At 65.4% G+C, this 57,144-nt stretch carries 51 protein-coding genes (2 of these 51 running past the window's edge); 38 read left to right on the forward strand and 13 right to left on the reverse strand.

Translation table 11 applies throughout. The features are described from left to right. The 10 genes from ggt to RRX38_RS01505 all read left to right on the forward strand — a co-directional run. On the forward strand, positions 1-1,579 hold the 3' portion of the coding sequence (gene ggt, locus RRX38_RS01460) for a gamma-glutamyltransferase (protein WP_315961196.1). 149 nt of this gene lie to the left of the window's left edge; 1,579 of the gene's 1,728 nt are visible here — the last part of the coding sequence; its start codon lies off the left edge, out of view; the stop codon is at positions 1,577-1,579. 370 nt (positions 1,580-1,949) lie between these two features. Then, complete coding sequence (gene feaR / locus RRX38_RS01465) at positions 1,950-2,870, forward strand: transcriptional regulator FeaR (RefSeq protein WP_315961197.1); 921 nt, start codon at positions 1,950-1,952, stop codon at positions 2,868-2,870. A 91-nt stretch (positions 2,871-2,961) separates the two neighbouring features. Further along, positions 2,962-4,449 (forward strand): aldehyde dehydrogenase family protein, encoded by a 1,488-nt coding sequence (locus tag RRX38_RS01470; protein WP_315961198.1) that lies wholly within the window; start codon positions 2,962-2,964, stop codon positions 4,447-4,449. A gap of 503 nt (positions 4,450-4,952) precedes the next feature. After that, positions 4,953-6,125, forward strand: coding sequence for an indole-3-acetate monooxygenase (iacA, locus tag RRX38_RS01475; protein ID WP_315961199.1), 1,173 nt, complete (start codon positions 4,953-4,955; stop codon positions 6,123-6,125). Positions 6,126-6,141: 16 nt separating this feature from the next. Further along, on the forward strand, positions 6,142-6,504 hold the full coding sequence (locus RRX38_RS01480) for an IacB protein (protein ID WP_315961200.1): 363 nt from the start codon (positions 6,142-6,144) through the stop codon (positions 6,502-6,504). A gap of 16 nt (positions 6,505-6,520) precedes the next feature. Next, positions 6,521-7,804, forward strand: coding sequence for an aromatic ring-hydroxylating dioxygenase subunit alpha (locus RRX38_RS01485; RefSeq protein WP_315961201.1), 1,284 nt, complete (start codon positions 6,521-6,523; stop codon positions 7,802-7,804). Next, on the forward strand, positions 7,804-8,280 hold the full coding sequence (locus RRX38_RS01490) for an aromatic-ring-hydroxylating dioxygenase subunit beta (RefSeq protein ID WP_295471555.1): 477 nt from the start codon (positions 7,804-7,806) through the stop codon (positions 8,278-8,280). Before RRX38_RS01485 ends, RRX38_RS01490 begins: the two co-directional genes overlap by 1 nt. A 10-nt stretch (positions 8,281-8,290) precedes the next feature. Then, on the forward strand, positions 8,291-9,031 hold the full coding sequence (locus RRX38_RS01495) for an SDR family NAD(P)-dependent oxidoreductase (RefSeq protein ID WP_295470854.1): 741 nt from the start codon (positions 8,291-8,293) through the stop codon (positions 9,029-9,031). 170 nt (positions 9,032-9,201) lie between these two features. Then, positions 9,202-10,161 carry a PDR/VanB family oxidoreductase gene (locus RRX38_RS01500; protein WP_315961202.1) on the forward strand — a complete coding sequence of 320 codons (960 nt, stop codon included), beginning with the start codon at positions 9,202-9,204 and terminating at the stop codon, positions 10,159-10,161. Between the two features lie 11 nt (positions 10,162-10,172). Beyond that, positions 10,173-10,670, forward strand: a complete 498-nt coding sequence (locus RRX38_RS01505) for a flavin reductase (protein WP_315961203.1) — start codon at positions 10,173-10,175, stop codon at positions 10,668-10,670. Between the two features lie 9 nt (positions 10,671-10,679). On the opposite strand, the gene RRX38_RS01510 is transcribed toward RRX38_RS01505, so the two are convergent. Then, complete coding sequence (locus RRX38_RS01510) at positions 10,680-11,156, reverse strand: MarR family winged helix-turn-helix transcriptional regulator (RefSeq protein ID WP_295471554.1); 477 nt, start codon at positions 11,154-11,156, stop codon at positions 10,680-10,682. A gap of 119 nt (positions 11,157-11,275) precedes the next feature. On the opposite strand from RRX38_RS01510, the gene RRX38_RS01515 reads away from it, so the two are divergent. From RRX38_RS01515 to RRX38_RS01535, 5 genes are all read left to right on the forward strand, one after another. Further along, positions 11,276-12,397: an amidase gene (locus tag RRX38_RS01515; RefSeq protein WP_315961204.1), complete on the forward strand. Its 1,122-nt coding sequence runs from the start codon at positions 11,276-11,278 to the stop codon at positions 12,395-12,397. 21 nt (positions 12,398-12,418) lie between these two features. Then, complete coding sequence (locus RRX38_RS01520; protein WP_295470848.1) at positions 12,419-12,931, forward strand: nuclear transport factor 2 family protein; 513 nt, start codon at positions 12,419-12,421, stop codon at positions 12,929-12,931. Positions 12,932-13,096: 165 nt separating this feature from the next. Beyond that, positions 13,097-14,545: an APC family permease gene (locus RRX38_RS01525; protein WP_315961205.1), complete on the forward strand. Its 1,449-nt coding sequence runs from the start codon at positions 13,097-13,099 to the stop codon at positions 14,543-14,545. Between the two features lie 100 nt (positions 14,546-14,645). After that, positions 14,646-15,950 carry a hypothetical protein gene (locus RRX38_RS01530; protein ID WP_315961206.1) on the forward strand — a complete coding sequence of 435 codons (1,305 nt, stop codon included), beginning with the start codon at positions 14,646-14,648 and terminating at the stop codon, positions 15,948-15,950. Between the two features lie 76 nt (positions 15,951-16,026). Beyond that, positions 16,027-16,962, forward strand: a complete 936-nt coding sequence (locus RRX38_RS01535) for a helix-turn-helix domain-containing protein (protein WP_315961207.1) — start codon at positions 16,027-16,029, stop codon at positions 16,960-16,962. 50 nt (positions 16,963-17,012) lie between these two features. Here RRX38_RS01535 and RRX38_RS01540 read toward each other — a convergent pair whose 3' ends face one another. Beyond that, positions 17,013-17,852: a helix-turn-helix domain-containing protein gene (locus RRX38_RS01540; protein ID WP_315961208.1), complete on the reverse strand. Its 840-nt coding sequence runs from the start codon at positions 17,850-17,852 to the stop codon at positions 17,013-17,015. Between the two features lie 374 nt (positions 17,853-18,226). Between RRX38_RS01540 and RRX38_RS01545 the strand changes: the two genes are divergently transcribed. From RRX38_RS01545 to RRX38_RS01560, 4 genes are all read left to right on the forward strand, one after another. Continuing rightward, positions 18,227-19,678 carry an APC family permease gene (locus RRX38_RS01545; protein ID WP_295470841.1) on the forward strand — a complete coding sequence of 484 codons (1,452 nt, stop codon included), beginning with the start codon at positions 18,227-18,229 and terminating at the stop codon, positions 19,676-19,678. A gap of 70 nt (positions 19,679-19,748) precedes the next feature. After that, positions 19,749-21,167 carry an aldehyde dehydrogenase family protein gene (locus RRX38_RS01550; RefSeq protein ID WP_295470840.1) on the forward strand — a complete coding sequence of 473 codons (1,419 nt, stop codon included), beginning with the start codon at positions 19,749-19,751 and terminating at the stop codon, positions 21,165-21,167. A 10-nt stretch (positions 21,168-21,177) separates the two neighbouring features. Continuing rightward, complete coding sequence (locus RRX38_RS01555) at positions 21,178-22,527, forward strand: aminotransferase class III-fold pyridoxal phosphate-dependent enzyme (protein WP_315961209.1); 1,350 nt, start codon at positions 21,178-21,180, stop codon at positions 22,525-22,527. 119 nt (positions 22,528-22,646) lie between these two features. Continuing rightward, positions 22,647-23,921: a hypothetical protein gene (locus tag RRX38_RS01560; RefSeq protein ID WP_315962617.1), complete on the forward strand. Its 1,275-nt coding sequence runs from the start codon at positions 22,647-22,649 to the stop codon at positions 23,919-23,921. A 638-nt stretch (positions 23,922-24,559) separates the two neighbouring features. Here RRX38_RS01560 and RRX38_RS01565 read toward each other — a convergent pair. After that, positions 24,560-25,324: an IclR family transcriptional regulator gene (locus RRX38_RS01565; protein ID WP_315961210.1), complete on the reverse strand. Its 765-nt coding sequence runs from the start codon at positions 25,322-25,324 to the stop codon at positions 24,560-24,562. Positions 25,325-25,486: 162 nt separating this feature from the next. On the opposite strand from RRX38_RS01565, the gene RRX38_RS01570 reads away from it, so the two are divergent. Genes RRX38_RS01570 through RRX38_RS01620 form a run of 11 tightly spaced genes read left to right on the forward strand, consistent with a single transcriptional unit; the run spans position 25,487 to position 36,986 of the window. Then, a complete protein-coding gene (locus RRX38_RS01570; protein WP_315961211.1) occupies positions 25,487-27,031 on the forward strand; it encodes an acetolactate synthase large subunit in 1,545 nt (514 codons plus the stop codon). 3 nt (positions 27,032-27,034) lie between these two features. After that, positions 27,035-28,525, forward strand: coding sequence for an aldehyde dehydrogenase family protein (locus RRX38_RS01575; RefSeq protein ID WP_295473342.1), 1,491 nt, complete (start codon positions 27,035-27,037; stop codon positions 28,523-28,525). 25 nt (positions 28,526-28,550) lie between these two features. Continuing rightward, positions 28,551-29,345, forward strand: coding sequence for an SDR family NAD(P)-dependent oxidoreductase (locus RRX38_RS01580; RefSeq protein ID WP_295473344.1), 795 nt, complete (start codon positions 28,551-28,553; stop codon positions 29,343-29,345). Positions 29,346-29,355: 10 nt separating this feature from the next. Then, the gene (locus tag RRX38_RS01585; protein ID WP_315961212.1) at positions 29,356-30,396 is read left to right on the forward strand and encodes a glycosyl hydrolase; all 1,041 of its coding nucleotides are present in this window, start codon (positions 29,356-29,358) and stop codon (positions 30,394-30,396) included. Between the two features lie 10 nt (positions 30,397-30,406). Next, positions 30,407-30,856, forward strand: a complete 450-nt coding sequence (locus tag RRX38_RS01590) for a VOC family protein (protein WP_295473348.1) — start codon at positions 30,407-30,409, stop codon at positions 30,854-30,856. A 14-nt stretch (positions 30,857-30,870) separates the two neighbouring features. After that, positions 30,871-31,473: an amino acid synthesis family protein gene (locus tag RRX38_RS01595; RefSeq protein WP_295473350.1), complete on the forward strand. Its 603-nt coding sequence runs from the start codon at positions 30,871-30,873 to the stop codon at positions 31,471-31,473. 24 nt (positions 31,474-31,497) lie between these two features. Then, positions 31,498-32,340 (forward strand): alpha/beta hydrolase, encoded by an 843-nt coding sequence (locus RRX38_RS01600; protein WP_315961213.1) that lies wholly within the window; start codon positions 31,498-31,500, stop codon positions 32,338-32,340. Positions 32,341-32,378: 38 nt separating this feature from the next. After that, positions 32,379-33,983 carry a bifunctional 3-(3-hydroxy-phenyl)propionate/3-hydroxycinnamic acid hydroxylase gene (locus tag RRX38_RS01605; protein ID WP_315961214.1) on the forward strand — a complete coding sequence of 535 codons (1,605 nt, stop codon included), beginning with the start codon at positions 32,379-32,381 and terminating at the stop codon, positions 33,981-33,983. Next, entirely contained in the window at positions 33,980-34,774 is a 795-nt protein-coding gene (locus RRX38_RS01610; protein ID WP_315961215.1) for a 2-keto-4-pentenoate hydratase, read from the forward strand. The genes RRX38_RS01605 and RRX38_RS01610 overlap by 4 nt, the downstream gene beginning before the upstream one ends. After that, a complete protein-coding gene (locus RRX38_RS01615) occupies positions 34,774-35,748 on the forward strand; it encodes a helix-turn-helix domain-containing protein (RefSeq protein ID WP_295473358.1) in 975 nt (324 codons plus the stop codon). The genes RRX38_RS01610 and RRX38_RS01615 overlap by 1 nt, the downstream gene beginning before the upstream one ends. Then, entirely contained in the window at positions 35,748-36,986 is a 1,239-nt protein-coding gene (locus tag RRX38_RS01620; protein ID WP_315961216.1) for a multidrug effflux MFS transporter, read from the forward strand. The genes RRX38_RS01615 and RRX38_RS01620 overlap by 1 nt, the downstream gene beginning before the upstream one ends. Here RRX38_RS01620 and RRX38_RS01625 read toward each other — a convergent pair. Beyond that, the gene (locus RRX38_RS01625) at positions 36,971-37,507 is read right to left on the reverse strand and encodes a peroxiredoxin (RefSeq protein WP_315961217.1); all 537 of its coding nucleotides are present in this window, start codon (positions 37,505-37,507) and stop codon (positions 36,971-36,973) included. The two genes, RRX38_RS01620 and RRX38_RS01625, sit on opposite strands and share 16 nt — an antisense overlap. A gap of 112 nt (positions 37,508-37,619) precedes the next feature. Here RRX38_RS01625 and RRX38_RS01630 point away from each other — a divergent pair, with 112 nt between their 5' ends. Then, positions 37,620-38,000, forward strand: coding sequence for a RidA family protein (locus tag RRX38_RS01630; protein ID WP_315961218.1), 381 nt, complete (start codon positions 37,620-37,622; stop codon positions 37,998-38,000). A gap of 344 nt (positions 38,001-38,344) precedes the next feature. Here the strand turns inward: RRX38_RS01630 and RRX38_RS01635 are convergent, their stop codons facing one another. From RRX38_RS01635 to RRX38_RS01650, 4 genes are all read right to left on the reverse strand, one after another. Continuing rightward, entirely contained in the window at positions 38,345-40,735 is a 2,391-nt protein-coding gene (locus RRX38_RS01635) for a response regulator (RefSeq protein ID WP_315961219.1), read from the reverse strand. A 10-nt stretch (positions 40,736-40,745) separates the two neighbouring features. Further along, entirely contained in the window at positions 40,746-41,207 is a 462-nt protein-coding gene (locus RRX38_RS01640) for a response regulator (RefSeq protein ID WP_295473368.1), read from the reverse strand. Between the two features lie 13 nt (positions 41,208-41,220). Continuing rightward, complete coding sequence (locus RRX38_RS01645; protein ID WP_315961220.1) at positions 41,221-43,470, reverse strand: ATP-binding protein; 2,250 nt, start codon at positions 43,468-43,470, stop codon at positions 41,221-41,223. Between the two features lie 185 nt (positions 43,471-43,655). Then, positions 43,656-44,486 carry an AraC family transcriptional regulator gene (locus RRX38_RS01650; RefSeq protein ID WP_315961221.1) on the reverse strand — a complete coding sequence of 277 codons (831 nt, stop codon included), beginning with the start codon at positions 44,484-44,486 and terminating at the stop codon, positions 43,656-43,658. 132 nt (positions 44,487-44,618) lie between these two features. Here RRX38_RS01650 and RRX38_RS01655 point away from each other — a divergent pair, with 132 nt between their 5' ends. The 7 genes from RRX38_RS01655 to RRX38_RS01685 all read left to right on the forward strand — a co-directional run bounded on the left by RRX38_RS01655 (position 44,619) and on the right by RRX38_RS01685 (position 53,487). Continuing rightward, positions 44,619-45,344 (forward strand): serine O-acetyltransferase, encoded by a 726-nt coding sequence (locus tag RRX38_RS01655; protein WP_315961222.1) that lies wholly within the window; start codon positions 44,619-44,621, stop codon positions 45,342-45,344. Beyond that, positions 45,338-46,255, forward strand: coding sequence for a PLP-dependent cysteine synthase family protein (locus tag RRX38_RS01660; RefSeq protein WP_295473377.1), 918 nt, complete (start codon positions 45,338-45,340; stop codon positions 46,253-46,255). The genes RRX38_RS01655 and RRX38_RS01660 overlap by 7 nt, the downstream gene beginning before the upstream one ends. Further along, positions 46,245-47,087 (forward strand): class I SAM-dependent methyltransferase, encoded by an 843-nt coding sequence (locus tag RRX38_RS01665; RefSeq protein ID WP_315961223.1) that lies wholly within the window; start codon positions 46,245-46,247, stop codon positions 47,085-47,087. Before RRX38_RS01660 ends, RRX38_RS01665 begins: the two co-directional genes overlap by 11 nt. A 61-nt stretch (positions 47,088-47,148) precedes the next feature. Next, a complete protein-coding gene (locus RRX38_RS01670; protein WP_315961224.1) occupies positions 47,149-47,883 on the forward strand; it encodes an AzlC family ABC transporter permease in 735 nt (244 codons plus the stop codon). After that, on the forward strand, positions 47,880-48,197 hold the full coding sequence (locus tag RRX38_RS01675) for an AzlD domain-containing protein (RefSeq protein ID WP_315961225.1): 318 nt from the start codon (positions 47,880-47,882) through the stop codon (positions 48,195-48,197). The genes RRX38_RS01670 and RRX38_RS01675 overlap by 4 nt, the downstream gene beginning before the upstream one ends. A gap of 231 nt (positions 48,198-48,428) precedes the next feature. After that, on the forward strand, positions 48,429-52,487 hold the full coding sequence (locus RRX38_RS01680) for a CHASE domain-containing protein (protein WP_315961226.1): 4,059 nt from the start codon (positions 48,429-48,431) through the stop codon (positions 52,485-52,487). A gap of 31 nt (positions 52,488-52,518) precedes the next feature. After that, positions 52,519-53,487 carry a diguanylate cyclase domain-containing protein gene (locus tag RRX38_RS01685; RefSeq protein WP_315961227.1) on the forward strand — a complete coding sequence of 323 codons (969 nt, stop codon included), beginning with the start codon at positions 52,519-52,521 and terminating at the stop codon, positions 53,485-53,487. Between the two features lie 21 nt (positions 53,488-53,508). Here RRX38_RS01685 and RRX38_RS01690 read toward each other — a convergent pair whose 3' ends face one another. The 5 genes from RRX38_RS01690 to RRX38_RS01710 all read right to left on the reverse strand — a co-directional run. Further along, positions 53,509-54,060 carry an ATP-dependent Clp protease proteolytic subunit gene (locus RRX38_RS01690; RefSeq protein ID WP_315961228.1) on the reverse strand — a complete coding sequence of 184 codons (552 nt, stop codon included), beginning with the start codon at positions 54,058-54,060 and terminating at the stop codon, positions 53,509-53,511. A gap of 226 nt (positions 54,061-54,286) precedes the next feature. After that, entirely contained in the window at positions 54,287-54,463 is a 177-nt protein-coding gene (locus RRX38_RS01695; protein WP_315961229.1) for a general stress protein, read from the reverse strand. 471 nt (positions 54,464-54,934) lie between these two features. Then, positions 54,935-55,774 carry a glutathione-dependent disulfide-bond oxidoreductase gene (gene yghU, locus RRX38_RS01700; RefSeq protein ID WP_315961230.1) on the reverse strand — a complete coding sequence of 280 codons (840 nt, stop codon included), beginning with the start codon at positions 55,772-55,774 and terminating at the stop codon, positions 54,935-54,937. A 134-nt stretch (positions 55,775-55,908) separates the two neighbouring features. After that, the gene (locus RRX38_RS01705) at positions 55,909-56,946 is read right to left on the reverse strand and encodes a FecCD family ABC transporter permease (protein ID WP_410524858.1); all 1,038 of its coding nucleotides are present in this window, start codon (positions 56,944-56,946) and stop codon (positions 55,909-55,911) included. Further along, positions 56,943-57,144, reverse strand: partial view of an ABC transporter substrate-binding protein gene (locus RRX38_RS01710; protein ID WP_315961231.1) — the end only. 761 nt of this gene lie beyond the right edge of the window; 202 of the gene's 963 nt are visible here — the last part of the coding sequence; its start codon lies beyond the right edge, outside the window — the gene reads right to left on this strand; it ends in the stop codon at positions 56,943-56,945. Before RRX38_RS01710 ends, RRX38_RS01705 begins: the two co-directional genes overlap by 4 nt.

Genomic DNA, 57,144 nt, shown 5'->3' on the forward strand with positions numbered 1-57,144 from the left:
TGTGCTCAAGGCCGGCGGTAACGCCGTGGATGCCGCCGTGGCGGTGGGCTACGCGCTGGCGGTGGTGTATCCGGCGGCGGGCAACCTGGGGGGTGGCGGCTTCATGACCATCCAGATGGCCGATGGCAAGAAGACCTTCCTCGACTTCCGCGAGAAGGCGCCGCTGGCGGCCACCGCAGACATGTACCTGGACAAGGACGGCAAGGTGGTCCCCGACCTGAGTTCCAGGGGCCACCTGGCGGTGGCGGTGCCCGGCACCGTGTCCGGCATGGAATATGCCCTGAGCAAGTACGGCAGCAAGCCGCGCGCCGAGATGATCGCCCCGGCTGTGAAACTCGCCGAGGAGGGCTTCGTGCTGGAGCAGGGTGATGTCGACCTGCTGTGGACCGCCACTGAGGAATTCAAGAAGGACATCAAGGACTCCGGGGCGATTTTCCTGTCCGACGGCAAGCCGATGCAGGTCGGCGACCGGCTGGTGCAGAAGGACCTGGCGCGCACCCTGCGGGAGATTTCCAGCAAGGGCGAAGACGGCTTCTACAAGGGTTGGGTCGCCGAGGCGATTGTCAGCTCCAGCCAGGCAGGCAAGGGCATCATCACCCAGGCCGATCTCGACCGCTACAAGACCCGGGAATTGGCGCCGGTGGAGTGCGACTACCGGGGCTACCACGTGGTTTCCGCGCCGCCACCCAGCTCTGGCGGGGTGGTGATCTGCCAGATCCTCAATATCCTCGAAGGCTACCCGATGAAGGACCTGGGCTTCCGTTCGGCGCAGGGCATGCACTACCAGATCGAAGCCATGCGCCACGCCTACGTGGACCGCAACAGCTACCTGGGTGACCCGGATTTCGTCAAGAACCCGGTCGAGCGCCTGCTCGACAAACAGTACGCGGCCAAGCTGCGCGAGGCCATCGACCCGCACAAGGCGGCGGTGTCCAAGGACCTGGCACCCGGCGTTGCACCGCACGAAGGCAACAACACCACGCACTATTCGATCATCGATAAGTGGGGCAATGCGGTGTCGGTGACCTATACCCTCAACGAATGGTTCGGTGCCGGGGTCATGGCCAGCAGCACCGGCGTGCTGCTCAACGACGAAATGGACGATTTCACGTCCAAGGTCGGCGTACCGAACATGTACGGCCTGGTGCAGGGTGAGGCCAACGCCATCGCGCCCGGCAAGACGCCGCTGTCGTCGATGAGCCCGACCATCGTCACCAAGGACGGCAAGACCGTCATGGTGGTCGGCACGCCCGGCGGCAGCCGGATCATCACCGCGACCCTGCTGACCATGCTCAACGTCATCGACTACGGCATGAACATTCAGGAAGCGGTGGACGCGCCGCGTTTCCATCAGCAGTGGCTGCCGGAAGAAACCAACGTCGATAACTTCGGTATCAGCCCCGACACGCGCAAGATCCTCGAAAGCTGGGGGCACAAGTTCGCCGGCCCGCAACCGCTGAACCACCTGGCGGCGATCCTGGTCGGAGCGCCGTCGCTGGATGGCAAGCCGGTGGGCAACAACCGCTACTACGGTGCCAATGATCCACGGCGCAACACCGGCTTGTCGCTGGGCTACTGAGCGAGTCGTCCAGGCTGCCGGGAACGGTTTCAGTCGCGAAGCGGTTTGCCAGTAACAGGTCTCTTCGCGGCGAAAGCCACTACTGTTCGCTTAAGCGGCATGTGGCCCGGTGGGAGCGGCTTTAGCCGCGAAAGCGCCAGGAAACTCACTGCACCTTTTGTGAACAAGCGGTCGCTTCGCGGCTGAAGCCGCTCCTACCCGGCCTGACCGACCAATATTGCGGCTAAACCCAATACAGGTCAGTTAGGCCCTGGGAGCAAGCCGAGAGCCGCCAAGCCAGCTGTGCAGGGCAGGGGAATGTCGTTATAGTCGCCGATAAAAATCACGTGAAAAGTGTGCTTTATAGCCACGCGTGCATGGGAGGTGATCGATGACGGCGCAGGCGCTGGTGAAGTGGAACCATGACGTGCAGGCCATCTGTGGCCGTTTCGAAACCCGCTACGAACACCATCCCGCCCTGTTCATCGGCGAGATGCAGCGCGTGCTGCTCGGCACCACGGCGGTGGCCTTCATCCGCAGCAACGCTCACAGCATCGCCAAGCCGGCTCGGGTGCGCGGGCAGGCAACTGACCCGCATTGCTTCCTGGTCTTGCAACAGCAGGGCCAGATGACCATCGAGGCCGGCGAGCAGGTGCTGGACATGCGCGAAGGCGACCTGGCGCTGCTGGACTCCGCAACCGCCTTGCGCATGACCCCGCGCGGGCTGTTTTCCCATGTATCCATCCATCTGCCGCGCGCCGCCTTGCGCCATGTCGGCCCGTCGGCCTACGGCAAGCTGATGACCACGGGACTGTGCGGGCAGTTGCTGAGCAATCTGGTACGTCAGGTGGCCGGTGACCAGTTGCGCCACTGGAGCTGCGCAGCCGATGGCCAGGGGCTGCAGAACGCAGTGCTGGCTCTGCTCGAACCGGTGCTGAACTATCCCAGGGCAGAGCAGCCCGGCAACCTGCAGCGGCGCGAGATCGAAGCATTGATCCAGCAGAAACTGTCCAGCACACGCCTGAGCCCGGCGCACCTGGCCGATGAACTGCGGGTTTCGGTACGCCACCTGTACCGCCTGTTCGATGCCGAGGGCGATAGCCTGTGCCGCTACATCCATCGCCAGCGCCTGCTCAAGGCCGCCACCGACCTGCGTGACCCGGCCTGCGCCCATCGCTCGATCACCGACATCGGCATCGCCTGGGGTTTCGCCGACTCGGCGCATTTCTCCAAGGCCTTCAAGAAATACGCCGGTCATTCGCCGCGTGACTATCGCACCTTGCATCGGCGGCAGGGGCAGGGCGGTCACTGAAGTACAAGCGCCTGGCGTGCCCTGACAAGTTCGCCAGGCCGCCGCGCACCTACCCTAGGCGGGTCATCCTGTTCCTGCCTTGAGGTGCCCCATGAGTGAAGTACAACTGCTGCCCCGCGTCCGCGAATTCCTCGCCGGGCCGCTGGGCAGTTTCGTCGACGGCCAATATCAGGTCGAACCCGAGGCGCAGGCCTTCGAGGTGGTCAACCCCTCCGACGCCGAGGTCATCGCCCGCGTCGCCGAGGCCAGTGAGGCCCTGATCCAGCGTGCGGTGGCCGCCGCGCACGCCAGCTTCCACGGCAGCTGGGGCGCTACCAGCCCTTATGCACGTGGCGTGGCGCTCAATCGCCTGGCCGACCTGATCGAGGCCAACAGTGAAGAGCTGGCGCAGCTGGAGTCGGTATCGTCGGGCAAGTCGATTCACCTGAGCCGCCACCTGGAGCTGGCGCAGAGCGTGGTGTTCCTGCGCTACTTCGCTGGTTGGGCGACCAAGATCAATGGCGAGACCATGACCCCGTCGCTGCCGTCCATGCACGGCGAGCAGTACACCGCGTTCACCCGTCGTGAGGCGGTCGGCGTGGTGGCCGGCATCACGCCGTGGAATTTCTCGCTGATGATCGGTGTCTGGAAGATCGCCTCGGCACTCACCTGTGGCTGCACCATCGTGATCAAACCCAGCGAATTCACGCCGCTGTCGCTGCTGCGTGTCGCCGAGCTGGCGGTGCAGGCGGGCATTCCCGCCGGCACGCTGAACGTCGTCAATGGCCGTGGCCGGGTAGGTCAGCAACTGATCGACCACCCTCAGGTGCGCAAAGTGTCGTTCACCGGCTCGGTGCCCACCGGTGTGGCGGTCGGCAAGGCCGCTATGAACGCCAACCTGACCCGCGTGACCCTGGAGCTGGGCGGCAAGAACCCGGCGGCGCTTCTCGCCGACATCGACGTCGAAGCAGCGGTGGAGGGCATCCTGCCCGCGACCTTCACCCACCAGGGGCAGATCTGCGCGGCGCCGGAACGTCTTTACGTGCATCGCAGCAAGCTGCAGGCCGTGTGCGATGCCCTCAAAGCGCGCCTGACCGGCCTGCGCGCCGGGAACGCTCTGGATGAAAGCGCGCAATTCGGGCCGCTGGCCAACAAGACGCACTACGAAAAAATCCTCGGCTGTTTCTCCACTGCCCAGGCTCGCCAGCAGGTGCTGTGCGGCGCCCGGGCATTGCCGGGGCCGGGCTACTTCGTCGAACCCACGCTGCTGCTGGCCCAGGGCGCCGACGACCCGTTCCTCAAGGATGAACACTTCGGCCCGATCCTGTGCATCCTGCCGTTCGACGATGACGAAGAACTGGTGCGACTGATGAACGACTCGCCGTTCGGCCTGGGCGCGAGCCTGTGGACCAATGACCTGTCCAAGGCGTTGCGCCTGATTCCGCGCATCGAGGCCGGTACCCTGTGGGTCAACATGCACACCTTTCTCGACCCGGCGGTGCCCTTTGGCGGCATGAAAGGCTCGGGGGTCGGTCGTGAATTCGGCAGTGCCTTCATCGAGGATTACACCGAACTGAAGTCGGTGATGATCCGCTTCTGAATTGCACCCTGTTGTTTGAACGGCGCCCTGCGGGGCGCCGTTTGCATTTGTGTGCGGTGCTGCCGATGAGGCGGGTTGCGCTTCGCAGGTGGGTGCGAAACTCGAAATCCTGCACGGGTTTTGTGCGTTTATCGGATGTTTTTAAGTTCTTTTTGATCTTTGTGTGATGAATCATCACCGTTCTGGCTATTGCTTAAATCTCCAGGATTTTCTCTGGATTGAGATAAAAGCCTTTTTAATCAATGGCATGAAGATTCCTTGTGGCCTGCCGGGCACGCTTGTGTAAGGAGAAACTGTCGGAAAATTACAATGAATATTCAATTGACTATTCACGTAATTTGGACAGAATTCGACTCAACGGCACCCACAAGAACAAAGGTCATCACCATGCCGAATCATCCTGCTGTTCCCCGCTGCGGGGCGCGTCTTCCAGGCGACGTCCGGCCAGCGCGATTCCTTTCCTGCCTGCCCATTTCCTTCGTGACTGATGACGGAGAGTCGTTATGAATCCGCTTCGCGTGTCGGACGCAGATGCTGCGTCTTCGCTTTCCTCGGGCCCTGGCTTCGAAGCGTTGCTCGAAGGGGTGCGTGCCCGCGCCCGCCTTGGTGAGTTTGACCGGCAACGGCATATTTCCCGCGATGTGATCGACGCGTTCAAGGCCCATGGCGTCTACCGTGCCCTGGTGCCACGCCGCTTTGGCGGGTTGGAATGCTCGCCGGGCCAGTTCTGCGAAATGATCGAGCGCATCGCCCATGCCGATGGCTCCGCCGGTTGGGTCGCCAGTTTCGGCATGAGCCCGGTCTACCTGGCCGCGCTGCCGCTGCAAACCTTGGCCAAGGTCTACGCCAACGGCCCGGACACGGTGTTCGCTGGTGGCATCTTCCCACCACAGCCCGCCGAGGCGGTGCCCGGTGGCTTCCGGGTCAAGGGCCGCTGGAAATACTCCAGCGGCTCGCTGGGTGCCGACATCGTCGGCGTGGGCATCGCCCCGCGCAGCGGTGACAAGCTCGACCTGCCGCGCCTGGCCGTGCTGCCGCGCAGCCAGGTACGCATCGATGAAACCTGGGACACCGTCGGCCTGCTCGGCACCGGCAGCCATGACCTGGTGATCGAGGATGTCGTAGTGGCCGAGGAGTGGACCTTCATTCGCGGCGGCAAGCCCAACCTCGACGAGCCGTTCTTCCGCTACCCGTCACTGTCGTTCGCCACCCAGGTGCTGTCGGTGGTCGGCCTGGGCGTGGCGCGGGCGGCGCTGGACGAGCTGTCGGGCATGGCCAGCGGCCGCATTTCAGTCACCGGCGCACCGGCGCTGGCCGACCGTCCGCTGGCCCAGGTTGACATCGCCAAGTCCGAGGCCAGCCTGCGTGCGGCGCGGGCGTTCTTCTACGAGTCCATCGACCAGGCCTGGCAGCACGTGCTGGCTGGCGACCCGGTGCCCGCCGAGGCAGTGAACCTGCTGCGCCTGTCGTCGACCCATGCCAGCCGCGTGGCTGCCGAGGTCGCACGCAGCGCGCAGATGCTCTCGGGCATGAGCGGCATCTACAACGACAGCCCGCTGGCGCGTTGCGTCAATGACGCGCAAGTGGTCACCCAGCACGCCTTCATGGGCGACGTCACCTACCAGAACGCCGGAGCCATGTTCTTCGGCAAACAGCCCCTGCCGGGCTACCTCTGATCACGGAGCCACCGAGATGAGCCAAAACAAACCCCTGCGCGTGCTGTTCTGCATGGGCATCAACCAGAACTTCTTCGACGCCGTGCGCGAAGAGCAACTGCAGGTCTGGGCGGCCTTCAGCCAGATGTGGAACGGCATTCACGACCTGCCCGGTGTGACGGTGCTGGGCAACATGGACGACGACCAGGCGATGGTCGGCCCGTCCGACGGCTTTCCCTGGACTACCTACCTGCTCGCCGACGTACCGGACATCCAGACCGTGCACGCGGCCTGCAACCTGTTCCGCACCACCGCCGTGGGTGAGGGGCCTTACAAGCTGTGGCGTTACGCCAAGGTCGAGGCCCGCGTCGGCCGCGAACTGATCATCCAGCGCGCCTGAGTGAGAGGACTGTCCCGTGAGCAATCTGATTCCCGCCGTGAACCTGGCGGTCGACCTTGCCGAGCTGGTGCAGGCCGACCGTGTGCATACCTCGCTGTACAACGACCCGGCGCTGTTCGACGCCGAGCTGCAGAAGATCTTCTACAGCACCTGGGTGTGGGTGGCCCACGAAAGCGAGATACCTGAATCCGGCAGCTACAAGACCACCTACATCGGCAAGCAGCCGGTGATCGTGGTGCGTGACCGCAAGAAGGACGTGCATGTGCTGCTCAACCGCTGCCGTCATCGCGGCGCAACGGTGTGCGAGCACAAGAAGGGCAAGACCCAAAGCTTCGTCTGCCCCTACCACGGCTGGGGCTATGCGCTGGACGGCTCGCTGCGCGGCATTCCGCACCCGGAAAGCTACGCCGACTGCCTGGACAAGAGCGAGCTGCCACTGGTCAGCCTGCGCGTGGAAAGCTACGCCGGGATGATCTTCGCCACCTTCAAGGACGACATCCAGCCGCTGGTGGACTTCCTCGGTCCGGCGAAGAAGTGGATGGACCTGTTCATGAAGCAGGGCGCCGGCTACGGCATCAAGGTGCCCGGCGAGCATCGCTTCCGCTTCCCTGGCAACTGGAAGATCCAGCTGGAGAACACCACCGACGCCTACCACTTCCCGCTGGTGCACAAGAGCTTCCTGTCGTCGGTGGATGAACAGACCCTGGAGCTGTTCGATTTCGTCAAAGGTCCGGGCTACGTGGAGGACCTGGGCAACGGCCACAGCGTGATGGTGATGATCCCCGACCTGATCGACCTGGAAGCCGATCTGGACAAGCCGATTCCCGAGCGCTTCGAGGGCCTGGCCGCCGAATTGCGCGACGAAGGCATCGACGACCAGCAGGTACGGCGCATCGTGCGGGCCGTGGGCGGCACCGGCTTCAACCTCAACCTGTTCCCCAACATCGCCTGTTCCATGGCTTTTTTCCGCGTGTTGCAACCGATCTCGGTGCACGAGACCGAGATCCACCACTCGGTGATCACCATGGACGGCGGCCCGGCCGTGGCCAACCGCTACCGCCTGCGCCTGCACGAGCACTTCCAGGGGCCGATGGGCTTCGGTACGCCGGACGATTCCGAGGCCTGGGAGCGCGTGCAGAAGGGCGCCCAGGCTGGCGAAGACCTGTGGATCATGCTCAACCGCGGCCTGCCCGGCGAGCGCCCCAGCGAAGATGGCCTGGTGTCTGACGTAAGTGCCGAAACCGGTATGCGCGCGGCTTACCAGCAGTGGAAGAAGATGATGACCGCGGAGGCCAAATGATGAAGCTCGATCTGTTCAACGAAGTCACCGCGTTCATTTGGGAAGAAGGCGACATGCTCGACCACGGCGAGTACGACAGCTGGCTGAACCTGTGGACCGAGCAAGGGACCTACATCATCCCGATCGACCCGAAGCAAACCGACTACGAAAACACGCTGAACTACGCCTATGACGACCACCACATGCGCGGCCTGCGCGTGCAGCGGCTGATCGGCGGCGAGTCGATTTCCACCAGTCCGCAGCCGCGCACGGTGCGCACCCTCTCGCGAATTCGCGTGCTCGGTGACGACGGCGTCAACGTCACCGTGCGCGCCGCGCAGAACATCCGCGAGTTCCGCAAGGAAAGCCTCAAGCACTACAGCGCCGACCTGACCTACTCACTGGTACGCGCCGAGGGCGGTTTCAAGATTCACCGCAAGGTGATCAGCCTGATCAACAGCGACGATACCCTCGCCGGTATCGGCTACATCCTCTGAGGGCCGAACCATGAGCCATGTCGCATTGGTAACCGGTGCGGGCCAGGGGCTGGGGCAGCGTTTCGCTGCCCGGTTGCTGGCCGCCGGCTACAAGGTGGTGATCAGCGACCGCAGCCTGGAGGCCGCGCAGGCTGCCGCCCGGTCGCTGGACGCGGGCGCAGAGCGGGTGTTGGCGGTGGCGTTGGATGTGGGCGAGAAAACCCACTTCGAAGCCGCCCTGGCCGCCACCCTGGAACGCTTCGGTGCCCTGCATGTGCTGGTCAACAACGCCGCCGTGACCAAGACCACGCCGCTGCTGCAGATTTCCCCGCAAGAGTTCGACGCCGTAGTGGGCCTGAACCTGCGCAGCGTGTTCCTTGGCTGCCAGGTGCTGGGCGCACACATGGCCCAAGCCGGCTACGGGCGGATCATCAACATGGCCTCGCTGGCCGGGCAGAACGGCGGCACCGCCACCGGCGCGCACTACGCCGCGAGCAAGGGCGCCATCGTGACCCTGACCAAGATCTTCGCCAAGGAATTCGCTGCCCGTGGCGTCACGGTCAACGCCATCGCGCCCGGTCCGATCGACTCGCCGGCGGTGCATGCCGCGGTGCCGGCCGAGCGTATGGACGGGCTGCTGGCGAATATTCCGGTGCGCCGCCTGGGGGATGCGGATTTCCTCGGTGACCTGATCGTCCAGCTGGCGCGCCCCGAAGCCTACTTCACCACCGGGGCGACCTGGGACGTGAATGGCGGGCTGTTCATGCGCTGAACCTATCCACCGGGCGACGGCCGCCGTCGCCTTTGAACTCAATGCTGTTCGCCTTGGTCGCGGTGACCGGCAGGAGCGGCCTGAGCCGCGAAAAGCTTCGCGGTTCAAGCCGGTCCCACAGGATGAACCGAACAGTATTGCCCCTAGCCGAACGTGCAGAGTGACCTGCCATGAATGAACAATTACTAGAAGTGGTCGTGCGCAAGCGTGACCTGCAGGGTGACGCCGTGGTCGTGCTTGACCTGGCCCAGGCCGACGGCTCGCTCTTGCCGGCCTTCGAGGCCGGCGCCCATGTCGATATCCATATCGCTCCAGACCTGATCCGCCAGTACTCGCTGTGCAGTGACCCGGCCGATCTGCGCACCTACCGCCTGGGGGTGCTCAAGGACCCGGCGTCGCGCGGCGGGTCCGTCGGTGTACACCAGACGTTGCTCGAAGGCCGCCCGGTACGCATCAGCGCGCCGCGCAACCTGTTTCCCCTGGCACCCGCGGCGCGGCGCTCGATCCTCCTCGGCGGTGGTATCGGTATCACGCCGATGATCGCCATGGCGCATGCCCTGCATCGCCAGGGCGCCGATTTCGAGCTGCACTACTGCGGGCGTTCACGCCGCCACAGCGCCTTTCTCGAGGCCTTGCGCGAAGCGCCTTTCGCGGCACGGGTGGTCACCCATTTCGATGACGAGGACGCCGCGCAGCGCCTGGACCTGCCCGCGGTGCTGGGGCCGGGTGAGGCCGGCGTGCATGTGTACACCTGCGGTCCGTCCGGCTTCATGGACTGGGTGATTGCCGGTGCCCGTCAGCAGGGCTACGCCGAGGACCACATCCACAAGGAGTACTTCCAGGTCGAGGTCGACGCCAGCGGCGCCAGCTTCGAGGTGGTCGCTGCGCGCAGCGGCAAGCAGGTGCAGGTCGCCGAAGGGCAGAGCATCGCCGAGGCCCTGAAGAGCATCGGCATCAAGGTGGCCATGTCCTGCGAGCAGGGCGCCTGCGGCACCTGCCTGTGCGAGGTGCTCGAAGGCGAGCCTGACCACCGTGACCACTACCTGACCGACGACGAGAAGGCGGCCAACGAACAGATCCTGCTGTGCTGTTCCCGGGCCCGATCCACCAGGCTGGTCCTGGATATCTGAGGAGAACGACCATGGTCGACGTAAACAGTTTTCGCAATGCAATGGCCATGCTCGGTGGCGCGGTTTCGGTGATCACCACCGACGGCCCGGCGGGTCGCTGCGGGTTCACCGCTTCCGCCGTGTGCAGTGTCACCGATTCACCGCCCACCCTGCTGGTGTGCATGAACCGCGCCTCGCAATCCAACGCGCAGTTCAAGGCCAACGGCATCTTGTGCGTCAACGTGCTGGCTGCCAGTCACCAGGCGTTGTCCGGCGCGTTCGCCAACAAGCAGCTCAGCCCCGAGGCGCGCTTCGCCGAAGCGTCCTGGACCACCCTGGAAAGCGGTGCGCCGGTGATGCTCGATGCCCTGGTGAATTTCGACTGCCGCATCGCCCAGGTCCACGAGGTGGGTTCGCATAGCATCTTCTACTGCGAGATCCAGGACATCCGCCACGGCGGCGCGGAAGACGGGCTGGTGTATTTCAACCGTGCCTATCACCGCCTGGGCGAGGCTTCCAAAGCCTGCTGAGCGACGGATTCAGAATGTCTCGAGGTTGTGGAACACCGTCTCCAGCAGCCCGTTGAGGCGTTCGATCTGCGCCTTGGTCAGGCCGGCGAAGCTGCGTTCGAACAGGGCGTGGGTCACGTCCTGCATGCGCTCGATGGTGGCCAGGCCGGCCGGAGTGATGCTCACCTGGGTCACCCGGCCATCCTCGGCGCTGGGCGCGGTGTCCACCAGGCCGTCGTCCTTCATGCGGTAGACGATCTTGGTGGTGGTGGAGAGTTTGGCGATGGCGTGGGTAGAGATTTCGGAAATGCTCGACTGGCCGTTCTCGCTGAGGATCCACAGCACCCGCCAGCGCGGTACGTCGAGGTCGACGCGCTTGAGCAGGCGCTCCATGTTCTGGTTGTAACGACCGTGGACGCGGGCCAGCCAGTAGAAAGGGAAGTCTTCCTTGCGGAACTCCGCACTGGAGGGGTCGTAGCGGTGCTTGAGCTTCTTGGGTGGGTTCATGAGGTTCGGCAGGCAGGAAATCCAGCCGCCAATGATAGACATTTCCAGCAATTTGAACAGCGTCGCGCGTGGCGCAGCCGTTCCGGGTGCACGCTGGCGACCGATGAGGAGCAAGGTACATGACAATCGTTGTCCAGCCCCTGGATCTCGGGGGCGATGGCTTGAGGGTAATGGTCAAGGACACCCTGGACGTGGCCGGTGTGCCGACCCGCGCCTCCAGCCGTGCGCTGGCCGATGCCGCACCGGCCGCCGAACACGCCGAGGTGGTGCGGCGCCTGCTCGACGCTGGCTGCCGGCTGACCGGCAAGACCGTACTGCATGAACTGGCCTTCGGCACCACCGGCATCAACCACTATGCCGGTACGGCGCCCAACCCGCGCTATCCGGGGCGCATTCCCGGTGGCTCATCGAGCGGCTCGGCGGCGGCCGTGGCTGCGGGCCTGGCGGACTTCAGCCTGGGCACCGACACCGGTGGTTCGGTGCGTGTGCCCGCCTGCTGTTGCGGGGTGTTCGGCCTCAAGCCCAGTTTTGGGCGGGTCAGCCGCCAGGGTGTGATGCCGACCCACAGCAGCCTCGACTGTGTCGGGCCGTTCGCCGCCACGCTGCCGATGCTGGTGCGCGCGATGAGTATCATCGACCCCTCGTTCCAGCCTGCGGCGGTGCCTGCGCGGATCACTGTCGGTGTGCTCGCTGTGCCCGCCAGCCCGGCGGTGCAGGCGGTGCTCGACCAGGCCTTGCAGGCCAGCGGCCAGAGCTTGCGTGCCGTGCAGTTGGAGGATTTCCAGGCGGCCTACGAAGCGGGCATGGCGGTGATCAATCGCGAAACCTTCGACGCCTGTGCGCCGCTGCTGGAAGGCGGCCAGGTGGCGCCCGACGTAGCCGGGCGCCTGCAGGCTGCCGGGCAGACCGATGACGCGGCCCTGGCCGCTGCCGAGCAGGTGCGCCAACGCTTCACCGCCCAGGTGGACGCCGCGCTGCAGGACTGTGACGTGCTGGCATTGCCGACCCTGCCGGATTTCCCGTTGCGCCTTGAAGAGGCAGCCGACACCCGTGCGGTACTGGGCATGACCGCACTGGTGCGGCCGTTCAACCTGTCCGGGCATCCAGCCGTCAGCCTGCCGTTGGGCAGCGACCACGGCTTGCCGGTGGGGCTACAGCTGGTGGCCGCCAAGGGCGCCGACGAGCAGTTGCTCGCCGCCGCCGAATGCCTGTTGCAGGCGCTGCATGCGGGCGCCCACTGAGCGGCCTTAAGGAGAGACGCGATGACCGATATCCAGCCACTGCTCGAACGCCTGAAGCGGCTCGAGAGCGAACAGGCGATCCGTGCCTGCATGAACCGCTACATGCTGCTGTGTGACCAGCTCGACGCCCACACGCCCCTCGACGAACTGGCCGGGCTGTTCACCCGCCAGGCGGTCTGGGAGGGCAAGGGCGCCAAATACGCGAAGAGTTTCGGAGGCTATCGAGGCCGCGAGGCGATTCGTGACATGTTCGCGCGCTACACCGAGCCACCGGCGCACTTCGCGCTCAATGTGCACTTCCTTACCAGTGAGCTGATCCGTGTCGATGGCGCGCAGGCCGAGGGCAGCTGGGTGATGCTGCAGACCAGCACCTTCGCCAGCGGCGCCTCGCACCTCAATGCCGCGCGTCTGGCGGTGCGTTTCGCCGAGGAAGACGGGCAGTGGCGCATGGCGCATTTCCAGACCGAAAACCTGTTCAGCCGGCCAGTCACGGCCTGGCACAGCGAAGCCGAGCTGCCAGTGCCCGGCCGTTGACCCCGGTGGCCGCAAAGACGGCCAATTTGGGATAGCCGCCGGCAGGGTGCAGGTCCAGTATCGAAGCCTGCCGACAGGCCCATAACAATAATCAGCCACGGGCGTGCCCAGCCTGTTCCCGTGGACCTCCCGCAACGACTGCCTCATAGAAAAAGGTATAACAGAATGAGCGTATCCTCCGGCGGTGGTTCGACCACGCAGCTTCGCCGCGGCACCCTGGGTGTCGCCATGATCGTGTTTTTCGTCATCTCCGCCGCCAGCCCGCTCAGCGTGCTGGCCGGGGGCTTTCCCATCGGCCTGATGCTGGGCAACGGCGCGGGCCTGCCGGCGCTGGTGATCGTGGCCCTGGCGGTGTTGCTGTGCTTCGCCGCCGGCTATACCGGCATGGCGCGCCATGTGACCCACGCCGGTGGTTTCTATGCCTTCATTTCCCGTGGCCTGGGCGGCATGGCCGGCGGTGCGGCCGGGGTGCTGGCGATGGTCGCCTACAACATCCTGCAGGCGGGCATGTACGGCCTGTTCGGCGCGGTGTTCGCCGGCACCCTGGAGGCCGGTAGCGGCATCCTGGTGCCTTGGTGGCTGGGCTCGCTGCTCGCCCTGCTGGGCATCGCCTGGCTCGGTTACCGCAATATCGACCTCTCGGCGCGGGTGCTGTCGATCATGGTGATCGCCGAATACGCGGTGGTGGTCGTGCTGGACGTGGCGATCTTCAGCCAGGGCGGGCTGCACGGGCTGAACCTGGAGTCCTTCACGCCGACCCAGATCGGCAGCGGCAACCCCTCCATCGGCCTGCTGTTCTGCTTCGCGGCCTTCATCGGCTTCGAAGCCTCCACGCTCTATGGCGAGGAGGCGCGCGACCCGCAGCGCACCATTCCACGGGCGACCTACATCTCGGTGTTGCTGATCGGCGGCTTCTACACCATCTCGGTGTGGGCCATGGTGCTCGGTGCCGGCACGGACGAAGTGGTGGCGCGCCTGCAGGCGACCCAGGACCCGACCACCTTTCTCTATGCGCTGTCCGACCAGTATGTCGGCGCCTGGCTGACCACGGCCATTCGCCTGCTGTTCGTGGTCAGCCTGTTCGCCGGCCTGCTGGCTTTCCACAACGCGGCGGCGCGTTATTTCTTCGCCATCGGGCGTGATGGTCTGCTGCCCGAGCGCCTGGGCAACACCCACCGCGTGCACCAGAGCCCGCATATCGGCTCGCTGGTGCAGAGCCTGGTGGCGGCGACCATCCTCTGCATCTTCGCGCTGATCGGCGCCGACCCGGTGCTGCAGCTGTTCTCCTGGTTCTCCAACCTGGCCACCCTGTGTCTGATTCTGCTGATGGCGCTGACCTCCCTGGCGGTGATCGGCTTCTTCAAGGCGCGCCCGCAACTGGTCAGCAGTGCGCTGCGCTGCTTCATCCTGCCTGCCGTGTCGGGCGTGGCGCTGTTGGCGATCGGCCTGACCGCCGTGGTGCACTTCGACGTGCTTACCGGTGCCAGCACCTCGATCTCGGTGGTGCTCTGGTCGGTGATCCCGCTGTCGGTGGTCATTGGCCTGCTGCTCGCCGCGCGGCTGCGCAGCCAGGCACCGCTGCGCTTCAGTGCACTGGGCAATCAGTCGGCCTGAGCAGCCACCCTTCTTCCTCCCGACGCGGCACAGACCGCGCGGGAGCCTCGCTTGACCGCTGCCTACTAAAAAAATACCTCGTGGTTAAGGATCTGAATCCATGCGTTATCACAGCATTCTCGGCGTCATTACCCTGGCCGGCCTGACGGCTCACGCCCAGGCATTGCCATTGATCGACACGCCCGACACCCACGTCAGCGTCGAAGGCCTGGCGGCCTACGGACTGTTCGACAGCCGCAAGCGCTATGACGGCGGGGAGGGCGGCAAGCACTGGCGTGAAGGTTTCATCAAGTACGGACTCAAGGGCGATACCCGCATGGCCGATGCCGGCACCCTGTATGGCGCCTTCGCCCTGGTGTCATCGGCCACTTGGGGCGATGGCGATGCTGGCGGTTTCACCGACGGCTCCGAGCGCACCACCAAGATCGAGGACGCCTACCTGGGCTGGCGTTCCGCTGACCTGTTCCCGGCCTTCGGCCAGGACGGCGTGGATTTCTCGTTCGGCCGCCAGGTGTACAAGGTCGGGCGGGGCTTCCTGATCAACGACGACGGCCCGAACCTGGGCAAGGGCGTCGCCGACGGCAGCCTCAACCGGGGCGGTGCCTATTACCTGGGTGCCCGACATGCCTTCGACCGTACGGCGGTATTGCGCCTGGGCGGCGAGCAGGGCTGGCACGGCAGTGCGGCCTGGCTGAAGTCCGACAACCGCGCCCAGGCCGAGCCGGAACTGAGTGTCGTCGACCTGCAATACACCCAGACGATCGGCACCCTGGCGGCGACCTGGATCCACGGCCTGGATGTCTCGCGGCGCTTCGCCAGCGAGTTCCAGCAACGCCGCGACGGCATGAACGTCTATGGCCTGCGCGCCGAGGGCAACGCCGGTATCGACAACGCCAGTTTCGCCGCCGAGTACGCCCTGCAGGACGCCCAGGGCGACCAGGCACGGGCCTGGTACCTGGAGGCCGGCTACCGCTTTGCCGACCTGTTGTGGGCACCGACGCTCACCGCGCGCTACACCCGCTACGGGCAGAACTGGGACTCTCTGCTGACCGGCTACAGCACCGGCTACGGCACCTGGTTCCAGGGCGAGGTGGCAGCCAATTACGCCGGGCCATTCAACAGCAACACGGCGGTCAGCCATCTGGGCCTGAAGGCCAACCCGCTGGAAGCCCTGACCCTGGGTGTGCTGTTCTTCGATTTCCGCACCCTGGGTGACCGCCAGGTGCGCAACCTCGATGGCCGCGAGCTGGACCTGTTTGCCGAATGGGCGGTGTCGCCGCACCTGATCGTTACGCCGCTGATCGGCCTCTATCGCCCCGAGCGCAGCGCGGCGGACGGCGGCAGCCAGTCCGGGGGCAACGGCACCAACCTCTACAGCCAGCTGACTGTGGCCGTGCCGTTCTGATGGCGTGGGAGCAGGGGCCCTGGCCTGGAGATTGCTTCCCCTCAGCCAGGCTCCTGTTGCAGCGAGAACACCAGCGATGTTGTGCGAGATACGCCGTTTCGACGATGTGGATGTGCATGCCGGGGCGATCCTCGGCTGGCAGCAGACCTACGACCAGCTCAGCACCGGGCACGCCAGCACACTGCTCAAGCACGTCACCGGCGAGCGCTTCCAGATCTTCCAGGAGGCGCTCGACAAACGCGTGGTGCAACGCGGCACTGCGCCCCACGGGCGCCTGTGCCTGGCCATGCCGGTATCCCATGCCGGGCCGGCGGTGTTTCAGGGCCGCAGTATCGATACCCAGAGTGTCACCCTTCTGCACAGTGGCCAGGAATTCTTCGTCCAGGCCACCGAGGGCATGGACCTGTTGGCCATCACCGTGGATGCCGTTCGTCTGGAGCGCCTGGCCGACCTGGAGCTCCCGGCGCCGTCAGCCCGTCGTCTGGGCGCTCTGGCACGCCTGGAAATGCACCAGGATGTGCTCGCGGCGGTGCGTGGTCAGTTGCTGGACTTGGTAGACGCCGCATTGGCTGCAAAACAGTTACCGGAGAAGTTGCTGGAAGATCGCGTCATGGCGTGCATGCTCGACCTGCTCGGGCAGGCCGTGGAACGTGACGGGCGGGCGGTAAACCATGCGGTCAGCGCCTACCTGGTGCGGCAGAGCCAGGAGCTGGCCCTGGACCTGGCGCAGCGCGACGAGCCGGTTTCGGTACTGGAAATCTGCGAGTGCCTCAACGTCAGCCGCCGCACCCTGCAGCGCAGTTTCCAGACCCTGACCGGCTTGCGCCCGGTGGAGTACCTGCGTGCCGTGCGGCTCAACGCCGCGCGTCGGCGCCTGCGCGGTACCGACCCACGGCAGCTGACCGTGGCGCGGGTGGCCAGTGACCTGGGCTTCACCCACCTGGGGCACTTCGCCGGTTATTACAAGACGCTGTTCGGCGAACATCCTTCCGAGACGCCACGCCACGGCTGAGCCCGGCTGCCTATCGGCGTATGTTCCGTAGCGGGGCAGGGCGCCTGCTTTCAGTGCAGGTCCATTACCCGGATACGCTCGTTCCAACCGTCCTGGCTGACGCGCCGGTGGTAGTCGTTGGGGGTGGTGCTGACCAGCTTCTTGAAGTCGCGCAGGAAGTGCGACTGGTCGGTGAAGCCCAGTTCCATCGCCAGCTCCGAGAACGACACCTGCGCCTGGGTGGTGATGCTGTTCAGCGCGGCCTGGCAGCGGATGATCCGGCAGAAGGTCTTGGGGGTCATGCCGGTGTCCTGGCGGAACTGGCGCTGCAGGGTGCGGCCGCTGTAGCCGCTGAGGTCTTCCAGCTGGCTGACGCGGATGTCGCCGCGGTGGGCGATGATGGTGCGCACCACCTGGCTGGTCAGCCCCGCGCTGGTCTCGCCCAGGCGCTGGGCGGCGAAGGCGTTGAAGCAGCTCATCTGCTCGTCGAAGCCGGGGCTGGCAGCGATGGTGTCGATCAGCGACTGGGCGCCGGGGACGATGTCCAGCAGGTTGATCTCCTGCTCGGTGAGTTCTTCGGCCAGATTGTGCAGCAGGCCCGGCACCACGCCAGGGCGAAAGCGCAGGCCGAAGTAGCGGTGACGGTGTAACAACTCGACACGCCGGGCCTCCAGCGGGGTGCCACAGACCCGCGCGGCGGGATGATCGGTATCACAATCGAAGATGATGTCGACGCAGCCGTCCGGCACCGCGAAGGTGCGCTCTGCCGAGGGCGCGACATCGAACGCATAGTAATGGGCGATGGCCGGATGCCGCGTGTTCATCACGCAGTAGCGCGACGAGTTCAGCACGAACCAGGGCTGTTCACAGGCGTTGCGTGGCGTGGGCGCGGGGCTGGACGGGATCATCATGAGGTCTGCGTGGTTACACGTCGTTGTTGTCGGTCATCAGGCAGCAATTAACGTACCAGTCGCACGGCCGCCGCCTCTCGGGGCCAGGGCACCGATCCTACGTGCCTCCACCCTCGCGCTGTTATCCATGTTCGGCAGCTTTGCAGGCTCGAGCCCACTCCTGGCGCACCAGCACAGTGCGCCGGGTGACCGCCATCAGCGTGCTGCCGGGGTGGTGCGTATCGGCTGCCAATTCGGGATAACGCCTGCCCGGCGATCGGCATAGCATCGATTCAGGCCTGCGAGCCCCATAACAAGACGCATGCGAGCCGCGCCTGACGCCAGGTGCCGGCTTTTCCAAGACAACGACTGCCTCATACAACAAGGTCAAGAAAATGAGCGTATCCGTGACTTCCGCCGCCAGTTCCACCGGCCTGCGGCGTGGCGCCCTGAGCGTCGGCTTCATCATCTTCTTCGTGGTCTCGGCCGCGAGTCCCCTGAGTGTGCTGGCCGGTGGTTTTCCCATCGGCATCATGCTCGGCAATGGCGCGGGTACGCCGGCGTTGCTGATTCTGGCATTGCTGGTGCTGCTGGCCTTCTCGGTCGGCTACACCACCATGGCCCGTCACCTGACCAACGCCGGTGGCTTCTACGCCTTTTCCTCGCGGGGCCTGGGCGGGCTGGCAGGCGGTGCAGCCGGGGTGCTGGCGATGTTCGCCTACAACATTCTGCAGGTCGGCCTGTACGGCATGTTCGGCGGCGTGGTGGCCGGCACCATGGCCACCGTCTTCGGCATCGACTGGCCCTGGTGGACCTACTCGCTGCTGGCCATGGCCAGCATCGCGGTACTGGGTTACCGCAACATCGACCTGTCGGCCCGGGTGCTGTCGTTCATCGTGGTCGCCGAGTACCTGGCCATTCTCGTTCTCGATGTGGCGATCCTGCGCAGCGGCGGTGACAGCGGCATCAACTTCGACTCGTTCAAGAGCGAACAGGTGTTCAGCGGCACGCCCTCGATCGGCCTGCTGTTCTGCTTCGCTGCGTTCATCGGCTTCGAGGCCACGACCATCTACGGCGAAGAGGCCAAGAACCCGCAGCGCGCGATTCCGATCGCCACGTATGTCTCGGTGCTACTGATCGGCTGCTTCTACGCCCTGTCGATCTGGTCGATGGTCATCGGCGTCGGTGCCGACAAGATCGTCGGCGTGCTGCAGAACCTCGGCGACCCGACACACTTCATCTATGGCCTGTCGGATCACTTCGTCGGCCCCCGCCTGACCGAGGTGATCCGCGTGCTGTTCATGGTCAGCATCTATGCCGGCCTGCTGGCCTTTCACAATTCGGCGGCGCGCTACTTCTACGCCATCGGCCGTGACGGCCTGCTGCCGCGCAGCCTGGGGGTCACCCACCGCATCCACCAGAGCCCGCACATGGGGTCGGCGCTGCAGAGCCTGATCGCCGCGGTGGTGGTGCTGGTTTTCGCGGCCATGGATGCCGACCCGATCCTGCAGCTGTTCGCCTGGTTCTCCAGCCTGGCCACCCTGTGCCTGCTGCTGCTCATGGCCATGACCTCGGCAGCGGTTCTGATGTACTTCCGGCGCAACCCGCAGCTGGGCCTGGGGGTGACACGGCGCCTGCTGCTGCCGGCATTCTCCTGCGTGGCGCTGGGCATCGTGCTGGTCATCGCGGTGCTGCACTTCGACGTGCTCACCGGTTCCAGCCAGGCGTTGTCATGGCTGCTCTGCGCGGTGATTCCGGCAGCGCTGGCCGGCGGGGTGCTGCTGGCCGCGCGGCTGCGGCGCGTCTCGCCGCAATGCTTCGCCGCCCTGGGCAGCCACAAGCTCTGAACGCTCAAGCGCTTACGCCCATCATTTGGCGCTGGCCGGCGGAGGCTGGCGCCCGAAACTGGAGGTTCTCATGTACGACTATCGAATGTTGATTGACGGTGCCCGGGTCGAGGGCGAGGCCGGCCACTTCGACATCATCAACCCGGCCAGTGGCGTCGCCTTCGCCCAATGCGGTGCCGGTTCCATCGCCCAGCTGGACCAGGCCGTCGAGGCGGCGCAGCGCGCCTTTGGCGAATGGCGGTTGAGCAGCCATGCGCAGCGCAGCGCCTGCCTGCAGCGTATTGCCGACGACCTGGAACACGAGGCCGATGCGCTGGCGCGGCTGATCGTGGCCGAGCAGGGCAAGCCCCTGGCCCTGGCGATGTCCGAGGTCATGGGCGGGGTGGCCTGGACGCGCTACGCCGCCGGCCAGGAGATTCCGGTGGAACTGGTCGAGGAAAACCCCAGCCAGCGCGTGGAGTTGCATCGCAAGCCGCTGGGCGTAGTGGCCTCGATCACGCCGTGGAACTGGCCGTTCATGATCGCCATCTGGCACATCATGCCGGCGCTGCGTGCCGGCAACTGTGTGGTCAGCAAGCCGTCGAGCCTGACCCCGCTGAGCACCCTGGCGCTGGTGGAGATCATCGCTCGCCACGTGCCACGCGGGGTGATCAACGTGATCACCGGCGAGCGCGGTTTCGGCAGCGCCATCTCCAGTCATCCGGGTATCCACAAGATCGTCTTCACCGGCTCTACCGCCACCGGCCAGCGGGTGATGCAAGCGGCAGCCGGCAACCTCAAGCGCCTGACCCTGGAGCTGGGCGGCAACGACGCGGCCATCGTGCTGCCGGGCACGGCGGTGCAGGAGGTGGTCGAGGACATCTTCCAGGCGGCGTTTCTCAACATGGGGCAGACCTGCGCGGCGCTCAAGCGCCTGTACGTGCACGAGTCGCAGGTCGAGGCATTCGGCGAGGCGCTGGCGAGCATTGCGCGGCGCCAGGTGATCGGCGATGGCCTGCAGCCCGAGGTCACCTTCGGCCCGGTGCAGAACCTGGAACAACTGCAGTTGGTCGCCGAACTGGTCGATGACGCCCGGCGCCAGGGCGGGCGGGTGTTGTGCGGTGGGGAGCGGCTGGCGCAGCCGGGCTATTTCTATCCGCCGACCATCGTCACCGGCGTGCACGATGGCCAGCGCCTGGTGGACGAGGAACAGTTCGGTCCGGTGCTGCCGGTGATCGCCTACCGCGATGTCGAAGAAGTACTGCAGCGCGCCAACCACAGCGATATGGGGTTGGGCGGCTCGGTGTGGGGCAGTGACCCGGACCAGGCCCAGGCCCTGGCCAGTCGCCTGGAAAGCGGCGTGGCCTGGGTCAACTGCCACGCGCAGATCCAGCCCAATACGCCGTTCGGTGGCTGCAAGCTGTCGGGCTTCGGGGTCGAGTTCGGCCTGGAAGGGCTGCTGGAGTTCACCACCCAACAGCTGCTTTATGTGCGCAAGCCCAAGGGCTGAGGAGACGCTCATGTACGACCGCTATCGCAACGCTGAAAAGAAATTCTGGCACCCCATGGGCAGCGCTGCCCCCGGCCAGCGTGACAAGACCCTGGTGATCGCCAGGGGCGACGGCAACTACGTCACCGACATCGACGGCAACCGCCTGCTCGATGGTGTGGGTGGTCTGTGGAATGTCAACGTCGGTCACAATCGTGCCGAGGTGAAAGCCGCCATCGCCGCCCAGCTCGACGAGCTGGCCTATTACCAGACCTTCGATGGCATCGCACATCCGCGCGTATTCGACCTGGCCGAGCGGCTCACCGGGATGTTCGCGCAGGAGCGCATGAGCCGGGTGCTGTTCAACTCGGGCGGTTCCGATGCCGTGGAAACCGCACTGAAGATGGCCCGTCAGTACTGGGTGGCCGCTGGTGAGCCCGGGCGCACGCGCTTTCTGTCGCTGCGCAACGGTTACCACGGCGTGCACCTGGGCGGCACGTCGGTCGGTGGCAACGGTGTGTATCACTACAACCACGGCCCGCTGCTCGCGGGCTGCCACTTGCTCGACACACCCTGGTTGTACCGCAACCCGTGGGATTGCCGCGAGCCGCAGGCGCTGGTCGAACATTGCATTCGCCAGCTGGAAGCGCAGATCCAGTTCCTCGGAGCCGGCAGCATCGCCGCATTCATCGCCGAGCCGGTGCAGGGCGCCGGCGGAGTCATCGTACCGCCGGCCAGCTATTGGCCGCGCCTGCGCGAAGTCTGCGACCGCCACGGCATCCTGCTGATCGCCGATGAGGTGGTCACCGGCTTCGGTCGCTCCGGCTGCCTGCTGGGCAGCCGTGGCTGGGGGGTGGCGCCGGACATCCTGTGCCTGGCCAAGGGCATCTCTGCCGGTTACATCCCGCTGGGCGCCACGCTGTTCAATGCGCGTATCGCCCAGGCCATCGAGAATGGCCCGGGGTTCTCCAGCATGGTCATGCACGGCTACACCTACAGCGGCCACCCGGTGGCCTGTGCGGCGGCGCTGGCGGTGCTGGACATCGTCGAAGCCGAGGACCTGCCTGGCAACGCCGCCCGCGTCGGCGCCGGGCTGCTCGAACAGTTGCAGCCGCTGGTGGATCGGCATGCGGTGGTCGGCGAGGCGCGGGGCAAAGGCTTGATGATTGCCCTCGACCTGGTCGCCGACAAGCGCACCCGTGAACCGCTCGACCCGGCCGCCGGGCATGCCGCGCGCATCGCCGATGCGGCGCGCCGTGCGGGTGTGCTGGTGCGGCCTGTGGGCAACAAGATCATCCTCTCGCCGCCGCTGACACTCAGCGCTGACGAGGCCGCCAGCCTGGTCGAGGCGCTGGACAAGGCACTGACACGCCACCCTTGATCACGACCGGTCCCTGCGCGATGCAGGTCCGGGCAGCAGACACATAACGACCCTCGGCAAAGGGGGCAGGAGCAGACAACATGCGCAATCGACGACTGGCCACGGGCCTGGCCCTGACCATGGGCCTGAGTACGGCAACTGGCACCCAGGCCTATGAGTTGTACGCCGATGACGACACTCATCTGAATGCCGACATGCAGGCGGTATTTGGCTGGATGAACAGCCGCAAGAACTACGACGGTACGCCAGGAGGGTCGAGCTGGCGCGAAGGCTTCATCAAGTACGGCGTCAGTGGTGATCAGGGATTGGGCGGGGCGGGGACCCTGCGCGGTGCGTTCAACCTGGTCAGTTCGGCCACCTGGGGCGATGGTGATGCGGCGGGCAATACCGACGGCAGCGAGCGCACCACCAAGATCGAAGACGCCTGGCTGGGCTGGCGCTCTGCCGATCTGGTGCCGGCGCTGGGCCAGGACGGCGTGGACTTTTCGTTCGGGCGGCAGGTGGTCAAGCTCGGCCGCGGCTTCCTGATCAACGACGACGGCCCCAATCTGGGCAAGGGGCCGGCTGGCGGCGACCTGAATCGTGGCGGTGCCTATTACATAGCTGCCCGCCACGCCTTCGACCGTACCGCAGTGCTGCGCCTGGGTGGCCAGGATGGCTTGCACGGCAGCGTGCTGTGGCTCAAGTCCGACAACCGCGCCCAGGCGGAAACCGAACTGGCCGCCGGCACCCTGGACTACAGCGGCGCGGCGGGAACCCTGGGGCTGACCTGGATCCATGGCCTGGACGTCAACCCGCGCTGGGCCAGCCCGCTGCAAAGCCAGCGCAAGGACCTGGACGTGTACAGTCTGCGCGGGGAGGGCAGTGCCGGTATCGACAATGCCAGCTTCGCCTTTGAATACGCCTGGCAGGACAAGCCGCAAGGCAGCGAGCAGGCCTGGTATGGTGAGGCCGGTTACACCTTCGCCGATGCCCCTTGGGCGCCGACCCTGACCTACCGCTACACCCGCTACTCCACGGGCTGGGATTCACTGTTCACCGGCCTGAGCACTGGCTATGGCACCTGGTTCCAGGGCGAAGTGGCGGCCAACTACGCCGGGCCGTTCAACAGCAATACCGGCATTCACCACCTGGGGCTGAAGGTCAAGCCACGCGAAGACCTGACCCTCTGCGCGCTGTACTTCGACTTCAGCACCCTGGGCCGGCGCAGCCAGCTGAACCTGGACGCCCGCGAGCTGGACCTGTATGCCGAGTGGGCAGTCAGCGAACACTTGATCGTCAGCCCGTTGGTGGGGCTCTACCAGCCGCGCAAGAGTGCTGAAAACGGCGGCAACCAGGTGGGTGGCAACGGGACCAACGTCTACAGCCAACTGCTGCTGATCATGCCGTTCTAGGTCCAATGCAGGTCAGTTAGACCATTGGAGCTTGCTCGCGAATGGCAGGCTATCTGGATCGGGTACACCCGCCGCAGCATCAGTGCCCTTTAGTCACCTTTCCGCCTTTACGGCGGGTTACTTTTGGTTTCCAGGTGCCCTGCGCGCCAAAAGTAACCAAAAGCCATTGCTCCTGGCTTGGGTCTGCCCTGCGGGCAGACTTCCCTCCTTCCGGCGCCCTTCCAGGGGGCCGGCGCAATGGGCCGTCCCTGGCCCAGTGCGCCTAAGCCGGCTTCCCTGCCGGCTTACCCCCTTCCATGACACCTCCACTCGGCCTGCACCGAAGTCGCGTTCGGCGGCGTCTGCAAGTTCTGTGCTTTAAAAGCGAAAGCGACGCCAAATCAGATTGCTCTGGTCTAAAAGATCAGTATGGGTTCTAGGCCCAATACGGTTTGATTAAGCGCTTTGTGGCCCGGTGGGAGCGGCTTTAGCCGCGAAAGCGCCAGGAAATTCAGTGCATCTGTTGTGAAGAGGCGGTCGCTTCGCGGCTGAAGCCGCTCCTGCCCGGTCTAACCGACCAGTATTGGTTCTAGGCCCAGTACAGGCCCAACTGACTTATCCGTAATGGATGCCTGGCCTGCTCGAAACGGCTGGCTCCATCACGGACCGTCGGCACGCTGGGCGTGCATGTTGGCGGCGATGCGCCGTGCGGTTTCGATCACCATGTCGGTGACCGTTTCCTGGCGCAGCAGTTTGAAGCTCGCCGTGTCGCCCACCGCCGACAGGCTGCCGACCACTTCCTTGCCCTCCAGGCTGACGATCGGTGCGGCGATCCCGGTCAGGCCCTTGTTCAGTTCGTCGTGGGTGATGCAGTAGCCGTCCTTGCGGATTTTCTTCGCCACCCGGGCGAACTCCGACCAGGCGTAGTGGTTGCAGGGGTGGCCCGGGTCGCCGGCGATATGGTCTTCGAACAGCTTCAGCAGGTGCCGGCCCTTCTGGTAGGCGACCAGCACCTTCGACTGTGCGCCGCGGAAGATCGGCAGTGGCTGGCCACGGCCGAAGGTGAACTGGTGCTGGCTGCTCGGGTCGGTGATCCACGTGTTGATGATGTGCCCGTCGTAGAACACGCTGACGAACACCGCCAGGCCGGTCTCGGCCGACAGTGCCTCGATTTCCTGGCGTCCGGCGCTGAGGATCGGGTCGTACTGACGCATCATCCAGTCCAGTTCGATGATCCGCGGACCCAGGCCGTAGCTGCCGGCACCGACGCGAGTCAGCAGGCCGGCGTCGCACAGGTCTTTCACATAGCGGTACACCGTGGCCCTGGACAAGCCCATGCGCTCGGCGATGGTCTCCGGGTCGATCTGCAACTGGTCAGGACCGAACAGGTCCAGAACGGCCAGGGTCTTGCGCAGGCTGCTCATATCGTTGCCTCGATGGCGAAGTGTCTTTTGGATGTGGCAGAAAATACCCTTAAAAATCTCATTTGTCTCGTATTTTGAGTAAAACAACAAAATTAGGTTGTTTGTCGTTTTTCAAAATGGAATAAATCTCACACAACAAAGCCAGCCTGTGAGGCCAGACAAATGAACGGAGCCCAGTTGCTCATCCAGGCCGCCGCCGCGAGCGGGGTCGAGTACTGTTTTGCCAACCCCGGGACCACCGAAATCCCGCTGGTCGCCGCCCTGGCCGGAGACACTCGGCTCAAGCCCGTGCTGTCGCTGTTCGAAGGGGTGTGCACCGGTGCCGCCGATGGTTACGGGCGTATCGCCGGCAAACCGGCCATGACCCTGACCCACCTGGGGCCAGGCTTCGCCAATGGCATCGCCAACCTGCATAACGCCCGCCGCGCCAATACGCCAATCGTCAACGTGATCGGTGACCACGCCTCCTGGCACGTCAACTACGACCCGCCACTGGCCAGCGATATTCAGGCGCTGGCCGGCTCGGTGTCCGCCTGGGTGCGCTTGTCGCGCAGCGCCCGGCACCTGGGGGAAGACCTGCAGGACGCGGTGCAGGCGGCCTGGCAGCCGCGCGGACAGATTGCCAGCCTGATCCTGCCGATGGACCTGCAGGCCCAGCAACTCGACACCCCCATTGCCCCATTGGCGCCACTGCAGGCGCCGGTACGTCGCTTTGCCGCCGACCGCGTCGAGCAGGTCGCCGCGCAGTTGCGCGCCGGCAAGCGCCTGGTGTTCATCGTCGGTGACGACGGCCTGAGCATCGCCGGCTTGCAAGCTGCCGGACGCCTGGCTGGCCTGCCGGGGGTCAAGCTGTTCGCCGAGACCTTCCCGCGGGTCAGCCAGCGTGGCGGTGGCCTGCCGGACCTGGACCGCCTGCCGTACTTCCCGGAAGTGGCCATCGGCATCCTTGACCAGTACGACCTGGTGGTGTGTGCCGGGGTTGGCGAACCGATCAGCTATTTCGGTTACGAAGGTATCGCGTCGCGTCTGGCCGGTCGTGAGCGCCTGCTGAATCTGGCCGAAGTCGGCGACGACGTCAGCGGCGCCCTGGCCGCCCTGGCCGACGCCGTGCAGGCGCCGGCCTGGACAGCAGCCCCGCAGGGCATCGAGCTGCCGGCTGGCGATGCCGCCCTGAGCCCGCAATCGGTGGGCCTGGTGCTGGCCGCCGCGCTGCCCCAGGACGCCATCGTCTCGGTAGAGGGCGGCACCTGTGGCTACCCGTTCTTCACCGCCTCGGCACGTGCCGCCCGCCATCGGGTGCTGACCAATACCGGCGGCGCCATCGGCCAGGGCATACCCGCCGGCTTCGGCGCGGCGCTGGCCGAGCCGGGTACGCCGGTGTTCTGCCTGCAGTCCGACGGCAGTGCGCAGTACACCATCCAGACACTGTGGAGCATCGCCCGCGAGCAGTTGCCGGTGGTCATCCTCATCGCGGCCAACCATCGCTACGCGATCCTGCAGAACGAGCTGCGCCGCTACGGCGTCAGCGACTTCGGCCCCCAGGCCCTGGCCCTTACCGAACTGGACCGGCCACGTATCGACTGGCCGGCGCTGGCGCGTGGCTATGGCGTGCCCGCCAGCACCGTGCGCACCAACGCCGAGCTGCACCAGGCCCTGGCGCGCGCCAAGGCTTCGGCAGCCCCTTGCCTGATCGAGATGGAGTTGTAAGCCATGAGCGAAATTGCCTTGCTGCCTGCGGTGCGTGCGTTCCTGGCCGCGCCCCACGGCCTGTTCATCGACGGTACCTGGCAGGCGGCGGCCAGCGGTCGTCGCCTGGAGGTGGAAAACCCGGCCAGCGCCAGTGTCATCGCCGCAGTGGCCGAAGGCGCCGAAGCCGATGCCGACGCGGCCGTGGCGGCTGCCCGCGCCGCTTTCGAAGGCCCCTGGCGCCAAGTGTCGCCGGCACGCCGTGGCCAGCTGTTGTGGCAACTGGCCGAACTGATCGACCGCCATGCCGAAGAACTCGCGCAACTGATCACCCTGGAGAACGGCAAGCCGATCGCCAATGCGCGGGGCGAAGCAGCCAGCGCGGCCAGCATCGTGCGCTACTTCGCCGGCTGGCCGACCAAGATCGAGGGCAGCACCCTGCCGGTGTCGCCGGCCAGCGGTGCGCCGATGCTCAATTACACCCTGCGTGAGCCGGTGGGGGTCTGCGCGCTGATCGTGCCGTGGAATTTCCCGCTGACCATGTGCGTGTGGAAGCTCGGTCCGGTGCTGGCCACCGGTTGTACGGCGGTGCTCAAGCCCGCCGAGCAGACCCCCTTGGTGGCGGTGCGCCTGGTGCAACTGATCGAGCAGGCCGGCTTTCCTGCCGGGGTGGTCAACCTGCTCACCGGCCTGGGCCTGCACACCGGCGCGCCGCTGGCGGCCCATGCAGGCGTCGATAAGGTGGCCTTCACCGGCTCTACCCAGGTGGGGCGGCTGATCGCCCAGGCGGCCACCGGCAACATGAAAAAGGTGTCGCTGGAGCTGGGCGGCAAGTCGCCGAACATCATCCTTCCCGATGCCGATATCGCCCGCGCCGCCAAGGGCGCGGCCGACGGCATCTTCTACAACCAGGGCCAGGTATGCACCGCTGCGTCGCGTCTTTACGTGCATGAAAGCGTGCTGGATGCGGTGCTCGACGAGCTGCAGCGGCATGCTCGCGCGCATGTGCTCGGCCCCGGCCTGGACAGCCGCAGCACCCTCGGGCCGCTGGTGTCCGGGCGTCAGCTGGAGACGGTCACTGGCTACCTGCGCCGTGGCACCGAGGAGGGCGCCGAGCTGGTCTGCGGTGGCGGGCGACCGGAGCACCTGGAGCAAGGCCATTTCATTCAGCCGACGGTGTTCCTCGACCGCGCCGAGCGCGCCTGCGTGGCCCGCGAGGAAATCTTCGGCCCGGTGCTGACGGTGATGAGCTGGCGTGAACCGGAGGACCTGGTGCAGCGCGCCAACGACTCGCCCTACGGTCTGGCGGCCGGGCTGTGGACCCGCGACCTGCGTTCGGCGCACCGCCTGGCAGCGCAGCTGAAGGCCGGTTCGATCTGGATCAACTGCTGGAACGTGGTCGACCCGGCCTCGCCCTTCGGCGGTTACAAGCAGTCCGGCTGGGGCCGGGAAATGAGCAAGCACGTGATCGACGCCTACACCGAGACCAAGAGTGTCTTCGTCGATCTCGCCTGACCAACCAATAACAAGAGGAACGATCATGGATCTGCAACTGCAAGGCCGTGTGGCCATCGTCACCGGCGGCGGCATGGGTATCGGCAAGGAAGTCGCGCGCTTCCTGTCGCAGGAAGGCTGCAAGGTGGTGATCTGCGCCCGGCGCATGGAATACCTGCGCCCGGCCGCCGAAGAGATCAGCGCCGAAACCGGCAACGAAGTGCTGCCGCTGTTTTGCGACACCAACGACATGGCGGCGGTGGCCGACATGGTGCAGCAGGCCGTCGAACGCTTTGGCCGTATCGACATCCTGGTCAATGGCGCCGCCGCGCCGTCGGGCGTGGTGCGCAACGACATCGAGCACGCCGGCGACGACGAGCTGCTCTCGGACATGAACACCAAGGTGATTGGCTATTTCCGCTGTGCCAAGGCGGTGACCCCGCACATGAAGCAGGGCGGCTTCGGGCGCATCATCAACATCGGCGGCTTGACCGGCCGTGGCAGCAAGGTGCTGTCGGGCATGCGCAACCTGGCCATTGCCCACATGACCAAGACGCTGTCCGACCAGCTCGGCCCCTCGGGCATCACCGTCAACCTGATTCACCCCGGCGTGGTAGACACCCCGCATATCCAGGAACTCTACGAGCGCGAAGGCGTGAAGCAGGGCAAGACCCCGCAGCAGGTCGAGCAGGGCTACATCGACGCCACTCCCATCCGCCGGACCCTGCAGCCCATCGAGATGGGGTGGCTGATCGGCTTCCTGGCTTCGCCCAAGGCTGGCGCAATCACCGGTGAGTCCATCGGCATCGATGGCGGCCTGACCCGCGGCATCTTCATCTGAGGAAGCAATCATGAGCAATGGAACCCTGTTGGTGGCCACTGTCGGCCAGGCGGTGATCCGCAGCGCCGACGACGGCCAGACCTGGCATCGCCTGGGGCTGGGCCAGGCCATCGAGTTCGACGCCATCACCCGTTCGCTGAGCCTGAGCCCGGCCAACCCCGAAGTGATCTATGCCGGCACCGACGTGGGCCTGTGCGTCAGCCACGATGTCGGCGGCCACTGGGCGCGGGTCGAGTCGCCGTTCAACGGCCAGACCGTGTGGAAAGTCGCGGTCGACCCCCAGGACCCGCAGCGCATCTTCGTTGGCACCGGCGCACCCTCGCGGGCGGTGCTGTGGCGCAGCCTGGATGGCGGCGCCAGCTGGTACCGGGTGCCGGTGGAGATTCCGGAGTTCTGCGAAGGGGTGAGCAAGCCGCGGCTGCTGGCCTTCGCCTACGACCCGACCGACCGTGACCAGGTGTGGTTCGGCCTGGAAGAGGGCGGCCTGTTTCACAGCCGCGATGGCGGCGAAAGTTTCACCCGTGTCGACGATCGCCTGCTGTGGGACTACAACTCCGACGTACACAACATCGTGGTGCTGCCCAACCATGGCCGCAAGGTGATCGTCGTGGTGTGCGTCAACGCCGTGTACCGCAGCCTCGACGAAGGCCGTACCTGGAGCGGCATCATCGGCAAGGAGGCCTTCGGGCTGTATTACCTGCGCGTGCTCAATGCCCCGGCAGGCAGCGAGGACACGCTGTACCTGAGCATCTCCGACGGCACGCCGGGCACCACCAGCAAGGTGCTGGTCTCGCAGGATGCGGCCGAGAGCTGGGAGGTGCTGCCGCTGCCGCAACAGCCCAATTCCTGCGTGTGGGCCATGGCCTTCAACCCCGCCGACCCGCGCCAGATGCTGGCCGGGACCAAGTACGGGCATCTGTTCACCTCGGTTAACGGCGGCCAGGGCTGGCAGAAGCAGTGGCGTGAGTTCAGCGAGATCGCTGACGTGCTGTGGACACCGGCGGTGGCGCAGATCAAGTCTGGACACCAGTCCGTCATCAAGCACAAGTGAGGAGAGGGCGATGAAAGTCGAGATCGTTCGTACGCACCTGTCGTTGTTCGTCCGCGACCCGGAGGTTTCGGCGCGCTGGTATGCCGATGTGCTGGGCATGCACGAAAGCGCCAGGGGCGAGAGCTGGATCATGATGGCCTTCGGCGCCAAGCACCATGACATTGCCCTGATCAAGGCCGAACCGGGCGCCCACCAGGGCGGCCTCGGCCTGCAGCACTACGGCCTGGAAATCGCCGGTGACATGACCACCCTGCGCCAGCTGTACGGCATGTTGCTGGGCAAGGGCGTGGAGATCGTCAAGATCACCGATCACGAGATCGGCAACGGCCTCTACTTCAACGACCCCGATGGCAATCGCATGGAATTCTTCCTCGAAACCGAGCACGACGACGCGCGGGCCAAGGAGCGCTTTCGCGTCGCTGGCGCACCCAGCCGGCATTTCGACCTCGATCCTCTTTAATCCAGGACACCGCTATGAAACCGAGCAATTTCGCTACCTACCACATTCGCAAATGGTACAGCTTCAGCGAAGAGACCCTCGCCAACGAGAGTGGCCAGCTGGCCGATGGCGAGCCGCTGTTCAAGTACGTCATCGCGGCAGCGATTCACAACCCCTACGCCGGTCAGTTCAGCCAGGATCTCGCGCAGTTGGTGGACGACTCACCGAAGCTGGGTGAGGAATTCGGCCGACGCATCCGTGAGCTGGCCGCCGGCCGCTCGATCGTCAGCTACGGCAAGGCCTGCGTGGTCGGCAGCCAGGGCGAGTACGAGCACGGCAACGCGTTCCTCACCAACCCGGCTGCCGACCCGGTGCGGGTGGCCCTGGGCGGTGGCATGTCGTGGGTGCCTTCGACCGGCAAGCGCGGTGCGCCAGGGGTGACCATCGACGTGCCGCTGGCGCACAAGGATGCCCTGTACGTGCGCTCGCACTACGACACCATTTCCGTGTCGTTCGGCGATGGCCCGGCGCCCAACGAGGTGATCATCATCTGGGCCTTCGCCACACGCGGCCGGCTGCATGCGCGTCTGGGCGGCCTCAGCGCTGAGGCGATCAAAGGCGATAACGGCCTGACCTGACAGGTCGGCCGGGGGAGAACCGTGATGTCAGTACGCAGTGTGTTTTTCACCAATCGCAGCGGCGTGCGCCTGCATACCCTGCAGTATGGCGCGACCGGTGCCACCCCGGTGGTGCTGCTGCACGGGCTGCGCGCCTATGCGCAGACCTGGGCGCCGCTGGCTGCGGCGCTGGGCGACGGCTACTGCTGCTACGCGCTGGACCAGCGCGGACGCGGCCTGAGCGACTGGGCACCGAGTGACAGCTACCGCACCGACTGCTACGTCGACGACCTGGAAGACCTGGTCGCCCATCTGGGCCTGGAACGTTTCTTGCTCGTCGGTCACTCGCTGGGCGGCGCCAACGCGCTGGAGTACGCGCGTCGTCATCCGCGGCGCCTGCTGGCGCTGGTGATCGAAGACATCGGGCCGGGTTCGTCCAGCGCCGGTGACGGCGCAGCACGCATCCGCCGGGAAATGCAGCAGACCCCGCTGGTGTTCGCCGACTGGAACGCCGCTCGTGAGTTCTGGCGTCGCGCACGGCCTGGGCTGGCGGAGGAGGGTATCGAGTCGCGCCTGGCGCATTCGATGCGGGAAAGCCCCGAAGGCATCGTCTGGCGTCACGACCAGCAGGGTATCGCCGAGGCCCGCTTGAGTATCGAACCGACCGACCTGTGGCCGGCGGTACGGGCGCTGCAATGCCCGACCCTGTTCGTACGCGGCGGTCGCTCGGATTTCCTGCCGCCGGCCACCGTCGCGGCGATGCTGCAGGCCAATGCCCGTATTCGTGCCGTCGAAGTCGCCGATGCCAGCCATTACGTTCATGATGATCAGAGCGCCATCTTCAACCAGGTGGTCAGCGCGTTCCTGCGAGAGTCGCAGGACCGCTGAGTGTCACCGCAAAACCTACAAGAAACGGGTGAGAGAGCATGAGACGCGAGACCACTCAGGTTGTAATCGTCGGCGCCGGGCCGAACGGGATCACCGCTGCCCACTACATGGGGTTGCATGGCATTGACTGCGTGGTGCTGGAACTGGCCGAGGGCATCCTGCCGTACCCGCGTGCGGTGGGCATGGATGACGAAGCCTTGCGCGTGCTGCAGGGCATCGGCATCGCTGACATCGCCGTGCGCGACATGATCTGCGACGTGCCGCTGCGCTACTACAACGCGCGGGGCGTGTGCTTTGCCGAGGTCAAGCCGAGCGTGGCCGAGTATGGCTGGCCGATGCGCAACATCTTCATGCAGCAGTTGCTCGAAGGCACCTTGCGTGACGAGCTCGGGCGTCACCCCCAGGTGCAGCTGCGCCTGGGCCACGAGATGCTCGACCTCAGCCAGGACGAGCAGGGCGTGACCCTGCAGGTGCGCGGTGCCGACGGCCAGACCTACGAGCTGCATGCGCAGTACCTGATCGGCGCCGACGGCGGACGTTCGAACGTGCGCAAGAAGCTCGGCATCGAATTGCTGGGCATGACTCACCCGCGCAAGTGGGTGGTGGTGGATGTCTGCAACGACTCCCTGGACGCACCTTACACGGCCTTGCACGCCGACCCCGAGCGGCCTTTCGTATGCATCTACCTGCCCTACGGGCAGCGGCGCTGGGAATTCATGCTCAAGGAAGGCGAGGATGAGCAGCGCATGTGCGAGGAGTCGACCATCCGCGGGCTGATCCGCGGGCACATCGGCGACGCGGTGGATGAGCTGCAGATCGTGCGCATCCGTGCCTACACCCACAACTCCCGTGTGGCGGCGCGCTTCGTCGAGGGCCGCGTGGCGCTGGTCGGCGATGCTGCGCACATCTCGCCACCTTGGGCGGGGCAAGGTCTCAACTCCGGGCTGCGCGACGTGGCCAACCTGGTGTGGAAGATCGCTGCGGTGCTCAAGGGGCGGGCCTCGCCGAGAATCATCGCCAGCTACGACACCGAGCGGCGTGGCCATGCCACCGACCTGATCGGCCTGGCCGACAACATGGGCGCGGTGCTGGGCCTGACCAACCCGCTGATGGCCGGGGTGCGCGACTGGCTGTTCCAAGCGGTGAACACGGTCGACAACCTGCGTTCGTACCTGCTGGAGTTCAAGTTCAAGCCCAAGGCGACCATCACCAAGGGGCTGGTCTATCACGAACGCGAGGAGTTGCGCGAAGGCGACCTGGTCGGCCAGCTGTTCGTGCAACCGCAGGTCGAAGATGCCGAAGGCCGCCGCCGACGCCTGGATGAAGTGCTGGGCGACTCCTATGCGGTACTCGGCTACCGGGTCAACCCGGCCGCCGGCCTGAGCGAGGCGACGCGCGCCTACTGGCAGCGCTGGGACACCCGTTTCATTCAGGTCAACCGTTCGCGCAGTGGCATGCGCAGCCAGCCGTTGAGCGCCGACGGGGCGATCAGCGTCGAGGATGTCGATAACCGCCTGGCCAACTGGTTCTCCAAGGTGCGCGACAGCGTCGTGGTGGTACGCCCGGACCGCTTCGTGGCGGCCATCACCACGCCGGAACGCCTGGAATCGGTACTGGCTCGCCTGGAGAAACAACTGTCATGAACCCTCTCGACGATTTACCTGGCCGCCTGCTGCACTGCGCTGACCAGGCCGTAGCCCTGCCGGCTGAACAGGCTCCGGCGGACCTGGATGTGACGACGGGCTACCGGCTACAGCGCAGCAACCTGGCGCTGCGCCTGGCGCGTGGTGAACGCTTCAGCGGCTGGAAAGTGGCCTTTGCCGGCGCTGCGGCGCAGGCGCGCTTCGGCCTCGGCGAGCCGGTCTATGGCGGCCTCACCGAGGCCATGGCGGCCTTGCCAGGGGCGGCCCTGGATCTCGCGGGCCTGGTCGACCCACGGCTGGAGATCGAGATCGCCTTCATCTTCGCCCGTGACCTGCCGCCCGGTGACTACAGCGACGAGCAGATCATCCAGGCCATCGGTGGCGTGGCCCTGGCCTTCGAAGTGGCGGACTGCCGCTGGGCTGGCTGGCGCTTCGAGGCCGGCGCTTTCCTGGCCGACAACGCCGCCGCCGGCCGTTATTGCCTGTCGGCGGCGCTGCCGTTCAGCGCCAGCCGCCATCAAGCGCTGGACTACGCACTGACCCGCGACGGCGTGGCGCTGGGCCGCGGGCAGACTGGCGACGCCGCAGACTCGGCGCTGCCGATCACCTGTTGGCTGGTTCGCCGCCTGCTGGCCGACCAGCAGGCTGTGCGCGCCGGGCAGGTGGTGCTGACCGGTGCCTTGCTGGCGCCGTTGGCCATCGAGCCTGGCCATTACCGTTTCACCCTCGCCGGGCGAGCGCTGGAGTTGGATTTCGTCAGTCGAGAGGTCAGCGCCAAGGAGGATGCCTGATGTTCGCGCAAACCCGTAGTTTCACCGATCTGCACGAACACGCCGGAGCTATCTCCGGCTGGCGGCAGACCTATGACCAGATGGGCCGCGGGCCGCTGAACACCGGCTTGTCGCAGGTGTGTGGCGAGCGCTTCCAGCTGTTTCAGGAGTCCTTCGACAACCGTATCGCGCAACACGGCCAGGCCCCGCGGGGGCGCATGTGCATCGCGGTGGTGCTGCCGGCCGGGCAGGCGCCGATCGTGCAGAAGCAACTGGTGGGCGCGCACAGCGTCATGCTGCTGCGTCCGGATGAGGATTTCGTGGTTCAGGCGCCGGCCGGCACCCGTTATTTCGGCGCCACCGTCGACCTGGTGCGCTTCGCCGAGCTGGCAGCCTTCGAGCTGTCGGCCGGGCAGTTGCAGCGCGCCAAGACGCTGTCGCAGCTGGAAGTGCCCGGGGCGCTCATCGAACGCCTGTTGCAGCGCATCTATGCCGCGTTCCAACTGATGGTCGAACGTGACGGCGCGGCTGATCACAGCACCGAGAAGTTCATCGAGGACACCCTGCTGGAGACCTTGCTGGACCTGTTCAGTGGCGCCTGCGACGTGCCGCGTGGACGCCAGGGCAACATTGCGGTGAGTGCCTGGCTGGTCAAGCGCAGCCAGGAACTGGCCCTGGCGCGCCTGGAGCAGCCGCCGAGCATCCTCGACCTGTGCGCCGAGCTGCGCGTCAGCCGGCGGACCCTGCAGAACAGTTTCCAGGCGGTGACCGGCATGCGCCCGATCGAATACCTGCGCAACCTGCGTCTCAATGCCGTGCGCCGCAAACTCAGGGCCACGGCGGTGGAGCAGGGCACGGTGGGCGAGATCGCCGGGCAGATGGGCTTCAGCCACCTCAGCCATTTTTCGCTCAATTACCGCGAGTTGTTCGGCGAGTACCCGTCGCAGACCAAGCGCCAGGCTGGCAGCCCGCTTTGCAAGGTCGGCAACGCCTGATGAGCGCTGCGAAAGGTTCTGCGCCGCTGATTGCACTGCTGGCTACGCTGTGTGCCCTGGTGCCTTTGTCGATTGACACCTACCTGCCCAGCCTGCCGGACATCGCCCTCGACCTGAACGCGGAAACGGCGCGGGTGCAGTCGACCATCGGCCTGTTTCTCGCCGGGTTGTGCAGCGGCATGCTGATCTGCGGCCCGCTGTCGGACCGTCACGGGCGTCGACGTCTGCTGCTTGGCAGCCTGGCCTTGTACCTGCTGGCCTCGCTGGCCTGCACGCAGGTTACCAACGTGACCCAGTTGCAGGGCCTGCGCTTCATCCAGGCGCTGGGCGGCGCGGGGGCCCTGGTGTTGGCACGCACCGTGGTACGTGACCTGTACCCGTTGAGCGAGTCGGCGCGGCTGCTGTCGCTGATGCACGTCATCGCCATGCTCGCCACGCTGGTGGCACCGGTGTTGGGCACCTGGCTGGTGCTGCTGCACGGCTGGCGGACGATCTTCGTGGCCTTGTTCCTGGCAGCCGCGGCGTGCCTGCTGGTGGCCTGGCGGCTGTTGCCGGAAAGCCTGCCGACACACGCTCGGACGGCCTCGCTGGGGGCGTCGTTCCGGCATTACGCGGCGATCCTGCGCCACCCGCTGGCGCTGCTGTACATCCTCGCCATGGGCCTGTCGGTGGGTGGCATGTTCGCTTTCATCACCGCTTCGTCTTTTCTGTTCATCGAGCACTTCGGCTTTTCGCCGCGCGGCTTCAGCCTGGTGTTCGCCCTGAACATCGTCGGCATCATCATCGCCACCGTAATCAATGCACGCTTGGTGCGGCGGCGCGGGCCAAGGGCGATGCTGGGGATCGGCAGCCTGGTGGCCGGGGCCGCGGGTGCGGCGCTGCTGGTGGTGGGCCTGACAGGGTGGGCGCAGCCGCTGTCGATCATCCTCTGCGTGGTGGCGTTCATGGGCATCAGCGGCTTGATCGGTTCCAACTGCATCGCCAGCCTGATGGCGCTGTTCCCGCACAATGCCGGAGCCGCCGTGGGCCTGGCCGTGGCCCTGCAATTCGCCTGTGGCGCGCTGTTCAGTGCTCTGGTCAGCCAGTTGGGTGACGGCACAGCGCGCCCGATGTGCCTGGTGATCGGGGGGTGTGGGGTGGCGAGCCTGGTGTGTTACGCCGGTATCCGCCTGTTGAGCGAGCGCCAGGCGGCATTGATTCATGCCGATGAAGGCCGATCGCCTCAGCAGCGCGCCTGACGCAGCCAGTCCAGCACCTGCCCGGCGTTGTTGGCCGGGTCGGGAATGTCGCTGAACAGCTGGGCCACCCGGCCGTTGTCAATCACCAGCGCGGCGCGGCCGTAGACGCGTATCGGCCCGGCCTGGTAAAGCGGCAGGCCCAGGGCTTCGCCCAGTTGGCAGGTCGGGTCGGAAAGCAGCGGGTAGGGCAGCTGAATGCGCTCGACCAGCTCCTGCTGGTAGGCGGTGTCTTGTGAGGACAGGCCGAACAGGCCTGCTACGCCCAGCGCGGCGAAGTCCTGGAAGTGGTCGCGAAAGCCGCAGGCCTGCGGCGTGCAGCCCTTGGCACCCGGTACGCTGGCCATCTCGGCCGGGGCCGGCAGGTGCGGGTTGCCGCTGCGCGGGTAGATGAACACCACGCACAGGCCGCGCTCGCGGCTGAGGTCTACCGTTTGGCCATCGGTGGCGGGCAGGGTGGTGCTCGGCAGTGGCTGGCCGATCAGCCGGTCACGCAGGGCTTGCTGGGAGTCTGGCAGGGTCATGGATGTTCCGTAGGGCTGGACAGGTGGAAGAGCGGTGTAGGCCGACGGCTTTGGTGGTCGGGCGATGAACGTTACACTGGTCGGCCTCCCCTCAACCAGACCCGAGGATTGCATGGCCAATCACGATATCGATTTCCTCCCCGATCCGGACCCCGAGTCCATCTCTTCCGACGTCGCCGGTTTTGGCGGCCTGCTGGTGTCCACGCAGATCCCCACCCGTGCCGATGGCAGCCTGGAGCTGGGTGACATCGTCGAGCAGAGCGAATGCACCCTGCAGGCGCTGAAAACGGCTCTGGAGAAGGCCGGCAGCGGCATGGACCGCGTGCTGCACCTGACCATCTATCTCACCGACATGGCCGACCGTGCGGCGTTCAACGAGGTCTATCAGCGTTTCTTCAGCAAACCCTGGCCGGTTCGCGCTGCCGTTGGCGTGGCGGCCCTGGCGGTGCCGGGCATGCGCGTGGAAGTGACGGCAATGGCCGCCCGCGTCTGAGCCTGCCCCACTGCGCCGGGTTCGGGTTTGCCCGGCGGGCAGACCGCCCTTGCTCGACGGCATTTGCAGGCCATTCGCTTTTGCCGCTGGTGACGGGCAGGACGCTTGCGCCGCGAAGGCATCCCGGCTAACGCCAATACTGGTCAGTTAGGCCGGGTAGCGGCTTCAGCCGCGAAGCGACCGCCTGTTCACAACAGATGCAGTGAGTTTCCTGGTGCTTTCGCGGCTAAAGCCGCTCCCACCGAGCCACATAACGACTAACCGAACAGTATTGCGGCTAACGCCGGTCCTGCCGGCCCCTGGATCGGAGCCGGACGGCACGGCTGGCTTTCGCAGCCAAGGCCTTAGACCGTGGACACCTGCGCCAGGCCAAGCATCTGGCCCAGGGCCTGGAACAGGCTGTCCGGATCGACCGGCTTCTGCAGCACCACGCTGCCCGGCAGTTCCAGGCCCTGCAGCTCGGCATAGCCGGTAAGGAACACCACCGGCAGCTGCGCTTGGCGCTCGCGGGCCGCCTGGGCCAGCTGGGCGCCGTTGAAGCCCGGCATGGCGAAGTCGGTGAGCAGCAGGTCGACCTGGTCATCGAGCAGGGCCAGGGCCTGTTCACCGCTGTTGGCCTTGCGCACCTGGTAGCCCTGCATCTGCAGCATCTCGCCGATCATGTCGCGGATCAGGTCTTCGTCGTCGACCACCAGGATGCAGCGGTCGTGCCCGCTGTCGGGCTGCGCGTGGGCCTGGGGCTTCGGATCTTCGACCGGCGAGGCCTGGCGCACCGCCGGCAGGTAGACGCTGACTTCCGTGCCGCGTCCCGGCTCGGTGTCGATGCGCACTCCGCCGCCGGACTGTTTGGCGAACCCGAACACCTGGGCCAGGCCCAGGCCAGAACCCTTGCCGATGTCCTTGGTGGTGAAGAAGGGCTCGAAGACCTTGGCCAGCACGTCCTGGCTCATGCCACAGCCGGTGTCGCGGATCGACAGCATCACGTAGTCGCCCGGTTCCGGGTCTTCCGGGCGCTGCGGGGCGTGACGGATGCGTGTGTTGTGGGTGCGCAGGATCAGCAGACCGCCGGTGGGCATCGCATCCCGGGCGTTGATCGCCAGGTTGAGAATGATCATCTCGGTCTGGGTGGGGTCGGTCAGTGCCTGCCAGAGCTGCGGATGCAGGTCGAGGCGCACCAGAATGCTGCCGCCCAGGGTGCGGCGCAGCAGTTCTTCCAGGCCGCCCAGGGTGTCGTTGAGGTTCAGCGGCACCGGCTCCAGGCGCTGACGTCGCGAGAAGGCCAGCAACTGCGAGGTCAGCTTGGCACCGCGCTCGCCAGCCTCGCGGATGTGCTTGAGGCGCTTGCGGGCCTTTTCCAGGTCATGGCGGTCCAGTTCGCGTTCCAGAAAACTGGCGCCGGTGAGGATCACCGTCAACAGGTTGTTGAAGTCGTGGGCCACGCCGGCGGTGAGCTGGCCGACCGCTTCGAGGCGCTGCATCTGCTGCAGCGCGGCCTCGATGCGTTCGCGCTCGGCAATCTGGTCGAGCAGCCGGGTATTGGCTTCGGCGAGGTTCTGCGTGGCCTCGCGCTCACTGGTGATGTCCCGCGCCACCACGTAGAGCAGGGTGTCTTCCGGCACCACCACCCAGGACAACCAGCGCTGCTGGCCGTTGGCGTGGCGGATGCGTCCGGTGATGCGCACACTGCCGCCGTTGCGCGCCAGGGTTTCCAGCTCGGCATTGAAGGCCAGGCGGTCGTCCGCCGGCAGCAGCTCCAGCAGCGAGATGTGCGTCATGACCTGGCGGCTGAAACCCAGGGCCTGTTCCCAGGCCGGGTTGAGGGCCACCGGGGTGAGGTCCTTGTTGAACACCCCCAGCAGATCGCGCGACAGCTCCCAGGCGCGGTCGCGCTCCCGGGTGCGTCGCTCGATGCGTTCACCGAGCATTTCGTTCAGCTGTTTGAGGGCCAGGGTGGCCTGGCGCTGCTGGTGGATGTCCTGCAGGACGCCGGAGAAGCGCACGCACTGGCCATCGATGAAACGTGCCTGGCCGCTGCTGAGCAGCCAGCGCGGCTCTTCAGCATTGATGCAGCGGAACTCGATCCGGTAGTGGCCATTGCCCTCGGGCGACATGGCGCGCTCCACGGCTTCACGGACCATCGGCAGGTCGTCAGGGTGGATGCCGTCGTAGAAGCGCTCAAGGGTCAGCACGGCGTCCGCCGGCAGGCCGAACAGCGCCTTGGAGCGGTCGTCCCACAGCAGTTGGCCGTCCAACGGGTGGAAGTCCCAGCTGCCCATGCCGGCGGCGTCGATGGCGATGCGTGCCCGCGCCTCGACTTCGGCCAAGGCCTCTTCGGCGCGGCGGCGGCGCTGGCGCTCCTGCACTTCGGTCAGGGCCCGGCGCACCGCTTTGGGCAGCAGCGAGAGGTTCTTCTTCAGCACGTAGTCGGTGGCGCCCAGGCGGATCATTTCCACCGCATGCTCTTCGCCGTAGATACCTGACAGGAAGATGAACGGCGTGTCCGGCGCCAGGCGCTGGGCGGTGAGTAACACGTCGGTGCCGGAGGAGCCGGGCAGTACGCAATCGCACAGGATCAGGTCGAAGTGCTGCTCCTGCAGCGCACGTTCGACGCCGAGATGATCGAACACCTGATGCGCCTGGATCAGCAGGCCGCTGCGCTCCAGGCGCATCAGAGTCAGTTCGGCATCCATCGAACTGTCTTCGACCATCAGCAGTTTCATGGGCTTGGAAAACATCCGGGCTCCGTCAGGAATTACGACGCCGATTCAGACGCAGGGAGCCGGGCGGAGGTTCATTCAGCACGGCCCAGAATACGCCGAGGTCGGAAATTGCCGCGACGAACTCCTTGAACTCCACGGGTTTGACCACGTAGGCATTGACCCCCAGCTCGTAGGCGCGCAGCAGGTCGGGCTCTTCGCGCGAGGAGGTCAGCATCACCGTCGGGATGCTGCGCAGCTCGGGGGTGTCGCGGACCACCTTGAGCACTTCCAGGCCGTCGACCTTGGGCAGCTTGAGGTCCAGCAGCAGGACTGCCGGGTTGCCGTCGTCACGCTCGGTGAAAGCATTGCGACGCAGCAGGTAGTCCAGGGCGTCGGCACCGTCACGCAGGACGATGACTTCGTTGGCCAACTGGCTGCGCTCCAGCGCGACGAGGGTCAACTCCAGGTCCCTGGGGTTGTCTTCGACCAACAGAATGGGTTTGAGCATGATTGGCAGTTTCTCAGCTGTGCAAAGGGTGTTGTGGGAGGGCGAAATAGAACGTCGCGCCTTGATCGATCTGGCCTTCGGCCCAGACCCGCCCGTCATGACGTTCGATGATGCGTTTGACGCTGGCCAGCCCGATGCCGGTGCCTTCGAAGTCCTCCATGCGATGCAGGCGCTGGAACACGCCGAACAGCTTGCTGGCGTAGGCCATGTCGAAGCCCACGCCGTTGTCGCGGATCCACACCACGGTTTCACTCTCGTCCTGGCGTGCACCGATCTCGATGCGCGCCGGCTGGCGACCGCGGGTGTACTTGAGGGCGTTGGCGATCAGGTTGTTGAGGGCCAGGTTGAGGAACGCCGGATCGGCGATCACTTTGGGCAGTGTAGCGACTTCCCAGACGATCTCACGCTCGCTGTAGTCGGGCCACAGGTCATTGCGGATGGTGCCGACCAGCGCATTGAGGTCGACGTCCGAAAGGCGCAGCGCCGAGCGGCCCATCTGCGAGAAGTTGAGCAGGTTGTCCACCAGGGTGCCAGCGAAGCGCGCGGCGTCCTCGATATGTCGCAGAAAGCGCTGGCCGCGTTCGGTCAGCGCGCTGCTTTCGATTTCGGTGAGCAGTTCGGTGTAGCCGGCGATATGCCGCAATGGCGCGCGCAGGTCGTGGGAGACGCTGTACGAAAATGCCTCAAGCTCCTTGTTGGAACGTTGCAGTTCGCCAGTCAGCTGGGCCATTTCCTCGGCCTTGCGCAACACGATGCCCAGCACGGCGGTACGCAGCTCACCCACGCCTTCGATGATCAGCGGGTTCCAGGGCGCCGAAAAGCCGCGCACTTCCTCGTGCCAGCGCTCGAAACTGTGGCGCGGGTTAAGGCTGCCCTGCGGCCCGATGTCTTTCTCCGGGCGACCGGCCCAGTTGACCGTACGGGTCTGCTCGCTGCGGAACCACACCAGATAATGCGAGTGGATCTGCGAAATCGCCACGGCCAGTACGCCTGCCACGTGTTTCGACAGCTCGGGCAGGTCCTCGATGTCGCGGCGTACGTTGTCACTGTGAAACACCGTTTCCTCGCCGCGCAGGCTCAACCAGTGCACCAGGGCATTGACCATCGATTCCGGAGGGGTGGCGCCCAGCAGGTCGCAGCGTTCGGCGGAAATGATCGCCGCGCCATTGGCATCGGCGAACTCCAGCAAGACCTCGGGCAGATCCAGCAGGCCGTTGCTGACGCTGTCGTGGTCGGCCATCGACGAGAGCATCTGCACGATGCGCTTGCGCAGGTCGAGCAGCCTGCGGGTCGTGGCGTGCGATTCGAGCGACTCGATCTGCAGCGACAGCACGCTACCGAGCAGTTCGCAGGCGGTACGGGTCTGGAAATCCACCGGGCGCGGCTGGTCGTGGTGGCAGGAAATCAGCCCCCACAAGCGGCCATCGACCACGATGGACAGCGACATCGACGCCAGGGTGCCCATGTTGCGCATGTACTGCAGGTGCACCGGCGACACGCTGCGCAGTGCGGCGAAGCTCATGTCCAGCGGTTTGCCGGTCAGCGGGTTGAGCGTCGGCACCAGCGGCGAAGGCTGGTAGTTGGCGTTCTGGATCAGGCGAATGCGGTTGATACGGTACAGCTCGCGGGCCTGGCGCGGGATGTCCGAGGCTGGAAAGCACAGGCCGAGGTAGCTGGGGTAACCGGCGTCGGCTTCTTCGGCGAGCACCAGGCCGTTGCCTTCGCTGTCGAAACGGTAGGCCTTGACCCGGCCGAAACCGGTGACTTGCTTGATCTGCTGCACCGAGCGCTGCAGCAGCTCTTCGATACTGTGCAGCTGCTGGATACCGCTGACGAAAGCGCGCACCAGCGGGTAGAAGTCGTTACGACCCTTGTCTGTCTCGCGTTGCGCCGGTTCGCATTCGGCGATCAGTACCTGGTCATGACGGTGTACCAGCAGGGTCATCAGCTGACCCGCCTGCGGGCCATGGCGCAACTGGACGTTACCGATATGGAACGGGAAGATCTCGGCGTCGGGCAGATAGCCCAGGTGATCACGCAGGTCGAAGTCCTGGTCCACCCAGTGGCTGAAGTCGCCGCCCAGCAGTTCCTGCGCGGGCACGCCCAGCCAGCTCTGCGCATTCTCACTGGCTTGCAGGATGGTCAGGCTCGACTCGTCCAGCACCAGCAGGAAGCCATGCGGCTGAATGCTGCCGGGAATCTGGATGGGTTCCTGGCTGCACAGCTCGATGGCTTGGTCGAGGGCGGGGTTCGCGGTCGGCAAGAGTAAATTCTCCTGTAGGGTCCGTTCTATCAAGGCCGGAAGTCTTGGCACAGGATTCAGTTACAGAAGGTATCAGAAAGTTGCCGTCCATGCTGCGTCCGTGCCGCCCCAGCAGAAAAAAGCCTGCCGGGTAGGGGCTTGAACCCGTGATGGCCCGCCAGCGGGCAGAGCGGTGACTCGTTTGTCTAGCGGCAGGCCTCTGCGAAGCGCCCGGGCGTCACGCCAAAGCTGGCCCGGAAGCGGTTGGTGAAATGGCTCTGGTCGAAAAAGCCCACGCTGATGGCTGTTTGTGCGGCGCTCATGCCTTTGGCGAGACGGTCCTTGGCCGCCTGCAGACGTACCTGGGTGATGTAGGCGTGCACCGTCATGCCGGTCTGGCGGCGGAACGAGCGCATGAAATGATACTCGCTGAGTCCCACCGCACTGGCCACCTGTGAGATCGACAAACGCTCGTCGAAACAGGACTGGATCAGGTCTTGCGCGCGGCGCACGTCCGCCGCCGGGGCTTCGCGCAGCGTGCGACCGCGGGCGCACTGGCCGTAGCGGCGGATCAGCGCCGCGAATGCTTCGAGCATCGCGCTCTGACGTTCCAGCGGGTCGGGGGAGGTCTCGATGACGCCGTGGGCCAGGGTCAGCTGGCGCGCCAGCAGCGGATTGTCGTGCAGGGCCGCACGACCGAGGTCCAGCCCTGTTGCCGGGGCGTCGAAGACGTCCGCCGCGACCGCTTCGAGGACCTGCGGCTGCGGGTAGAAGGCCCGGTAGGCCCATTGCCCGACGTCCTTGGCCGCCTCGCCGGTATGCACTTGGCCGGGCTGGATGATCATGACCGTGCCGGGTATCGCGACGCCCGTGTGCTTCTCGATGCTATGCCGCTGGGCACCGCCTTCGAAGGCGGCGATGACGAATTCGTCGTGGGAGTGGGCCGGGTAGCGATGTGAGCAGCACACCGCACGCAGCAATTCCATGCCGTCGCTCAGATCGCTGTCGCGCCATAGCCGGATGTGTTCGGCGTTCATCGATCCGTTCCCGTGGTCGGGTGGTGCGGAGTTCGGTCGCGTGTCCATGCGCAGGATTTTCCAATACCGGTCTTTTTGGTCCGGTTAGTCTGAAAGCTCATTGGGTATTCGGGGGGCAGACGAGTGAACGTCATGCAGTCAGATAAACACCTTGCGTTCGTCTATAACGGAAATTCCGTCAGGGAGCAACTCGCCAGACTGGTCGCCATTGCCTTGCAATTGAGCGAACTCGAGCTGGTAGAAACGGACCGGCAAGCGATTTATTCAGCTGTCATCGACCGCGCCGAGGAGGATCTGCTGGCCGCCCGCAAGCGCGATCCCGCCTCACGTTTCAAACCGCTGGAGTGCCACCTGTCGGTGCATTCGGCGTTTTTCGCGGTGCTTTGCTATCGGGTGGGCCATGTGCTGATCGGTGCTGCAGAGGCGCCCACGGCGCATGTGATTGCCGCCATGCGCCTCGGGTTCGTGGCCCGCAGCCTGACCGGCATCGACATCCATCCCGAGGCGCGGCTGGGCCGGCGCTTCGTGATCGACCACGGCTATGGCACGGTGATCGGCCAGACCGTAGAGGTCGGTGACGATGCCTACCTGCTCAACGGCATCGTCCTGGGTGGACGCCGGATCGGTGATGCGCCGAACGGCAAGCGCCATCCAACCCTGGGCCATCGGGTGCAGATCGCGGCCAATTCGAAGATCCTCGGCCCGGTGAACATTGGCGATGACGTGATCATCGGTTCCGATGTGACCATCACCGAAGATATCGACGCGCAACAACATGTATTCATCAAGCGTGAGCGGCCGGCGATTCAGCGTCGGTCGCTGGCGCTCGCTGCCCGAGGGAAGTGTGAGCAATGCTGACGGACTTGCAGAACCGCAGGACGCCGCTCATTCGAGCGGGGAACGTCTATGCCAAGCTGGAAATGTTCAACCGTGCCGGTAGCCACAAGGCCCGCGCCGCCGAGGCGGTGGTGCGCCAGGCCATTGCGGCGGGGCACCTGCAGCCCGGCGGGCGGCGCCGCATCCTGGAAAAGAGCGGTGGCAACTTTGGCATAGGCCTGGCTTTCGAGGCGCGAAAGTTCGATATCGGTGTCGACCTGGTCGTGGGCCTGTCGTTCTCGCGGGTCAAGATGGCCCTGTGCGAGGAATACGGTGCGCGTCTGGTCGGGCGGGACATGCTGCTGGCCGGCGCACAGCCGCGCGAAGTGATCGAGACCTTGCTGCGCGAGCAGCCGGATGACTACTTCTATACCGACCAGTTTTCCAACCCGGCCAATCTGGCCGCGCACTTCGACGGTACCGGCCCGGAACTGCTGGCCCAGCTGCTGCCGCTGGGAGCCCTGGACCGCCCGGTGATGCTCATCGTCGCCGCCGGAACCGGGGCCAGCGCCGCCGGTATTTCGCGGCGCCTAAAGGCCGCCTTGCCGGACGTGACGGTGGTGCTCAACGAGCCGCAGCAATGCTGCTATGTCGAAGGGGTGTTCGGTGACCATGCGCAGAAGGGCACGGCGGTCGGCGTGCGCCCGCCGTTTCTCGATCTGGCCATGGTCGACCATATCGAAAAAGTCAGTGATGCCGAGGCACGCGAAGGCCAGCGCCTGTTCGCGGCGGCCACCGGCCTGTATCCGGGCCCCTCGTCGGGCGCCAACTATTTCCTGGCGCAGCGCTGGGCTGACGCCTACCCCGATTATCTGGTTGTGACCCTCATCTACGACGCCGGCGAAGGCTATCTGGAAGCCTTGCCCGAGCAGGAGATTCGCCATGCAAGCTAGTTCTGTCAAAGCCCGCACTGCGTTCGAGCAGTTCGAATACGACGGTTGGGAGAAGGTCGCCAGCGCCTACCATGCCGCCTGGGGGCATACCACCAGCCCGTTCATCGAGCCGATGCTGGAAAAGGCCGGCCTGTTCCCCGGCGCCCAGGTGCTGGATGTCGCCACCGGGCCAGGCTATGGCGCCGGTCTGGCGGCGGCGGCTGGCGCCAGCGTGGTCGCGGTCGACTTCAGTGAAGCCATGCTCGAGCATGCCCGCCAGCTGCATCCGCAGATCGATTTTCAGTTCGGCGATGTGCACGCCTTGCCCTTCGAGCACGAGAGCTTCGATGCAGTGTTCTCGAACTTCGGCGTGCAGCACTTTTCCGATCCGCAGCGCGCCTTTGCCGAGGTGGCGCGGGTGTTGCGGGCCAACGGCACCTGGGCCTTCACCCTGTGGGCGCCCGACTCGCTCAACAAGGCCGGTGATGTGCTTAACAAGGCGCTGGACGAGCATGCCCAAGTGGCCTCGCCGGTTCCTCCAGGGCCGGCCTATCACGAACTGGACAACTTCTCCTCGCTGGTGCGGCTGCTGGAGCAGGCCGGTTTCGACAAGGGCTCGGTGACCCGCAAGCTGGTCCAGCACACCTGGCTGATGCGCGACCCGGCCGAGCTGTTCAATTCCGAGCGGGTCGGCTCGGTGCGCTCCGGAGCGCGCCTGCGCGAGCAGCCAGCGGCGGTCCAGGCACGCATCGGCCAGGCCATGACCGAGTCGATCCGTCTCGATTATCGCCACGGTGACGGCTTCGGCCTGCCGATGGCCGCTTATGTGGTGTCGGCGACACGACGCGCCTGACGCAGCCTGCATCTGCCCGTTGCCTGACGGGCAGCTGCCTCATGACAACAGGGATCGGACCATGACAGCCACCCATACCGCCGCCATCAGGCGTTCGGCCTTCATCGACGGGGCGATTGCCTGCGGCCCTACCATTCTCGGCTATTGGAGCATCGGCTTTGCCGCTGGCGCCATTGGTGCCATCTCCGGCTTCAGCCCAGGCGAGGTGACCCTGCTGGCGATGCTGCTCTATGCCGGCTCGGCACAGTTTCTCTTCTATTCCATGTGGATCGGCGGTGCGGGCAGCCTGGCCATTGTCCTGGCGGTGCTGCTGGTCAATATCCGCTACCTGCTGATGAGTTCTTACCTGGCGCGCTATTTCAACGGCCTGAGCCGTTGGCAGAAGTTCGTCAGCGGCATGCTGCTCACCGATGAAACCTTCGGCGTGGCAGCCCAGCAGGCGGCCCGCCAGGAGAAGATTCCGTTCTGGTGGATGTTCGGCCTCAACGGCGCGGCCTACCTCAACTGGATCGTCGCCAACGTGCTGGGCGCCGTTTTCGCCCGTTCGATCCCCGAAGTCTTTGCGCACCGTTTGGGGTTCAGCCTGACGGCGATGTTCATCGGCCTGATCGTGCTGACCTGGTCGGCCAGCCGGCACCGCAAGCTGGAGATCGTGGCGATGCTGATTTCCGCTGCGGTGATCCTGGCCAGTCTGGGCTTCATTGACGTCAACCTCTCGCTGCTGCTGGCCACCGCAGTGGCTGCGACCGTCTGCGCCGCGTTGCTGCGTGTGTTTCCTGCGGAGGGCAGGGCATGATCGCTGACCCCTTTTTGCTGACAGTGATTGCCTGTGCGGCACTGACCATCGCCGTGCGCGCCTTGCCCATTGTGTTCCTGGCCGGCGTGTCGCTGCCGCGCTTCGCCCTCGACTGGCTGGGCTTCGTGCCCTGCGCGATCATGGTCGCCATCGTGGTCCTTGAACTGGCTGGGCATGCCGACAAGCCGGGTGGCCTGCTGCCGGCGCTGCTGGCGAGTCTGGTCGCGACGGCGTTGGCCCTGGTCAGCCGTAGTCTGTTCGCCACTGTATTAGGTGGGGTGGGTTTCTACCTGGCGTGGTTTCTGATCGGCTGACGAACAGGGCTTACCCAGGCAAGGCACTTTGATATTGTTTTGCCGGTGATGGAGGTGTGTGTACTGGCGCGCCGGGTAAGACAATCTACGCTAGAGATCAAACACGTGATCAGCGCCATATAGCCCCAATCCTGTTCGCGTATCAGGCCCGACAGGCGGGCGACAGGGACTTGACCCGGCAGCGCGGACAGTGGCCATGAAGGGCCATGCAGGCAAGGGAGCATGCAGTGGATGAAGACCAATTCGCTCAAGTGGCTGTGTGGCTGGACGTCGCTGGTCCTGCTGGCGGGGCTGGCGCTTAGCTGGTTCGCCAGCCATGAGCAGGCCAAGGCCATCGAGCGTTATGTGATGATGGCGCTCAAGGATGCCGGGCAGGGCATCGCCGACGATCTGCAGACCCGCCTGAGGGTCTATGAATACCGCTTGCGCGGGTTGCGCGGCGCGATCCACATGATGAACCCGGAGGACATAAGCGGCAGCCAGATGAGCCGCTACAGCCAGGGCCGCAACATCGAGAAAGAGTATCCGGGGGCCAGTGGCTTCGGTTTCATCCGTCGTGTGCCACAGAACAAGGAGGGAGACTTCCTGCGCGCCGTACGCGCCGATGGTCGGCCGGATTTTGCCCTCAGCCGTTTCAGTGCCCATCAGGGTGACCGCTACATCATCCAGTTCATCGACCCTTCCGTACGCAACATCCAGGCTCTGGGTCTGGATATCGCCTCTGAGCCGCGTCGTCGCGATGCTGCCATCCAGGCCATGCGCAGCGGCCAGGCAACACTTTCGGCGCCGATCACCCTGCAACAGAGCAATGAAGAGCGTCTGCGGGCGTTCCTGTTCCTGTTGCCGGTTTACAGCACGCCGGAAACGCCGCCCGACGTTGCACAGCGCGAGGCGTCCGCCATCGGCTGGACCTACGCGCCGCTGGCCATGAGCGAGGTCATGGCCAGCCTCGATCCCGCCAATCATCGCCTGCACCTGACCCTGTACGACGTCAGCGATGGTCGGCAACTGATCTATCAGACCCATGACGATGAACCGGAGCCGGAAGTCGTCCAGGTGTACGCTTTCGAACGCGAGATCTATGGCCGGGTATGGCGCATGGAGGTCGGGGCCCATCCCATGTTCATCGCCGCCCTGGACCTGGTACCCCCGGCCCGGGTGTTTTTCATTGGCATGCTGGCCACGCTGCTGCTGACCGCAATGGTCGGCAACCTGATGCTGTCACGCCTGCGCAAGCACGAGGTGATCGCCGGTCAGGCACGTCTGGCCACCATCGTCGAGAACTCCAGCGATGCAATCATCGGTGAAGCCCTGGATGGGCGGATCATCACCTGGAACCGCGCCGCCGAGCAGATGTTCGGTTACACCGAGGACGAGGTGCTGGGTCGCCCGTTGGCGCCCTTGCTGGTGCCATTGTCACGGGTGCACGAGGATGAACAGCTGCTCGAACGCGTGGCGCGTGGCGAGCGCGGCTCGACCCTGGAAACCCAGCGCTTGCACAAGGAAGGCCGGTTGATCGACGTGACCATCACCTGCAGCCTGATCCGCGAGGCGGACGGCAGCATTCTTGGCGCGGCAAAAATGATGCACGACATCACCGACCGCAAGCGCGTCGAGCGCTACCTGATGGAGTTCAATGCCGAACTGGAACAACAGGTCAACGAACGCACCGCCGAACTGACACGGGTGGCCGGTTTGCTGCAGGCGGTACTCGATGCGTCTTCGGAAGTCTCCATCATCGCCACCGATACCGAGGGGCGCGTCGTGGTGTTCAACCGCGGCGCGGAATTGCTGCTTGGCTATTCGAACCAGGAGATCGTCGGGCAGAAAACCGCCGTAGGGTTCCACCTGCGTGCCGAGATGGATGCTCGTTCGCTGGAACTGAGCCGCGAATACGGCATCCTCATCGAGGGCGTCGACGTATTCACCTTCAAGGCCCAGCTGGAAGGCGCGGAAACCCGCCAGTGGACCTACGTGCGCAAGGACGGCTCGCACGTCCAGGTGTCGATGGTGATCACTCCGATCCGTACCGAAGCGGGCGAGATCATTGGCCATCTGGCCATTGCCCAGGACATCACCGAGCGCCTGCGCCATAGCGCCGAACTCAATGATGCCAAGTCCATCGCCGAAGCCGCCAACGCCGCCAAGAGCCTGTTCCTGGCCAACATGAGCCATGAGATCCGCACCCCGATGAACGCGGTGATAGGCATCGCCCACCTGTTGCAGAACACCCCCTTGAACGAGCAGCAGCGGCAGCTGCTGACCAAGCTGCAGATCGCCGGACGCACGCTGCTGGGCATCATCAACGACATCCTCGACATCGCCAAGATCGAAGCGGGCGAGATGCGCCTGGAAAGCAACCCCTTCAGCCCCCGGCAACTGCTCGGCGAGCTTAACGAGCTGTTTACCTCCCAGGCCCAGGAAAAGGGCCTGCGTTTTTCCGTCAAGGGCGCGGGGCAACTGCCGAACCTGCTGATTGGCGATGCCTTGCGGGTCAACCAGATCCTCATGAACCTGGTGGGCAATGCCCTCAAGTTCACCACCCAGGGCGGCGTCGAGGTGAGCGCCAGCCGCGAGAGCGGTGATGCCGAGCACTGCTGGCTGCGTTTCAGCGTGCAGGACACCGGCTGTGGTATCGCCGCCGATGTGCTGGGTCAGCTGTTTTCGCCGTTCACCCAGGCCGACGCTTCCACAACACGCCGCTTCGGCGGCACCGGCCTGGGCCTGTCGGTGGTGCGTGGGCTGGCCGAGCAGATGGGCGGCGAAGTGGGTGTGCGCAGCGAATTGGGCATGGGCAGCGAGTTCTGGGTGCGCTTGCCGTTTCGCATCGGCCAGAGTGACGTGGAACCGGCTGTGCCGGGCAGCAACCTGGAAGTGCTGGTGCTCAGCGACAACGTGCAATCCTCCCAGGCCTTGCAACGCCTGTGCCGTGGCCTGGGCTGGCGGGTCTGCAGCCCGCCCGGTGAAGAAGCACTGCAACCCTTGCTCGACGAGCGTCGGCAACGCAGCGGCCCGCTGCCGGACGTCCTGTTGCTCGACTGGCAGCAGGTGCAGCCTGGTGAGCTGCAACGGGTTCGTGAAATCGCCGGCCTGCCGGTCATCCTGGTAACCCGCGTCGGTACAGAGCAGGCCGTCGCCGATCTGCCGGTCGACTGGCTGTTGCTCAAGCCACTGGACAGTTCGGCGCTGTTCAACGCCGTCAATGCTTGCATCGCCCGGTGCCAGGGCAGTACCGCGCGGGTCATCCAGGCGACCCGCCTGGACACCAGCGTGACCCGTTGGCTCAGCGGCCTGGAGCTGCTGCTGGTCGACGACAGCGAGATCAACCTGGAAGTGGCCAGCCTGCTGCTCGAGCAGCAGGGCGCCAAGGTGCATACCTGCACCAACGGGTTGCAGGCCCTGGAGCGTTTGCGCCAGGCGCCGGAGTTCTTCGATGCGGTGCTGATGGATGTGCAGATGCCGGAGATGGACGGCTACGAAGCCACTCGGCGCTTGCGCGGCGACCTGGGCCTGACCCGCCTGCCGGTACTGGCCTTGACCGCCGGGGCACTGGCCGAAGAGCGACGCCAGGCCGAGCAGGCCGGGATGGATGATTTCCTCACCAAGCCTCTGGATCCGGCGGCACTGATCCGCGCCATCCGCCAGGCGGTGGAGCGCGTGCGCGGTGTACCGCTGCAGGTCAGTCAGGTTCCGCAGTCGTCTGCGCAGGGCGGTGACTGGCCGCAGATCGACGGCATCGACAGTCAGGAAGTGGCCACCCGCCTGGGGCACGATGTGGAGCTGTTCCTGTCGTCCTTGAAACGCTTCTTCGCCGAGTTCGCCGGCTTCGGTGACGTATCGACCATCCAGCAGCGCGCCATCGGTGAGCCCATGGTGGTGGCGGCCGAGCTACACAAGCTGCGGGGTGTGGCGAACCTGCTGGGTGCCCGGGAACTGGGGCGCCTGGCGGCGCAGGCCGAGACGGCCCTGCGAGAGTCTGCCGATGCCGCGCCCAGCCTGCACGGATTGACCGAGGCTTATCATGAGCTGCGTGAACAGACTGCCGCGCTGCAGGTTTCCAGCCTGCCGGCGCCGCAAGCCGAGGCGGACCCGGAGACGGCCCGCGAAGCACTGGCCCGCCTGCGCGAGTCGCTTGGCCAGCGTGACCTCGCCGCCCTGGACCTGTTCGCCCTGGCCGCACCGGCGTTGCAGGCTTCAGCCGGTCGACCGCTGGTCGAACAGCTCTGGCAGGCCGTCGAGGGCCTCGAGTTCGAGCGTGCCCTGAATCTGCTCGAACGTGCCGATCTTTGAAGGGCAAACAGGGAATGGAGAAACAGACGTAATGGAACCGACCCCCAGCCTGCTGATCGTCGATGACGACATTTCCGCTATCCGGGTGCTGAGCAAAGTGTTGCAGGGCCTGGGGCAGATTCGCTTCGCCACCGGCGGCGAACAGGCATTGCGCATGATCCAGGAGCAGCGTCCCGACCTGATCCTGCTCGATGCCGAAATGCCGGGTATGAGCGGCTTCGAGGTGTGCCGAACCGTCAAGAGCGACCCGCTGCTGCAGGATGTGCCGGTGATCTTCATCACCAGCCATACCCAGACCCGCGTCGAGGAGCAGGGCCTGGCGCTGGGGGCGGTGGATTTCATTGGCAAGCCGGTGCAGCCGGCGATCGTCACTGCCCGGGTCAAGACCCATCTGCGCCTCAAAATGGCCATGGATCGTCTCAACCGCCTGGCACAGACCGACGGCCTGACCGGCCTGGCCAACCGCCGCCTGCTGGACGAGGCCATCGGGCGCGAATGGTCGCGGGCCAGGCGCAACCAGGGCGCCTTCTCGCTGTTGCTGCTGGATATCGACTATTTCAAGCGCTACAACGACCGCTACGGTCATTTACAGGGCGACGAGTGCCTGATTGCCGTGGCTCATGCACTCAAGGGCTGTGTGCATCGTTCTACTGACCTGGTGGCACGCTATGGTGGCGAGGAGTTCGTCATCCTGCTTCCGGATACGGGGGCCGAAGGCGCCCGCCAGATGGCGCAGGAGGTGGTCGAGACCGTCCAGGGGCTGGAGCGCGTGCACGAAGCCAGTGAGTATGGACGGGTGACGGTATCGGTGGGCGCGGCCAGCCTGGAAGCCGGGGTCAACTGCCCAGCCCGCTCGACACCGCCAGTGCCCCCCGAAACCATTGTGGTGGCGCTGCTCGCACAAGCCGACCGGGCGCTTTACCAGGCCAAGGATGGCGGGCGCAACACCAGTCGTTTCGTCGCCCTCACACCGCCGCTGCCCGGTGAGGCTGCAATGTGACGCCCGCTGGCACGCTGCCGTTCAGCTGTGCACGCAGTGAGTGACGTACTCGCCTTTTTGCAAAGGGCTCTGCACCTCGTGGATCACCCCGCAAAGCAGCGCTTGCTCCGGTTCGAGAATCCGTGGCGCGGCGGTCAGGTACTTTTCGGTTTCCAGCGGTTCCTGCGCGCCCTGGGTGCGCTCGGCCACGATGCGGCAGTACAGGTGCATGTCGAAGTCCAGGCTCATCGCGTATTCGGACATGCGTGAATGGTCCACGGCGCCGTTGAGGTGCCAGTGGAAGGGGTGAAACAGGAATTTGCTGTGCGGGCAGGCGGTGCGCTGTTCCCCCGCGAGGAAGATGACGTTGCCCATGGATTCCACAGTGCCCAGGTTATGGGTGTGTACCGGCATCGGCAGGCTCAGCAGAAAGTTGTAGAGGGTGAAGCCATAACTGCATTCGCCGCCCATCGTGGCGATGTTCAGTACCAGGCGTTCGGCGTTCTGCTGGGCGGCCTGGGAGGCTTTGTCGATCAGTTGCCCGCAGGTTGCGGAGTTGATGGGGGCGGTGAAATGGATAATGTGAATCGCCATGTTCGCTACCTCTTGAACGATGAGCGCGGATCGAACGAATTGCATACCCCGCAGCGTGGCGAGGAGGCTGTGCGGCGAAGGTGCTAGCGCTGCACGCCGACAGGGCGGAGCCACTCCACAGCAGGTTCTGCTTGACCACCCGCTGCCAGATCGGCCCCGCCCATGGCGCAGTGGTGTTCATGGGCGGATCATGGCCCAGGCTGCGCAGGTTTCAAACGGCAAGGGCTCAGGATTGGCGACCACCGCGGTGGCTGCCTTGTCCGCCTTTCTTGCCGGTTTCCGATGCCTTATCCCGGTCCTGGGACATATTGCCGCCCGAGGATTGACCGCCTTTCTTACCGGCTTGGGAAGCCTTCTCGCGGTCGTTGGCGAAGTTGCCGGGATTCTTGTTTCCTGTAGTCATGATAGCACTCCAATATTGGCTATGAGTTCCAACAGTTCACAAATGCCCGTTTCAATTAACGGACACTAGATCCGATAAGTGTCCGGTGTGGAATGTTTCTGGAATTGTTGTGTGGCCGGATGAATGGTAGTGGGGAAGTATCAGTGGCATGGAGAAAACTATAAAAACTCATATGAATCAGCGGGCTGCAAATGGAGTGATAAGTTTGGAATCCTTGGTAAGGTTTTTGACAGCTGGTGTCAGTATGGCGGGGCTATTTATATAAAGGTGTCATTAAAAAACGCGCGTTATTCCTTTTGGTCACGAACCGTTGAAAGTGAGCGAGAAGTTCCACCCGCTTTGGGTCGGATAAGCCGCAATACGGGTCAGTTAGGCCGTGAGAGCGAGCTTGCTCGCGAAAACGCCAGGAAATTCACTGTATCTGCTGTGAACATGAGGCCGCTCTCCGGGGGTTGAGAGCGGCCAGCCCGATCAGTCCAGGTCTTTCGCGTCGTGACGCTCCGCCACCTGGCTGGCCTCATCGCCCCAGGTGCGGTTGACCCGTTGGCCGCGTTGCACGGCCGGGCGTTGGGCGATGGCTTCGGCCCAGCGCTGCACGTGGGTGTATTCATGCACGGCCAGGAACTGTGCGGCCGAATACAGGTTGCCGCGCACCAATTGCCCGTACCACGGCCATACGGCGATGTCCGCGATGCTGTAGTGCTCGCCGGCCAGATAGGCGCTTTCGGCCAGACGGCGGTCCAGCACATCGAGCTGGCGCTTGGCTTCCATGGTGAAGCGGTTGATCGGGTACTCCAGCTTTTCCGGGGCATAGGCATAGAAATGCCCGAAGCCGCCGCCGAGGTAGGGCGCCGCGCCCATCTGCCAGAACAGCCAGTTCAGGGTCTCGGTACGGCCTGCCGGGTCAGCGGGCAGGAACTCACCGAACTTTTCCGCCAGGTACAGCAGGATCGCGCCCGACTCGAAGACGCGCTGCGCTGGCGCCACACTGCGGTCGAGCAGGGCCGGGATCTTCGAGTTGGGGTTGACCGCGACGAAGCCGCTGGAGAACTGCTCGCCCTGGTTGATGCGGATCAGCCAGGCATCGTATTCGGCGCCCTGGTGGCCGAGGGCGAGCAGCTCTTCGAGCAGGATGGTGACTTTCACGCCATTGGGCGTACCGAGGGAATACAGCTGCAGCGGGTGTTTGCCGACCGGCAATTCCTTGTCGTGGGTAGGACCGGCCACGGGGCGGTTGATGTTGGCGAACTGTCCGCCGGATGGTGCCTCGTGGGTCCAGACGGTTGGGGGCGTGTAAGTACCTTGGGTCATGCAGGTCCTCCTGGTCTCTGGCGGCGCCCGCTGGCGCCGGGTAGCGAGAGAGCGGACCTGTAGCGGCCCGATTCGCGTGGCCCGTCATCATGAACCAGTTTGTGCCAAAGGTGCAGCCTGTGCGGCCAGGGCATTCAGCGGCGGCGCAGCATACCGATGAAGAACAGCCCGCCCAAGGCGGCGGTGGCGATACCGATCGGCAGGTCCTGAGGGGCGATCAGGCTGCGCGCCGCGACATCCACCCAGACCAGGAACAGCGCGCCCAGCAGTGCACAGACCGGAATCAACCGGCGATGTTCGCTGCCGACCAGCCAGCGCGCCAGGTGCGGCAGCATCAGGCCGACGAAACCGATGGCGCCGGCCAGCGAGACCAGCACGCCAGTGAGCAGCGAGCAGCAGACGAACACCTGCCAGCGCAGCCGCCGGGTGTCGACGCCCAGGCTGGCGGCGGTGTGCTCGCCGCACAGCAGGGCATCGAGCGGGCGTGCCAGCACCAGCAAGACCAGCAGCGCGGCCAGCACGCCCAGCGCTGGCAGCGGCAGCAGGTTCCAGCTGGCCTGGCCCAGGCCGCCGAGCATCCAGAACATCACCGAGCTGGCGGCGTGCGGGTCGCCGACATATAGAAGCAGGTTGACCAGCGCCATGAGCACGAACGATACCGCGACTCCGGCCAGCAGCAGCCGCTCGCCTTGGGGGCGTGCCTCGTCCTGCCGCTGGCGCGGGCGCGCCAGGTCGAGGACCAGCAGCATGCTGCCCAGCGCCCCGGCGAAGGCCGCCAGGGGCAGGCTCAAGGTGCCGGCGAAGTGGCCCAGGTACATGATCACCAGTACCGCACCCAGCGCTGCGCCGGAACTCACCCCCAGCAGGTGCGGGTCGGCCAGCGGGTTGCGCGTCACCGCCTGCAGGGCGGCGCCGATCATCGCCAGGCCGGCGCCGACCAGCGCACCGAGTAACACCCGTGGCGCACGCAGTTGCCAGACGATAGCCTCCTGGCTGGAGGGCCAGGCCCCAGCGTTGGTCAGTCCCAGCTTGCTCAACAGGATGTCGCCGACCTGGCTGCTGGGTATCTGGGCCGAACCGAACCCCAGCGCCAGTACGCACGACAGCGCCAGCAGGGCCAGCAGGCCGATGACCAGCCCTCGGTAGGCGCTGCGACTGGCCAGGCGTCTCAACGCGAGGCCTCGGCGAAACGCTCGGGGTGCAGCACCTGGGCCAGTGTCTCCAGGGCCTCGGCGTTGTGCAGCGAGGGTGTGGCCTGCAGGTAGCTGAGCACTTCGATGTTCAGGTTGTGCACCGCCGCGACATCACGCAACGCCGGGTGGTTGACCAGAAACTCGCGCTTGGCTTCCCAGGAGGTAGGGCCGTAGTCG

It is taken from the genome of Pseudomonas sp. DTU_2021_1001937_2_SI_NGA_ILE_001, assembly GCF_032463525.1.
In the GTDB taxonomy this organism is placed as follows: domain Bacteria; phylum Pseudomonadota; class Gammaproteobacteria; order Pseudomonadales; family Pseudomonadaceae; genus Aquipseudomonas.

Bases quoted from the DNA above. Each gene is read 5' to 3' on its own strand.
- RRX38_RS01600 (WP_315961213.1), top strand. From the start codon at position 31,498: ATGTCAGTACGCAGTGTGTTTTTCACCAATCGCAGCGGCGTGCGCCTG.
- RRX38_RS01520 (WP_295470848.1), top strand. From the start codon at position 12,419: ATGACCGATATCCAGCCACTGCTCGAACGCCTGAAGCGGCTCGAGAGC.
- RRX38_RS01575 (WP_295473342.1), top strand. From the start codon at position 27,035: ATGAGCGAAATTGCCTTGCTGCCTGCGGTGCGTGCGTTCCTGGCCGCG.
- RRX38_RS01635 (WP_315961219.1), bottom strand. From the start codon at position 40,735: ATGTTTTCCAAGCCCATGAAACTGCTGATGGTCGAAGACAGTTCGATG.
- feaR (WP_315961197.1), top strand. From the start codon at position 1,950: ATGACGGCGCAGGCGCTGGTGAAGTGGAACCATGACGTGCAGGCCATC.
- RRX38_RS01695 (WP_315961229.1), bottom strand. From the start codon at position 54,463: ATGACTACAGGAAACAAGAATCCCGGCAACTTCGCCAACGACCGCGAG.
- RRX38_RS01620 (WP_315961216.1), top strand. From the start codon at position 35,748: ATGAGCGCTGCGAAAGGTTCTGCGCCGCTGATTGCACTGCTGGCTACG.
- RRX38_RS01470 (WP_315961198.1), top strand. From the start codon at position 2,962: ATGAGTGAAGTACAACTGCTGCCCCGCGTCCGCGAATTCCTCGCCGGG.
- RRX38_RS01525 (WP_315961205.1), top strand. From the start codon at position 13,097: ATGAGCGTATCCTCCGGCGGTGGTTCGACCACGCAGCTTCGCCGCGGC.
- RRX38_RS01630 (WP_315961218.1), top strand. From the start codon at position 37,620: ATGGCCAATCACGATATCGATTTCCTCCCCGATCCGGACCCCGAGTCC.
- RRX38_RS01585 (WP_315961212.1), top strand. From the start codon at position 29,356: ATGAGCAATGGAACCCTGTTGGTGGCCACTGTCGGCCAGGCGGTGATC.
- RRX38_RS01535 (WP_315961207.1), top strand. From the start codon at position 16,027: ATGTTGTGCGAGATACGCCGTTTCGACGATGTGGATGTGCATGCCGGG.
- RRX38_RS01675 (WP_315961225.1), top strand. From the start codon at position 47,880: ATGATCGCTGACCCCTTTTTGCTGACAGTGATTGCCTGTGCGGCACTG.
- RRX38_RS01560 (WP_315962617.1), top strand. From the start codon at position 22,647: ATGGGCCTGAGTACGGCAACTGGCACCCAGGCCTATGAGTTGTACGCC.
- RRX38_RS01555 (WP_315961209.1), top strand. From the start codon at position 21,178: ATGTACGACCGCTATCGCAACGCTGAAAAGAAATTCTGGCACCCCATG.
- RRX38_RS01610 (WP_315961215.1), top strand. From the start codon at position 33,980: ATGAACCCTCTCGACGATTTACCTGGCCGCCTGCTGCACTGCGCTGAC.
- RRX38_RS01540 (WP_315961208.1), bottom strand. From the start codon at position 17,852: ATGATGATCCCGTCCAGCCCCGCGCCCACGCCACGCAACGCCTGTGAA.
- RRX38_RS01615 (WP_295473358.1), top strand. From the start codon at position 34,774: ATGTTCGCGCAAACCCGTAGTTTCACCGATCTGCACGAACACGCCGGA.
- RRX38_RS01605 (WP_315961214.1), top strand. From the start codon at position 32,379: ATGAGACGCGAGACCACTCAGGTTGTAATCGTCGGCGCCGGGCCGAAC.
- RRX38_RS01480 (WP_315961200.1), top strand. From the start codon at position 6,142: ATGAGCCAAAACAAACCCCTGCGCGTGCTGTTCTGCATGGGCATCAAC.
- RRX38_RS01570 (WP_315961211.1), top strand. From the start codon at position 25,487: ATGAACGGAGCCCAGTTGCTCATCCAGGCCGCCGCCGCGAGCGGGGTC.
- RRX38_RS01495 (WP_295470854.1), top strand. From the start codon at position 8,291: ATGAGCCATGTCGCATTGGTAACCGGTGCGGGCCAGGGGCTGGGGCAG.
- RRX38_RS01690 (WP_315961228.1), bottom strand. From the start codon at position 54,060: ATGGCGATTCACATTATCCATTTCACCGCCCCCATCAACTCCGCAACC.
- RRX38_RS01595 (WP_295473350.1), top strand. From the start codon at position 30,871: ATGAAACCGAGCAATTTCGCTACCTACCACATTCGCAAATGGTACAGC.
- RRX38_RS01660 (WP_295473377.1), top strand. From the start codon at position 45,338: ATGCTGACGGACTTGCAGAACCGCAGGACGCCGCTCATTCGAGCGGGG.
- RRX38_RS01685 (WP_315961227.1), top strand. From the start codon at position 52,519: ATGGAACCGACCCCCAGCCTGCTGATCGTCGATGACGACATTTCCGCT.
- RRX38_RS01505 (WP_315961203.1), top strand. From the start codon at position 10,173: ATGGTCGACGTAAACAGTTTTCGCAATGCAATGGCCATGCTCGGTGGC.
- RRX38_RS01515 (WP_315961204.1), top strand. From the start codon at position 11,276: ATGACAATCGTTGTCCAGCCCCTGGATCTCGGGGGCGATGGCTTGAGG.
- RRX38_RS01550 (WP_295470840.1), top strand. From the start codon at position 19,749: ATGTACGACTATCGAATGTTGATTGACGGTGCCCGGGTCGAGGGCGAG.
- RRX38_RS01665 (WP_315961223.1), top strand. From the start codon at position 46,245: ATGCAAGCTAGTTCTGTCAAAGCCCGCACTGCGTTCGAGCAGTTCGAA.
- RRX38_RS01625 (WP_315961217.1), bottom strand. From the start codon at position 37,507: ATGACCCTGCCAGACTCCCAGCAAGCCCTGCGTGACCGGCTGATCGGC.
- RRX38_RS01650 (WP_315961221.1), bottom strand. From the start codon at position 44,486: ATGAACGCCGAACACATCCGGCTATGGCGCGACAGCGATCTGAGCGAC.
- RRX38_RS01530 (WP_315961206.1), top strand. From the start codon at position 14,646: ATGCGTTATCACAGCATTCTCGGCGTCATTACCCTGGCCGGCCTGACG.
- RRX38_RS01510 (WP_295471554.1), bottom strand. From the start codon at position 11,156: ATGAACCCACCCAAGAAGCTCAAGCACCGCTACGACCCCTCCAGTGCG.
- RRX38_RS01640 (WP_295473368.1), bottom strand. From the start codon at position 41,207: ATGCTCAAACCCATTCTGTTGGTCGAAGACAACCCCAGGGACCTGGAG.
- RRX38_RS01545 (WP_295470841.1), top strand. From the start codon at position 18,227: ATGAGCGTATCCGTGACTTCCGCCGCCAGTTCCACCGGCCTGCGGCGT.
- RRX38_RS01590 (WP_295473348.1), top strand. From the start codon at position 30,407: ATGAAAGTCGAGATCGTTCGTACGCACCTGTCGTTGTTCGTCCGCGAC.
- RRX38_RS01655 (WP_315961222.1), top strand. From the start codon at position 44,619: ATGCAGTCAGATAAACACCTTGCGTTCGTCTATAACGGAAATTCCGTC.
- RRX38_RS01670 (WP_315961224.1), top strand. From the start codon at position 47,149: ATGACAGCCACCCATACCGCCGCCATCAGGCGTTCGGCCTTCATCGAC.
- RRX38_RS01680 (WP_315961226.1), top strand. From the start codon at position 48,429: ATGAAGACCAATTCGCTCAAGTGGCTGTGTGGCTGGACGTCGCTGGTC.
- RRX38_RS01500 (WP_315961202.1), top strand. From the start codon at position 9,202: ATGAATGAACAATTACTAGAAGTGGTCGTGCGCAAGCGTGACCTGCAG.
- RRX38_RS01580 (WP_295473344.1), top strand. From the start codon at position 28,551: ATGGATCTGCAACTGCAAGGCCGTGTGGCCATCGTCACCGGCGGCGGC.
- iacA (WP_315961199.1), top strand. From the start codon at position 4,953: ATGAATCCGCTTCGCGTGTCGGACGCAGATGCTGCGTCTTCGCTTTCC.
- RRX38_RS01490 (WP_295471555.1), top strand. From the start codon at position 7,804: ATGAAGCTCGATCTGTTCAACGAAGTCACCGCGTTCATTTGGGAAGAA.
- RRX38_RS01565 (WP_315961210.1), bottom strand. From the start codon at position 25,324: ATGAGCAGCCTGCGCAAGACCCTGGCCGTTCTGGACCTGTTCGGTCCT.
- yghU (WP_315961230.1), bottom strand. From the start codon at position 55,774: ATGACCCAAGGTACTTACACGCCCCCAACCGTCTGGACCCACGAGGCA.